The 57671-nt window shown below is 60.0% G+C and carries 52 protein-coding genes (1 of these 52 running past the window's edge); 17 read left to right on the top strand and 35 right to left on the bottom strand.

All coding sequences use genetic code 11. The features are described from left to right. Window positions 1-71: the beginning of an alpha-2-macroglobulin family protein gene (locus tag JZX87_RS21705; RefSeq protein WP_206827961.1), read on the bottom strand. The gene continues 5383 nt to the left of window position 1, outside the view; only the first 71 of its 5454 coding nucleotides appear in the window; its start codon is at window positions 69-71; the stop codon falls past the left edge of the window. 214 nt (window positions 72-285) lie between these two features. Here JZX87_RS21705 and JZX87_RS21700 point away from each other — a divergent pair, with 214 nt between their 5' ends. Next, complete coding sequence (locus JZX87_RS21700; RefSeq protein WP_206827960.1) at window positions 286-1209, top strand: methylenetetrahydrofolate reductase; 924 nt, start codon at window positions 286-288, stop codon at window positions 1207-1209. 76 nt (window positions 1210-1285) lie between these two features. On the opposite strand, the gene JZX87_RS21695 is transcribed toward JZX87_RS21700, so the two are convergent. From JZX87_RS21695 to mprF, 3 genes are all read right to left on the bottom strand, one after another. Next, window positions 1286-1939 (bottom strand): TerC family protein, encoded by a 654-nt coding sequence (locus tag JZX87_RS21695; RefSeq protein ID WP_148147725.1) that lies wholly within the window; start codon window positions 1937-1939, stop codon window positions 1286-1288. 314 nt (window positions 1940-2253) lie between these two features. Beyond that, complete coding sequence (locus JZX87_RS21690; protein WP_206828035.1) at window positions 2254-3639, bottom strand: AcvB/VirJ family lysyl-phosphatidylglycerol hydrolase; 1386 nt, start codon at window positions 3637-3639, stop codon at window positions 2254-2256. 50 nt (window positions 3640-3689) lie between these two features. Next, a complete protein-coding gene (gene mprF / locus JZX87_RS21685) occupies window positions 3690-6266 on the bottom strand; it encodes a bifunctional lysylphosphatidylglycerol flippase/synthetase MprF (RefSeq protein WP_206827958.1) in 2577 nt (858 codons plus the stop codon). Between the two features lie 199 nt (window positions 6267-6465). On the opposite strand from mprF, the gene JZX87_RS21680 reads away from it, so the two are divergent. The 7 genes from JZX87_RS21680 to JZX87_RS21650 are packed head-to-tail and all read left to right on the top strand — an operon-like array spanning window position 6466 to window position 14411. After that, a complete protein-coding gene (locus JZX87_RS21680; RefSeq protein WP_206827957.1) occupies window positions 6466-8808 on the top strand; it encodes a bifunctional salicylyl-CoA 5-hydroxylase/oxidoreductase in 2343 nt (780 codons plus the stop codon). 12 nt (window positions 8809-8820) lie between these two features. After that, on the top strand, window positions 8821-9615 hold the full coding sequence (locus tag JZX87_RS21675; protein ID WP_206827956.1) for an SDR family NAD(P)-dependent oxidoreductase: 795 nt from the start codon (window positions 8821-8823) through the stop codon (window positions 9613-9615). Then, entirely contained in the window at window positions 9612-10463 is an 852-nt protein-coding gene (locus tag JZX87_RS21670; protein ID WP_206827955.1) for an enoyl-CoA hydratase family protein, read from the top strand. Before JZX87_RS21675 ends, JZX87_RS21670 begins: the two co-directional genes overlap by 4 nt. After that, on the top strand, window positions 10463-11638 hold the full coding sequence (locus tag JZX87_RS21665; protein WP_206827954.1) for an acyl-CoA dehydrogenase family protein: 1176 nt from the start codon (window positions 10463-10465) through the stop codon (window positions 11636-11638). Before JZX87_RS21670 ends, JZX87_RS21665 begins: the two co-directional genes overlap by 1 nt. A gap of 2 nt (window positions 11639-11640) precedes the next feature. Further along, window positions 11641-12072 carry an acyl-CoA thioesterase gene (locus tag JZX87_RS21660; protein ID WP_206827953.1) on the top strand — a complete coding sequence of 144 codons (432 nt, stop codon included), beginning with the start codon at window positions 11641-11643 and terminating at the stop codon, window positions 12070-12072. Beyond that, window positions 12050-12445, top strand: a complete 396-nt coding sequence (locus tag JZX87_RS21655) for a RidA family protein (RefSeq protein ID WP_206827952.1) — start codon at window positions 12050-12052, stop codon at window positions 12443-12445. Before JZX87_RS21660 ends, JZX87_RS21655 begins: the two co-directional genes overlap by 23 nt. A gap of 4 nt (window positions 12446-12449) precedes the next feature. Further along, window positions 12450-14411, top strand: coding sequence for a 3-hydroxyacyl-CoA dehydrogenase NAD-binding domain-containing protein (locus tag JZX87_RS21650; protein ID WP_206827951.1), 1962 nt, complete (start codon window positions 12450-12452; stop codon window positions 14409-14411). 180 nt (window positions 14412-14591) lie between these two features. On the opposite strand, the gene mmsB is transcribed toward JZX87_RS21650, so the two are convergent. The 6 genes from mmsB to araD1 all read right to left on the bottom strand — a co-directional run bounded on the left by mmsB (window position 14592) and on the right by araD1 (window position 22328). Next, window positions 14592-15782: a multiple monosaccharide ABC transporter permease gene (gene mmsB, locus JZX87_RS21645; RefSeq protein WP_206827949.1), complete on the bottom strand. Its 1191-nt coding sequence runs from the start codon at window positions 15780-15782 to the stop codon at window positions 14592-14594. Between the two features lie 3 nt (window positions 15783-15785). Beyond that, window positions 15786-17345, bottom strand: coding sequence for a multiple monosaccharide ABC transporter ATP-binding protein (gene mmsA / locus JZX87_RS21640; RefSeq protein WP_206827947.1), 1560 nt, complete (start codon window positions 17343-17345; stop codon window positions 15786-15788). A gap of 55 nt (window positions 17346-17400) precedes the next feature. Next, window positions 17401-18462 carry a multiple monosaccharide ABC transporter substrate-binding protein gene (chvE, locus tag JZX87_RS21635; protein WP_353654234.1) on the bottom strand — a complete coding sequence of 354 codons (1062 nt, stop codon included), beginning with the start codon at window positions 18460-18462 and terminating at the stop codon, window positions 17401-17403. Window positions 18463-18565: 103 nt separating this feature from the next. Next, the gene (locus JZX87_RS21630) at window positions 18566-20395 is read right to left on the bottom strand and encodes an IlvD/Edd family dehydratase (RefSeq protein ID WP_206827945.1); all 1830 of its coding nucleotides are present in this window, start codon (window positions 20393-20395) and stop codon (window positions 18566-18568) included. 2 nt (window positions 20396-20397) lie between these two features. Next, window positions 20398-21324: a Gfo/Idh/MocA family protein gene (locus tag JZX87_RS21625; RefSeq protein WP_206827944.1), complete on the bottom strand. Its 927-nt coding sequence runs from the start codon at window positions 21322-21324 to the stop codon at window positions 20398-20400. An 11-nt stretch (window positions 21325-21335) separates the two neighbouring features. Next, complete coding sequence (gene araD1 / locus JZX87_RS21620) at window positions 21336-22328, bottom strand: AraD1 family protein (protein ID WP_206828032.1); 993 nt, start codon at window positions 22326-22328, stop codon at window positions 21336-21338. Window positions 22329-22644: 316 nt separating this feature from the next. Between araD1 and ytfQ the strand changes: the two genes are divergently transcribed. The 7 genes from ytfQ (at window position 22645) to JZX87_RS21585 (ending at window position 29601) form a co-directional block, all read left to right on the top strand. Next, window positions 22645-23613, top strand: coding sequence for a galactofuranose ABC transporter, galactofuranose-binding protein YtfQ (ytfQ, locus tag JZX87_RS21615; RefSeq protein ID WP_373289457.1), 969 nt, complete (start codon window positions 22645-22647; stop codon window positions 23611-23613). 92 nt (window positions 23614-23705) lie between these two features. Beyond that, a complete protein-coding gene (locus JZX87_RS21610; RefSeq protein ID WP_206827943.1) occupies window positions 23706-25232 on the top strand; it encodes a sugar ABC transporter ATP-binding protein in 1527 nt (508 codons plus the stop codon). Continuing rightward, window positions 25232-26263, top strand: coding sequence for an ABC transporter permease (locus tag JZX87_RS21605; protein ID WP_206827942.1), 1032 nt, complete (start codon window positions 25232-25234; stop codon window positions 26261-26263). The genes JZX87_RS21610 and JZX87_RS21605 overlap by 1 nt, the downstream gene beginning before the upstream one ends. Then, window positions 26260-27246: a galactofuranose ABC transporter, permease protein YjfF gene (gene yjfF / locus JZX87_RS21600; RefSeq protein WP_206827941.1), complete on the top strand. Its 987-nt coding sequence runs from the start codon at window positions 26260-26262 to the stop codon at window positions 27244-27246. The genes JZX87_RS21605 and yjfF overlap by 4 nt, the downstream gene beginning before the upstream one ends. Before the next feature lie 2 nt (window positions 27247-27248). Then, entirely contained in the window at window positions 27249-28031 is a 783-nt protein-coding gene (locus tag JZX87_RS21595) for a FadR/GntR family transcriptional regulator (RefSeq protein WP_183829313.1), read from the top strand. A gap of 59 nt (window positions 28032-28090) precedes the next feature. Next, window positions 28091-29053, top strand: coding sequence for a siderophore-interacting protein (locus JZX87_RS21590; RefSeq protein WP_206827940.1), 963 nt, complete (start codon window positions 28091-28093; stop codon window positions 29051-29053). 311 nt (window positions 29054-29364) lie between these two features. Further along, the gene (locus tag JZX87_RS21585) at window positions 29365-29601 is read left to right on the top strand and encodes a hypothetical protein (protein WP_148147705.1); all 237 of its coding nucleotides are present in this window, start codon (window positions 29365-29367) and stop codon (window positions 29599-29601) included. 78 nt (window positions 29602-29679) lie between these two features. Here the strand turns inward: JZX87_RS21585 and JZX87_RS21580 are convergent, their stop codons facing one another. The 7 genes from JZX87_RS21580 to JZX87_RS21550 all read right to left on the bottom strand — a co-directional run bounded on the left by JZX87_RS21580 (window position 29680) and on the right by JZX87_RS21550 (window position 37480). Beyond that, the gene (locus JZX87_RS21580; RefSeq protein WP_206827939.1) at window positions 29680-31077 is read right to left on the bottom strand and encodes a hypothetical protein; all 1398 of its coding nucleotides are present in this window, start codon (window positions 31075-31077) and stop codon (window positions 29680-29682) included. A gap of 375 nt (window positions 31078-31452) precedes the next feature. Continuing rightward, a complete protein-coding gene (gene mnhG, locus JZX87_RS21575; protein WP_183686373.1) occupies window positions 31453-31851 on the bottom strand; it encodes a monovalent cation/H(+) antiporter subunit G in 399 nt (132 codons plus the stop codon). After that, on the bottom strand, window positions 31848-32129 hold the full coding sequence (locus tag JZX87_RS21570; RefSeq protein WP_112505878.1) for a K+/H+ antiporter subunit F: 282 nt from the start codon (window positions 32127-32129) through the stop codon (window positions 31848-31850). Before JZX87_RS21570 ends, mnhG begins: the two co-directional genes overlap by 4 nt. Next, window positions 32126-32602 carry a Na+/H+ antiporter subunit E gene (locus JZX87_RS21565; protein ID WP_148147703.1) on the bottom strand — a complete coding sequence of 159 codons (477 nt, stop codon included), beginning with the start codon at window positions 32600-32602 and terminating at the stop codon, window positions 32126-32128. Before JZX87_RS21565 ends, JZX87_RS21570 begins: the two co-directional genes overlap by 4 nt. Beyond that, the gene (locus JZX87_RS21560; RefSeq protein WP_148147702.1) at window positions 32602-34224 is read right to left on the bottom strand and encodes a monovalent cation/H+ antiporter subunit D; all 1623 of its coding nucleotides are present in this window, start codon (window positions 34222-34224) and stop codon (window positions 32602-32604) included. Before JZX87_RS21560 ends, JZX87_RS21565 begins: the two co-directional genes overlap by 1 nt. After that, a complete protein-coding gene (locus tag JZX87_RS21555; RefSeq protein ID WP_183829326.1) occupies window positions 34221-34559 on the bottom strand; it encodes a Na+/H+ antiporter subunit C in 339 nt (112 codons plus the stop codon). Before JZX87_RS21555 ends, JZX87_RS21560 begins: the two co-directional genes overlap by 4 nt. Further along, entirely contained in the window at window positions 34559-37480 is a 2922-nt protein-coding gene (locus tag JZX87_RS21550; RefSeq protein ID WP_206828031.1) for a monovalent cation/H+ antiporter subunit A, read from the bottom strand. Before JZX87_RS21550 ends, JZX87_RS21555 begins: the two co-directional genes overlap by 1 nt. Window positions 37481-37562: 82 nt before the next feature. Here JZX87_RS21550 and JZX87_RS21545 point away from each other — a divergent pair, with 82 nt between their 5' ends. Further along, window positions 37563-37877 carry a helix-turn-helix transcriptional regulator gene (locus JZX87_RS21545; protein ID WP_206828030.1) on the top strand — a complete coding sequence of 105 codons (315 nt, stop codon included), beginning with the start codon at window positions 37563-37565 and terminating at the stop codon, window positions 37875-37877. 7 nt (window positions 37878-37884) lie between these two features. On the opposite strand, the gene JZX87_RS21540 is transcribed toward JZX87_RS21545, so the two are convergent. The 17 genes from JZX87_RS21540 to JZX87_RS21460 form a co-directional block, all read right to left on the bottom strand. Next, a complete protein-coding gene (locus JZX87_RS21540; RefSeq protein WP_206827938.1) occupies window positions 37885-38979 on the bottom strand; it encodes a response regulator in 1095 nt (364 codons plus the stop codon). Between the two features lie 34 nt (window positions 38980-39013). Beyond that, window positions 39014-40387 carry a sensor histidine kinase gene (locus tag JZX87_RS21535; protein WP_286194994.1) on the bottom strand — a complete coding sequence of 458 codons (1374 nt, stop codon included), beginning with the start codon at window positions 40385-40387 and terminating at the stop codon, window positions 39014-39016. Further along, window positions 40336-41487: a methionine adenosyltransferase gene (gene metK / locus JZX87_RS21530; RefSeq protein WP_206827936.1), complete on the bottom strand. Its 1152-nt coding sequence runs from the start codon at window positions 41485-41487 to the stop codon at window positions 40336-40338. The genes JZX87_RS21535 and metK overlap by 52 nt, the downstream gene beginning before the upstream one ends. A 56-nt stretch (window positions 41488-41543) precedes the next feature. After that, window positions 41544-42461: a glycyl-radical enzyme activating protein gene (locus JZX87_RS21525; RefSeq protein WP_206827934.1), complete on the bottom strand. Its 918-nt coding sequence runs from the start codon at window positions 42459-42461 to the stop codon at window positions 41544-41546. Between the two features lie 51 nt (window positions 42462-42512). Then, window positions 42513-42815 (bottom strand): BMC domain-containing protein, encoded by a 303-nt coding sequence (locus JZX87_RS21520; RefSeq protein WP_206827932.1) that lies wholly within the window; start codon window positions 42813-42815, stop codon window positions 42513-42515. A gap of 49 nt (window positions 42816-42864) precedes the next feature. Continuing rightward, window positions 42865-44523: an aldehyde dehydrogenase family protein gene (locus JZX87_RS21515; RefSeq protein ID WP_206827930.1), complete on the bottom strand. Its 1659-nt coding sequence runs from the start codon at window positions 44521-44523 to the stop codon at window positions 42865-42867. Continuing rightward, entirely contained in the window at window positions 44520-45083 is a 564-nt protein-coding gene (locus JZX87_RS21510; protein WP_206827928.1) for a GlcG/HbpS family heme-binding protein, read from the bottom strand. Before JZX87_RS21510 ends, JZX87_RS21515 begins: the two co-directional genes overlap by 4 nt. Continuing rightward, entirely contained in the window at window positions 45067-45360 is a 294-nt protein-coding gene (locus JZX87_RS21505) for a EutN/CcmL family microcompartment protein (RefSeq protein WP_206827926.1), read from the bottom strand. The genes JZX87_RS21510 and JZX87_RS21505 overlap by 17 nt, the downstream gene beginning before the upstream one ends. 10 nt (window positions 45361-45370) lie before the next feature. After that, window positions 45371-46132: a hypothetical protein gene (locus JZX87_RS21500; RefSeq protein WP_206827924.1), complete on the bottom strand. Its 762-nt coding sequence runs from the start codon at window positions 46130-46132 to the stop codon at window positions 45371-45373. Continuing rightward, the gene (eutJ, locus tag JZX87_RS21495) at window positions 46129-46968 is read right to left on the bottom strand and encodes an ethanolamine utilization protein EutJ (protein ID WP_206827922.1); all 840 of its coding nucleotides are present in this window, start codon (window positions 46966-46968) and stop codon (window positions 46129-46131) included. Before eutJ ends, JZX87_RS21500 begins: the two co-directional genes overlap by 4 nt. A gap of 13 nt (window positions 46969-46981) precedes the next feature. Further along, window positions 46982-47764, bottom strand: a complete 783-nt coding sequence (locus JZX87_RS21490) for a phosphate propanoyltransferase (protein ID WP_353654233.1) — start codon at window positions 47762-47764, stop codon at window positions 46982-46984. Between the two features lie 27 nt (window positions 47765-47791). Further along, entirely contained in the window at window positions 47792-48358 is a 567-nt protein-coding gene (locus JZX87_RS32050) for a BMC domain-containing protein (protein ID WP_206827919.1), read from the bottom strand. 18 nt (window positions 48359-48376) lie between these two features. After that, window positions 48377-49198 carry a propanediol utilization microcompartment protein PduB gene (pduB, locus tag JZX87_RS21480; RefSeq protein ID WP_206827918.1) on the bottom strand — a complete coding sequence of 274 codons (822 nt, stop codon included), beginning with the start codon at window positions 49196-49198 and terminating at the stop codon, window positions 48377-48379. Window positions 49199-49227: 29 nt separating this feature from the next. Then, window positions 49228-49512: a propanediol utilization microcompartment protein PduA gene (pduA, locus tag JZX87_RS21475; protein ID WP_183829366.1), complete on the bottom strand. Its 285-nt coding sequence runs from the start codon at window positions 49510-49512 to the stop codon at window positions 49228-49230. 92 nt (window positions 49513-49604) lie between these two features. After that, complete coding sequence (locus tag JZX87_RS21470) at window positions 49605-50744, bottom strand: 1-propanol dehydrogenase PduQ (protein WP_206827915.1); 1140 nt, start codon at window positions 50742-50744, stop codon at window positions 49605-49607. 136 nt (window positions 50745-50880) lie between these two features. Beyond that, window positions 50881-53421, bottom strand: coding sequence for a glycyl radical protein (locus JZX87_RS21465; protein WP_206827913.1), 2541 nt, complete (start codon window positions 53419-53421; stop codon window positions 50881-50883). Window positions 53422-53484: 63 nt separating this feature from the next. Beyond that, window positions 53485-54087 carry a DJ-1/PfpI family protein gene (locus JZX87_RS21460; RefSeq protein ID WP_206827911.1) on the bottom strand — a complete coding sequence of 201 codons (603 nt, stop codon included), beginning with the start codon at window positions 54085-54087 and terminating at the stop codon, window positions 53485-53487. 651 nt (window positions 54088-54738) lie between these two features. Here JZX87_RS21460 and JZX87_RS21455 point away from each other — a divergent pair. Next, window positions 54739-55650 (top strand): DUF7973 family transport facilitator, encoded by a 912-nt coding sequence (locus tag JZX87_RS21455; protein WP_183994471.1) that lies wholly within the window; start codon window positions 54739-54741, stop codon window positions 55648-55650. Window positions 55651-55766: 116 nt separating this feature from the next. On the opposite strand, the gene JZX87_RS21450 is transcribed toward JZX87_RS21455, so the two are convergent. Continuing rightward, a complete protein-coding gene (locus JZX87_RS21450; protein ID WP_206827909.1) occupies window positions 55767-57221 on the bottom strand; it encodes a tagaturonate reductase in 1455 nt (484 codons plus the stop codon). Between the last annotated feature and the right edge of the window lie 450 nt (window positions 57222-57671).

Genomic DNA, 57671 nt, shown 5'->3' with positions numbered 1-57671 from the left:
GCAAGCGGAGAGCCGAGAACAAGAGATGAAAGCACAAGAGCTGAAAAGCCGAAGATCGCGCGCCTAGACATTTGCAAGTCCCCCCGTGGCAGCCGTCGGATGCGCCTTTGTCCAATGTGAAGAGCAGCTTGTCAACGGAACTGATCCCCTTCGTTACGGACGAAATCAAACCGAAAGTGACGCAGCGAGAAAACTCCTCTACACAAAGCTGTGCCAGAAATGCCGTCTTGCACACGTCATTGATAGTGGCAGGCAGACAGTCTTGTGATGTAGAAGGCAGTCGATATGGCAATTCTGAACCTTTTCAAGAACCGGCGAGCAGACGAGAAGGCGGAGCGGGCAAGTTTCGGCGCTCTTCTCGACGGCTATTCGATCGAGGTCATGCCGCGCACGGCGGCCAAGATCGACAATTTCCGCGAATTCCTGCCGGCCGGAATGCGCGTCTATATCGCCCATATCGACGGCACGCCGATCGAGGACATGGTCGCGACGGCAAAACGGCTCACCGAAGACGGCTACGCGGTGATGCCGCATGTTCCCGCCCGCCTCATCCGCGACAAGGCAACGCTGGAAGACTGGATCAGCCGTTATGTGAACGATGCTGGCGTCACTCAGGCGCTGCTGCTGGCCGGTGGCCTCAACGTCCCCAGGGGTGATCTCGAAAGTTCGCTGCAGCTTCTGGAGACCGGCCTGTTTGGTCGTTACGGCTTCAAGCGACTCCACATCGCCGGCCATCCGGAAGGCAACAAGGACATCGACAAGGATGGCACGACAAGACTTGTCGACCGGGCCTTGAAGTTCAAGCAGGCCTATTCGGAAAACAGCGATGCCGAGATGGCGATAGTCACCCAGTTTGCCTTCGATGCCGGATCGATAACCCGCTGGGTGGAGCGTATCGCCGATGCGGGCGTGACGCTGCCGATCCATCTCGGCGTTGCCGGACCGACGAAACTGCAGACGTTGATCAAGTTCGCCATTTCCTGCGGCGTCGGCCCTTCACTGAGCGTCTTGCAGCGACGCGCGATGGATCTGAGCAAGCTGCTTGTTCCTTACGAACCGGATGAGTTCCTGACTGAGATCGCCAACTACAAGGCAACCCATCCGCAAAGCCTGATTGACGAGATCCATGTCTTCCCGCTCGGCGGCATCAGGGCCAGCGCCGACTGGGTGAACGAGCGCGTGCTTAAGGGCAAGGTAGCGAGCCAATAGATCGATAACGGACGTTAGAAAGAAAACGGCGCGATCCGAGGACCGCGCCGATTTTTTATCGTGGAAGAGACTGCGATCAGCCCGAAATATAGGGCAGGACCTCATTCGTACCGCGCCAGATCATTTCGAGCGCAACGTAGAGAATGACGGCGAGACCGACATAGGCGATCCAGCGATGCCTGTTGAGCAGGCGGGCGATGAAGCTTGCGGCAATACCCATCAATGCGATCGACAGAACCAAACCGAAGATCAGCACTTCCGGATGTTCGTGCGCGGCACCGGCCACAGCCAGCACGTTGTCGAGCGACATGGAGACGTCGGCAATAACGATCTGCCAAGCGGCCTGGGCAAAGGTCTTGCGGGGTGCACCACCGGCGACCGTACCATCGGCATTAAAATCGCTGTCGGCAAGAGCCTCATTGGCTTCGTCTTCATGCTGATGAGGCGTTCTGAGTTCGCGCCACATTTTCCAGCAGACCCACAAAAGCAGAACGCCGCCAGCGAGCAGCAGGCCGACGATCTGCAGCAACTGCGTGGTTGCCAGTGCAAAACCGATACGCAGCAGCGTAGCGGCAATGATGCCAACCAGAATGGCCTTGGCGCGCTGTTCCTTCGGCAAGCCTGCCGCAGCAAGGCCAATGACGATCGCATTGTCACCAGCCAGAACCAGATCGATCATGATAACTTGCGCGAGGGCGGACAAGGCCTCAGGCGTGAAAAATTCCATCATAAGACAACCTATTTAGACGGGGTGCCTCATGTCCTGACGACCTTTGGGGCGTGTTCCGGGCAATGAACCCAAGGACACACATTCCATCTGACCAAAAACCATCACGACACCGGGCACCGATATTGGACAATCCAGTCCGACATCACAGTTCATGGAAGAACTGCCAGAGGGGCCCGGTCCTGGTCGACCAAGATTTAGCGCCGGCTTGAGCGAAACTCAAGTGGCCGACTCACGAAACCGTCAGATCCTCGTGATCTCCGCTACCGCAACGGCCGAATTGTCGGCCCGCACCGCAACTCGCCTCCGATGCGTTTTCACTTCGGAAGCCGCTTCTGCAGGCTGTCCAGGATGCGTTTTCCGAGCGCCTGGTAATCCTCGTCGAAGTGATGCCCGCCATCGATCGCCACTGTTTCCACGCCGGATGCCTTCATCGAAGGGCACGGGTCATCGTCTTCCTCGGTGCCGTAGATGCACTGGACAAGGCCGCTCTTGATCTTGGCGATATCGTCGACCGTCGTTCCGCCCTCGCCTGCTCCGGCCATGCCGAGCCAGCCGGTAACGGAGATTTCGAAATCCACTTCCTTGGAAAGCGCCAGCAGCGAAAGCTGCTTCACCCGTTTTTTCTCGGCCTTGGGGAGAAGATTGTAGGCCGCGGGTATCACATCCGCACCGAACGAATATCCAATCAACACGACATTCGAGACACCCCATTGATCGGTATAGGTATCGATGATCCGCTTCAGATCGTCTGCTGTCTCCTGTGGCGTGCGTTTCGCCCAGAAATACCGCAGCGAGTCGACGCCGATGACGGGAACGCCTTGGCTCTGCAGATATTCCCCAAGCTCGCTGTCGAGATCGCGCCAGCCGCCATCGCCGGAATAGACGATCGCCATCGTGTCCATAGCCGGCTTTGCTTCCAGAACGGAAAGCGGCAGGTCGAGAGCGCCTTCGGATTTCCCGGAAGATAGCTGGTTCTGCAGCCACGTGCCGAGATAATCCTCGGCGTCATCGGAAGTTTCCTTCACCACGATATCGCTATGGGCCTGTTTCAGGGTAAGCGCATGCGCCTTGCCGGCCGGATCCGCCTCCGGCGTGAAAGCAACCGTCACCGGAGCCGGCAATGCACCGTCAGTCAGTCCGTAGACGATCCCGGTATCGGTGGGGCGCTTGTCGGCAGGTGTGCAGAGCTGCGTCTTCAAAGGCACGATTTCGCCCGGATCAACTGCGATAGCACCGCCGATCGTTGCAAACGGGCTCTGTGCGATCATCGCGAGCGCAAGCGTGCCGCCTTCTTTCACGCCGGCGAGAATAGGATGCCGGTATTCGCGGTTTGCCATCCGCCGCTGTACCTGCTGCGAGAGATCTTCGATATCGGAAACCATGTAGATGCAGTCACCGTCGTCCGTCGCCAGTGATTTCATGTAAGAAGGAAAATCGATGCCGACGACGGCAGCACCGCTCTCGACCAGATCCTTCGCCTGTGCTTCCTCGGCAGCACCCCAGCCTTTCGCATCGGAAATCAGGAACACCATGCCGATAAGATCCTGTCCCTGCGGCAGGTAGATATGCGGCGAGGGAATGAGCCCGGTATGATAGTCCTGATCGGCCACAGGATTTTCGGCCTGTGCCTGAGGCGCTGCCAGGGTAGGAGATTGGGCGGGAGCTGGTGTCTGGGCATGCGTCAGGGGCGCAAACGCCATGCTCAGCGCCGTTGTCAGGCCAAGCGTAAACAGTGTTGCAAGACGCATTCTCATTTACCCACTACTCCTCTCAACCCACCACCGATCAAAAGCGTCGCATCCATCATGGCGACAGCCGGACCGATGCCGGAAACGGCAAGATAGCGCGGTTCCCAGCGAGGGTGAAACTTTGATTTGAAGGCCTTCAGACCCTTGAAGTTATAAAACCGCTCGCCGTGTTCGAAAATGACGCTGCCGATCCGGTCCCAGGCGGGTGCCGCTTCGCGCTGCGCCATGCCGGAAAGCGGCGCCATGCCGAGATTGAATTCCTTGAAGCCGGCATCGCGCAGATGCTCCATGATCCGCACGAACAGAAAATCCATCGATCCTTTCGGCGCATCCGGTGCAAACCGCATCAGGTCGACCGTTCCTTCCTGCTTGGTATCGGTGACGGCAAGCGTTGCAAACGCGACGATCCGGCCCTCCTTGCGCAGAACGCCAACCGGTTGCGACAGCACGTAGTCATCGCGGAAAGCGCCGAGCGAAAAGGTCTTTTCGCGCGTATTGTGTTCGTCGAGCCAACTGTCAGACACGCCACGCAGGGCCTCGAGCTGGTTGGCAACCTCATCCGGCTGCAGCATCTCGAATTCCAGCCCTTCGCGCACACCCTTATTGATCGCTTGCCTGAGGCCGGATAGCCGGCTGCCCTTCAGCTCGAAACCGGCAAGATCGACGATTGCGAGCTCGCCCAGCCGGAACGCGCGCATACCAGCATCCGTGCAATAGGCGAGAAGATCAGGCGAAATCTGATAGAATACGGCACGTCCGCCACCGGTTCTGGCTTCCTCGACGAAACGCCAGACCAGTTCGGCGATCTCGTTGCTCGGCCCGACAGGATCGAACAGCGCGATCCATGAACGGCCCTGGATGCCATACATGATGAAGGCGTTGCCGCTCGCGGAAAACATCAACCGCTTGTCACCCATGCGAACAAGATTGGCGTCCGCGAAATCCTGGGCCATAGCGATATTTGTCGCCTGTGTCAGTTCTTCCGCGGTCGAAAGGTCCGATCGCTTCACGGCAGGCCGTAACAGGCTGAAGATCGACACAACCGCAGCCACGATGGCTATGCCGAGCATAGCGCGCAGACCTCGCGGTGCCTCGGCAGAGAATTCGAACCGCCACCAGAGATCGCGACTGTAATCGACCTCACGATAGACGAAAAACAGGATCGTGGTGGCAGCAGCGACGAGGATCAACATAGCCACTATCCATGGCGGCGTCAGCGCCTGGCGCAGCATCGACGCCGGGCGGTTGAATTGTCGGGCGCTGAGCAAAAGCCCGGCCAAGAGCACCGTAAGGAACACAGCTTCGAAAAGTGCGAGCGCCTTGAGCAGCGAGAACAAAAGACCGAGTGCCGTGCAGAGGACTGCTGTCCACCATGCGCCATCCAGCCTCTGCGCCAATCCGCGAGCGCTGACGAAGAGCAAGATGCCGATAATACTGGAGAGAAAATGCGCGCTTTCAACCAACGGCAGCGACATGTAGCTGCCAAGGAAATTGAGGTTGGAATCCGGTGTCGGCGTGACGCTCGAAAGAACCAGCATCGCACCAGCGATCAGCGCGAAGGCGGAAAGCAGGAGAGGCGCAAGCCGAAATTCTAGCTTTCGCAATGTGGAAGCAACCGGATGTTTCGACAACTGCCGCGCTTCGAGAAAGATGACGAAAAGCGTCGCGATCAGCAGCGGCAGGACGTGATAGATGACGCGGTAGAGAACGAGGCTGCCAAGAACCTGATCGATATCGACGGTGTTGCCGAGAGCGGCAACGATAATTGTCTCGAAAACGCCCAGCCCCGCCGGAACGTGGCTGAGAACGCCGGCACCGACGGCAGTCGCGTAAATCGCCAGAAAAGACGGCCAGCCGATATTGGTTTGAGGCAGAAGAACGTAAAGCACGGACGCGGATGCAGCGATATCGAGCGCGGTGACGAGAAATTGCTGCGACGAGGTGCGGCTGTCGGGAAGCCTCAGATGCACCTTTCCGATTGAGATTGTGCGCCCGTCACGACCGATGAAAACCAGTATGCTCAGGCCGACGATGATGACCAGGGCGATGACGCGGATTGCCGTATCGCTGACGCCGATGATCTGGCCGACCCGCGGGGCAGTAACAAGACAGGCAAGTGCCGTGACCGACAAAAGGCCAATGCCGAAGGCGAAAGTGACAAACGCGATGACACGGCCGATATCTTCCGGCGAAAGACCTAGCCGCGAATAACCGCGAAACCGGATGGCACCGCCGCTCAGCGCACCGAAACCTGCCGTATTGCCAACAGCATAGGCGCTGAAGGCCGTCATCGCCACTGGCACCGTCGGCAGCTTGCGGCCGATATAGGTCAGGGCATTGAGATCATATCCTACCAGCGCTGCGAAGCTGAGGCCGGTAAAGAACACAGCAAGTGCGATCGACGACCACGAGGTCGAGACCAGCGCCTCGATCACCTCGTCATAACTGACTTCTGTCGTCAGCTCGTAAATAGCCAGAGCGGTGAAACCGAAGACCAGAAGCACGATGAAGGAAACGAACAAGCCGCGATGGGCCTGGAAAAAATCGCGGACATAACTGCTAGAACTGTTGGACGCCATGGTCTGCTTTGCCCCGAAGACAAGCGCTAAGATCTGAAAACGCGGTGCGAAAAGCAACTGGATCACGGCTTAAGTGTGTCATCCGCTGATTTGCGCAACCGCTCCTATCATATGCTTCTTAATATCGCTTGACGGATTCTGCGCGACCCATATAGTTTAAACTTAAAATAACTACATACGGGAACTTCGGGAGATATTCATGCGCATCGTCTGCATCGGTGGCGGCCCGGCTGGGCTCTATTTCGCCCTGTTGATGAAGAAGTTTCATCCCGAGCACTCGATTGCGGTTGTAGAGCGCAATCGGCCCTATGACACATTCGGTTGGGGCGTGGTCTTTTCAGACGCCACCATGGTGTCGATGCGTGCCTGGGATCCGGAGAGTGCAGCCGAAATCGAAAATGCCTTCAACCACTGGGACGATATAGAGGTCCTGTTCAAAGGCACCCGCCAGCGCACATCCGGCCACGGTTTCGTCGGCATCGGCCGCAAGAAGCTGCTCAACATCCTGCAGCGCCGTTGCGAGGCTTTGGGTGTCGAGCTGGTGTTCGAGACCGATTCCGATGGCGATACAGACTACCCGGACGCCGACCTCATCATCGCCTCCGACGGCTTCAACTCGAAGATCCGCAACCGCTACCCTGAGGTTTTCGAGCCGGATCTCGCTGTGCGTCCGAACCGCTATATCTGGCTCGGCACCAACAAGCTCTTCGACGCCTTCACCTTCGATTTCCGCAGGACCGAGCACGGCTGGTTCCAGGCGCATATCTACAAGTTCGACGACAACACCTCGACCTTCATCGTCGAAACGACCGAAGAGGCCTACGAAAAGCATGGCCTCGGTCAGATGGACCAGCAGGGCTCGATAGACTTCTGCCAAGGGCTCTTTTCCGAAGTGCTGGAAGGTGCCGAGTTGATGACCAATGCGCGGCACCTGCGCGGTTCGGCATGGCTGAATTTCAACCGGCTGATCTGCGGCAAGTGGAGCCATTTCAACGGCAATTCCCATGTCGTGCTGATGGGCGACGCTGCCCACACCGCCCATTTCGCCATCGGCTCCGGCACCAAACTTGCAATCGACGACGCGATCGAACTGACCAACCAGTTCAACCGGCTCGGCCATTCGAAGGATGCAATCCCGCAGGTTTTGAAGACCTATGAGGATATCCGCCGCATCGATGTCGCCCGTATCCAGAACGCGGCACGCAATGCGATGGAATGGTTCGAAGTCGCGGGTGAGCGTTACGCCGATACGCTGGAGCCGCCGCAATTCATGTATTCCATGCTGACCCGCTCGCAGCGCATCAGCCACGAGAACCTGCGCCTGCGCGATCCCGTGTGGCTCGAAGGCTACGAGCGCTGGTTTGCGGAAAAAAACGGCATCGAAGTGCAGGGCAATGGCCGCACACTGCCGCCGATGTTCACCCCCTATTCGCTACGCGGCACCCACCTGCCGAACCGCATCGTCATGTCGCCGATGGCGATGTATTCGGCAAAGGACGGGTTGCTCGACGATTTCCACCTCGTCCATCTCGGCTCGCGCGCGCTTGGCGGCGCTGGCCTCGTCTTCGCGGAGATGACCTGCGTCTCTCCCGATGCACGCATCACCCCCGGCTGCCTCGGCCTGTGGAACGACGAGCAGGCCAAGGGCTGGAAGCGCTTCGTTGATTTCGTCCACGCCAATTCGGAAGCCAAGGTGGGCATCCAGCTTGGACACGCGGGGCGAAAAGGCGCAACGAAACTTGCCTGGGAAGGTATCGACCAGCCGCTGGAAACCGGCGCTTGGCCGCTGATTTCCGCTTCCGCCCTGCCCTATCTGAAAAACAGCCAGGTGCCGAAAGAAATGGATCGCGCCGACATGGACCGGGTGAAGGCCGATCATGTGCGCGCCGCAAGATATGCCGCCGAGGCCGGCGCCGACTGGCTGGAGCTGCACTGCGCCCACGGTTATCTTCTGTCGAGCTTCCTTTCGCCCCTGACAAATGTCCGCACAGACAACTATGGCGGCAGCTACGAAAACCGTGCGCGCTATCCACTGGAAGTTTTTGCCGCGATCCGCGAAGTCTGGCCGGGAGATAAGCCGATCTCGGTGCGCCTCTCCTGCCATGACTGGGCCGATGGCGGCAACACACCGGAAGACGCTGCGATCTTCGCAAAAATGTTCAAGCACGCAGGTGCAGACCTGATCGACTGCTCCTCGGGCCAGGTTTCCAAGGAAGAAAAGCCGGTCTATGGCCGCCTGTTCCAGACGCCGTTTTCCGACAAGATCCGCAACGAGATCGGCATTCCGACCATCGCCGTTGGTGCGATTTCCGAAGCAGATCAGGCAAATTCGATCATCGCTGCCGGCCGCGCCGATCTCTGCGCCGTCGCCCGCCCGCATCTCGCCGACCCCGCCTGGGTTCTGCATGAAGCGGCGAAGATCGGCCTGACCAACATTGCGTGGCCGAAACAGTATCTCTCCGGCAAGACGCAATACGAGACGGGCCTTGCCCGCGCCGCTGCTGCCCCGCCGCCGGTCGGCCCGACCATTGACGCGCGATAAGGACCGGATGCGATGACCAGCACATCCGGCAGGCTTTCAAATGGCCACGCACTCGTCACCGGCGCCGGTTCCGGCATCGGCGCCGCAATCGCAAAGGCATTGGTCAAGGCCGGAGCGCGGGTGACGCTGGCAGGCCGGCGGGCAGAACCGCTCGAAGCGCTGGCAGCGGAACTCGGCGCGGGCAAGGCCTTCGTGGTCGCCGGCTTCGACGTGACGGATGCCGCCGCAATCGCCACCGGTCTCGATGCTGCGCGGAAAAAATTCGGACCGGTGACCATCCTCGTCAACAATGCCGGCGAAGGACCGAGCGCGCCGTTCGAAAAGACATCGCTCGACCTGTGGAACCGGGTGATGGCTGTGGATCTCACCGGCGTCTTCCAGGTGACCCAGGCCGTGCTGCCGGACCTCAAGGCGTATGGCGAGGGTGCCCGCATCATCAACATTGCCTCGACCGCCGGGCTGACGGGTTACGCCTATGTCTCCGCCTATGTGGCTGCCAAGCACGGCGTTGTCGGACTCACCCGCGCACTGGCGCTGGAACTGGCGAAGACCGGCGTTACGGTCAACGCCGTCTGCCCCGGCTTTACCGACACGCCGCTGATCGCCCGTTCGATCGAGACGATCGTGGCAAAGACCGGCCGTTCGCCAGAAGATGCATTGAAGGAATTCACCAGACACAATCCGCAGGGGCGGCTGGTGCAGCCGGAGGAAGTCGCAGACACCGTTCTGTGGCTGGCTTCGCCCGCCGCCCAATCGATCAATGGACAGGCAATCGCGGTTGCCGGTGGGGAGGTTCTGTCGGGATGAGCGACACGACGGTTTCGATGGCAGGGCACCTGAAGCCTTTTCGGGATTATCAGGCAAAACACTTTGTCTGGCAGGTCAGCGAAGACAGCCGTGTCGGCACGATCCGGCTGAACCGGCCGGATCGTAAGAACCCGCTGACCTTCGAAAGCTATGCCGAGCTGCGCGACCTCTTTCGCGATCTGGCCTACGCGTCCGATATCCGTGCCGTCGTCCTGACCGGTGCCGGCGGCAATTTTTCCTCCGGTGGCGATGTGTTCGAGATCATCGAGCCGCTGACAAAAATGCCGATGCCAGAGCTTCTGGCCTTCACCCGCATGACCGGCGATCTGGTCAAGGCGATGAAGAAATGCCCGCAGCCGATCATCGCGGCTGTCGATGGCATCTGCGCCGGTGCCGGCGCGATCCTCGCCATGGCCTCCGACATGCGGCTGGCAACGCCGGAAGCGAAAACCGCCTTTCTCTTCACCCGTGTCGGCCTCGCCGGCGCAGACATGGGCGCCTGCGGGATCCTGCCACGCATCATCGGCCAGGGCCGCGCCGCCGAGCTTCTCTTCACCGGCCGCTCGATGACATCAGATGAGGGACACGCCTGGGGTTTCTATAATGCTCTTCACACTTCGGACGCGCTGGAAGCCGAAGCGCTGAAACTCGCTCATTCGCTGGCCCATGGCCCGTGGTTTGCCCATACGATGACGAAAACCATGCTGAACCAGGAATGGGCCATGGGCCTCGACGAGATGATCGAAAGCGAAGCCCAGGCCCAGGCGATCTGCATGGCGACAAAGGATTTCCGCCGCGCCTTCGAGGCTTTTGCCGAAAAGCGCAAGCCGGTTTTCGAGGGCAACTGATGGCAGTGCACTCAAAGCTTCCCGGCCCCGCGCGCGATTTTCTCGACTGGCCCTTCTTCGATGCCAGCCACAAGGCGCTGGCAGAAAAGCTCGATGCCTTCGCAACCTCCGGCGCGCTTGGCGATATCGACCATGCCGACACCGACAAGGCCTGCCGCGCGTTGGTCAGGTCATTGGGCGAGGCTGGTCTTCTGGATGCCGCAACCGGCGCCGGTGGCACGACCCCGATCGACAGCCGCGCCGCCTGCCTGACGCGTGAAACGCTGACCTGGCATGACGGCTTGGCCGATTTTGCCTTCGCCATGCAGGGCCTCGGCACCGGCGCGATCGGCCTTTCCGGTTCGGAACAACTCCGCGCCACCGTCCTGCCGAAAGCCCGGTCCGGCGAATGGATTGCCGCCTTCGCTCTTTCGGAAAAGGATGCCGGCTCCGATGTCGCGGCCATGGCCTGCGCCGCCAGCAGGGATGGTGAGCATTATGTGCTCGACGGGAACAAGACCTGGATCTCCAACGGCGGTATCGCCGATGTCTACACGGTCTTTGCCCGCACAGGCGAAGCGCCCGGCACGCGCGGCATTTCCGCTTTCGTCGTCTTTGCCGATGATCCCGGCTTTTCCATCGCCGAGCGCATCGACGTAATCGCCCCGCATCCGCTGGCGACGATCCGTTTCGACAATTGCCGCATCCCGGCCTCCCGCCTGCTCGGCACACCCGGCGAAGGTTTCAAGATCGCCATGCGCACCCTCGATATTTTTCGCGCCTCTGTGGCAGCGGCTGCTTTGGGTTTCGCCAAACGTGCGCTCGATGAGGCGCTTGCCCATGCGAAATCCCGAAAGATGTTCGGCAATACGCTGTCCGACCTGCAACTGACGGAGGCCGCCCTGGGCGACATGGCGGCCGAGATCGATGCTGCAGCGCTGCTGACCTACCGCGCCGCGTGGCGCCGTGATGTGCAGGGCCTGCCGACCACGAGGGAAGCGGCGATGGCAAAGATGGTCGCCACGGAAAATGCCCAGAAGGTGATCGACCGCGCAGTGCAGATGTTCGGCGGCCGCGGTGTTCGCGTCGGCGAGATCACCGAAAGTCTCTACCGGGAAATCCGGGCGTTGCGCATCTATGAAGGCGCAACCGAGGTGCAGAAACTCATCATCGCCCGCGAATTGCTGAAGGCGTGACCATGGCTTACACGACGACGCGCCGGCTGAATTTCGGAGATTGCGACCCTTCCGGCATCGCCTATTTCCCGTCCTATCTGCATATCCTGGTCGGCGTTTACGAGGAATTCTTCGAAAGCCTCGGGTTCCCGTGGCCGAAGATGATCAACGAACGAAAGCTCGGCTTTCCGACCGTCACGCTGGATCTCACCTTCACCAATCCAGGTTTCCACGGAGACCGGATGGATTTCACCCTCAGGGTCGCAAGACTCGGCAACAGCTCGCTTGATCTGAACCACGAAGTCCGCGCGGAAAACCGCCTGCTCTGGACGGCCCGGCAAAGGCTCGTCCTCACCTCTCACGAAACAACCAAGGCCTGCCCCTGGCCGGATGATCTGCGCGCCGCGCTGACACAGCATTTGGAGAACGAAGATGCACACCATTCTGCAGCCTGAAGGCTGGGCCAAACCGATCGGTTACGCCAACGGCGTATCTGCCACCGGCCGCCAGATCTTCGTCGGCGGGCAGATCGGCTGGAATGCGCAGTGCCAGTTCGAAACCGACGATTTCGTCGGCCAGGTAAAACAGACGCTGGAAAACATCGTCGCGGTGCTGGCCGCAGGCGGCGCCAGACCGGAACACATCACCACCATGACCTGGTATTTCACCGACAAGGCCGAATATCTCGGCAACCTGAAGGGTATCGGCCAGGCGTATCGCGAGGTGATCGGCAAGCATTTCCCGGCCATGGCGGCGATGCAGGTCGTCGCGCTTGTGGAGGACCGCGCCAAGATCGAGATCCAGGCGACGGCCGTCGTTCCGGAGTAAGGCGATGAGCGATGTGACGACCTTCTCCGCCACGGTTACCGCAACGACCCGAAACGGCATTCTGGTCGTCACCATCGACAATCCGCCGGTCAACGCCACCTCGGCCGACGTCCGGCTGGGCTTGTCCCGGGCGCTCGCCCATGCCGAGGCAGAGGGCACGATTTCCGGCATGGTCATCACCGGCGCGGGAAAAACCTTTATCGGTGGCGCGGATATAAAGGAATTCGGCAAGCCGGCTATCGAGCCGACGCTGCCCGACGTGATCGAGAAGATCGAAGCCCTGTCGAAACCGGTCGTTGCGGCCCTGAATGGCGCGGCTCTCGGCGGCGGGCTGGAGTTGGCCTTGGCCTGCCATTATCGCATCGCCTCCCCCGCGGCACAGCTCGGCCTGCCCGAGGTCAAGCTCGGCATCGTGCCCGGTGCCGGGGGAACCCAGCGCCTGCCACGGCTTATCGGCATTCCGGCCGCGATCGAGCTTATTGCGTCGGGACGGATCGCCAAGATCAATGAGGCCCTGTCTCTCGGCATCCTTGATGAACTGGCCGGGACCGATATTCTCGACGTGGCCATCAACGCCGTGCAAAAGCTGGTAGGCACGCCGCTTCGCAGGACGGGTGAACTGGCCGTTGCCCCTCCCGATCCCACCGAGATCGAAAAGTCATCAAGAAAAACCCTCTCAAAAGCTCGCGGACAGAAGGCGCCGGCAGAAGCCGTGCGGCTGATCGCATCCTCGCATCGCCCGTTTGCGGAAGGACTGGCGGATGAGCGCGCCACCTTTCTCACCCTGCGGGACAGCCGTGAAGCGGCAGCGCTGCGGCACGTCTTCTTTGCCGAGCGGGAAGCCTCGAAGGTCGCCGGACTTGAGGGCATCGATCCGCGCCCGGTCAACACGATCGGCCTATGCGGATTGGGCCTGATGGGCAGCGGCATTGCTGTTGCAGCACTCAGCGCAGGCTACACCGTAATCGGCCTCGACCAGATACCCGAGGCAGCTGAAAAAGGTCGCGAACGGATCATCGGCCTGCTGGAGCGCAACCTTGCCTCCGGCCGACTGAACCGGGCCGGTTTCGACGCGCAGACGGCCCGTCTTTCTGTCACCGCCACGGATGCCGATCTTTCTCCCTGCGATCTTGTCATCGAAGCCGTGTTCGACGATCTCGACGTCAAGGCCGACCTCTTCCGCCGCCTCGACAAGGTGATCCGCCCGGACGCCATTCTTGCCACCAATACGAGCTACCTGAACCCGGACGAGATCGCCTCAGCGACCAAGCATCCGCAACGCGTTCTCGGGCTGCATTTCTTCTCACCGGCCCATGTTATGCGCCTGCTCGAAGTCGTGCGTTGCAGGGAGACTGCACCGGATGTTCTGGCGACCGGCCTTGCCGTGGCAAAGAAACTGAAAAAACTACCGGTCGTGACCGGCGTCACCGAAGGTTTTATCGGCAATCGCATCTTTTCCGCCTATCGCCGCGAGGCCGAATTCCTTCTGGAGGACGGCGCGCTGCCGCAGGAGATCGATGCGGCGCTGGAGGATTATGGTTTTCCGATGGGCCTTTTTGCCGTCTATGACATGGCAGGTCTCGAAATCGCCTGGGCGCGCCGCAAGCGTCAGGCAGCGATGCGTGCTCTATCCAAGCGTTATGTCGAGATCGCCGACAGGCTGTGCGAGGCCGGGCGTCTGGGCCAGAAATCCGGCCGAGGGTGGTATGCTTATCCGGATGGCAGGAAAACCGTCGATCCCGAAGTCACGGCGATTATCGAAGCAGAACGGGCAAAGAAGAGCGTTGTGGCTCGCAGTTTCTCGAAGGATGAAATCCGGCAAAGGCTGCTCGGTGCCATGGCGACGGAAGGTGAGGCGCTACTGGCAGAAGGCATCGCGGCCCGGGCAAGCGACATCGATCTGGTGATGATCAACGGCTACGGCTTTCCCGCTCACAAAGGCGGACCGATGTTTGCCAAAGGCTGAACGGCCCCTACCTCTCGCGTCTTCCTCGAGCTTGTCCCGAGGACCTAACCACGTTGCACGTTATCGAAGCGTTGCAGATCCTCGGGACAAGCCCGAGGAAGACGCAATATTGTGAGGTGCGCCCTCAAACAGAAAGGGGCGCCAAAGCACCCCTTTCCTAATTCGGAAATGCGAATCGGCTCACCGCCGCTGGTTATACACATCGACGCAGACCGCGCCGAGCAGGACCAGGCCCTTGATCACCTGCTGGTAATCGATGCCGATGCCGAGGATCGACATGCCGTTGTTCATCACGCCCATCAGGAACGCGCCGATCACTGCACCCGTCACCTTGCCGACGCCGCCATAGGCCGATGCGCCGCCGATGAAGCAGGCCGCGATAACGTCGAGCTCGAAGCCGGTGCCGGCTTTCGGCGTGGCGCTGTTCAAACGCGCCGCAACGACAAGGCCGGCAAGTGCGGCCAGCACGCCCATGTTGACGAAGGTCCAGAACACCAGACGGGTCGTCTTGATGCCCGACAGTTCCGCCGCGCGGGCGTTACCGCCGACGGCATAGATCTGCCGGCCGAGGATCGTGCGGTTGGTGAAGAAGCCGTAGGCGACGATCAGCACGGCCATGATGATCATCACATTCGGCAGGCCGCGATGCGACGAGATCAGGTAGGCGACGAAGGCGATCGCTGCAAAAACGAGGACGTTTTTGGCGACGAAGAAGCCCATCGGTTCGCTTTCGACACCATGCAGGACGCGGCGCGCGCGGCTGCGAAAATTCTGCCAGATCATCAAGATGGCAACGGCCAGCCCGATGATGAAGGAGGTCACATAGATGCCGCCATCCGACGAGATCAGTTCGACCATATAGCCGGAGGACAGTTTCTGGAAGATCGGCGGGAAAGGGCCGATCGCCTGGCTGCCGAGAATGGCGATCATGAAGCCGCGGAAGACAAGCATGCCCGCAAGCGTCACGATGAAGGACGGGATTTTGAAATAGGCGACGAAATAGCCCTGGATACCGCCGATAATGCCGCCGACCACCAGGCAGGTCAGGATGGCGAGCGGCAGGTTGATGCCCCATCGGACCATCAACAAGCCCGCCAACCCGCCGATGAAGCCGGCGACGGAGCCGACCGAAAGGTCGATATGGCCGGTGACGATAATCATCAGCATGCCGAGCGCCATGATGACGATATAGGCGTTCTGCAGCACGATATTCGTGACGTTGAGCGGCTTCAGGAGAATGCCGCCGGTGGCGAACTGGAAGAAGATGACGATGACGACGAGCGAGATCAGCATGCCGTAATCGCGCAGATTGTCCTTCCAGAAACCGGTGCCCGCTTTCGGAGCCACTGCTGCTTCCTGTGGGGTGCTCATGGGTTATCTCCCTTTGCGGCGCATGATGGCGCGCATGATATTTTCCTGCGTGGCCTCTTCGCCGGCCACTTCGCCGACGAATTCTCCCTCGTGCATGACCATGATCCTGTCGCAGGTGCCGATCAGTTCCGGCATTTCCGACGAGATCACGACGACGGCCTTACCGGCATCCGCAAGTTCGTTGATGATCGAATAGATTTCGTATTTCGCGCCGACATCGATACCGCGCGTCGGTTCGTCGAGGATCAGGATGTCGGGGCCGGTGAACAACCATTTCGACAGCACCACCTTCTGCTGGTTGCCGCCCGAGAGCTTGCCGGTTTCCTGATAGACGTTGTGGCTGCGGATCCGCATGCGGGAGCGGAATTCCTGCGCCACCTTCATTTCCCTGATGTCGTCGATGACACCACTGGACGAGACGCCGCCGAGATGAGCAAGCGAGACATTCTTGCGGATGTCTTCGGCAAGGATCAGCCCGAGCTGCTTGCGGTCTTCGGTAACATAAGCCAGACCCGCCTTGATCGCCCGGTGAACATTCGACGTATCGGCCTCTTTCCCGTGGATCTTCACGGTTCCGGTAATGTCGCGGCCATAGGTGCGGCCGAACACGCTCATGGCGAACTCGGTGCGGCCGGCCCCCATCAGGCCCGATATGCCGACCACCTCGCCGGCCCGGACCTTTATCGAGACGTTCTTGACCATCTGGCGGCTGGAATGCTGCGGATGGTAGACGGACCAGTTCTCGACTTCGAAGATCACATCGCCGATTTTCGACACGCGGGCCGGATACCGGCTTTCGAGATCGCGATCGACCATGCGGCGCACGATCTCGTCCTCGTCGACCGCGCCTTCATGGCAATCGAGCGTGCCGACGGTGCGGCCGTCGCGCAGAACTGTGATGCGGTCGGCGACTTCGGTAATCTCGTTCAGCTTGTGGCTGATCATGATCGAGGTAATGCCGCGCCGGCGGAATTCCTTCAGTAGCTCCAAGAGAGCCGCACTGTCGGTTTCGTTGAGCGACGCGGTCGGCTCGTCGAGGATCAGCAGGCGCACATCCTTCGACAGTGCTTTGGCGATCTCGACGAGCTGCTGCTTGCCAACGCCGAGATTGGTGATCAGCGTTTCCGGTGCTTCGGTCAGACCTACCTTGGCGAGCAGTTCCTTTGTGCGAATGTAACGCTCATCGCGATCAATCACGCCGAACCTGGACGGTGCATTGGCCAGAAAGATGTTTTCCGCGATCGACATCAGCGGAATGAGCGCGAGCTCCTGGTGAATGATGATGATGCCGAGCTTTTCGGAATCGTTGATGTCGCGGAACTGGCGTTCTTCGCCGCCAAAGAGGATCGATCCCTCGTAGGACCCATGCGGGTAGACACCCGACAGAACCTTCATCAGCGTCGACTTGCCGGCACCGTTTTCGCCGACGAGAGCATGAATCTCGCCTTCCCGAACGGTGAAGCTGACATCGGAAAGCGCCTTCACGGCGCCAAAACTCTTCGAAATGCCCCGCATTTCGAGAATAGGCGGCTTTTCCGCCGCAGATAATACGGGATCAAGCATGACGACTCCCAATATGAAGAAGCCGCGCGGCAGGTCGCCGCGCGGCCTGAATGGATTACTTGATCTGCGCTTCGGTGTAGTACCCGCTCTTGACCAGAACATCGACATTGGTCTTGTCGATGGCAACCGGCTTCAGGAGGTAGGACGGAACGACCTTGTTACCGTTATTGTAGGTCTTGGTGTCGTTGACCTGAGGCTCCTTGCCGCTCATCACGGCATCGACCATGTCGACAGTGACCTTGGCGAGATCGCGCGTGTCCTTGAAGATGGTCGAATACTGCTCGCCGGCAATGATCGACTTGACCGACGGGACTTCCGCGTCCTGACCGGACACGAACGGCATCGGCATGTCGCCGGAGCCGTAACCGACGCCCTTGACCGACGAGAGAATACCGATCGACAGACCGTCATAAGGCGACAGAACGGCGTTCAGCTTCTTGTCGGAATAGGTCGAGGACAGGATAGCGTCCATACGCGACTGCGCAGTTGCCGGGTCCCAGCGAAGGGTGGCGACCTTGTCCATGCCGGTCTGGCCGGAACCGACGACGAGCGTGCCCTTGTCGATCAGCGGCTGCAGAACGCTCATGGCACCGTCATAGAAAAAGTAGGCGTTGTTGTCGTCCGGAGAACCGCCGAACAGTTCGATGTTGAACGGGCCCTTTTCGGTATCGGCCTTGAGAGCCTTGACCAGTGAGGTTGCCTGCAGAACGCCGACCTGGAAGTTGTCGAAGGTTGCGTAATAGTCGACATTCGGGGTGTCACGGATCAGGCGGTCATAAGCGATGACCTTGATGCCGGCATTATGGGCCTGGGCAAGCACGTCGGAAAGCGTCGTACCGTCGATCGAAGCGACCACGAGCACCTTGGCGCCCTTGGTGATCATGTTTTCGATCTGGGAAAGCTGGTTCGGAATGTCGTCTTCGGCATATTGGAGATCGGTGGTGTAGCCGCGCTCCTGAAGCACCTTGATCATGTTGTCGCCGTCGGCGATCCAGCGGGCCGAGGACTTGGTCGGCATGGCAACGCCGACGAGGCCCTTGTCCTGCGAGAATGCGGGAGCAGCGAAGGCGATCGAAGCCATCATCGCCGCAGAAGCAAGCAACTTAAGTATTTTCATTGTACACTCCTCCGTAACGGTGGCCCCCAACGGGCCACCGAGTTTGTTTGGGCTGGCTCCTCGCCGCCCTCACGACCTCAAAAAGGACGCCTGCCTTTAAAGGTCAGTGATTGTCGCGCGGCAGACCTTCGGTCTGCGCAATGCGCTGGTATTTGACAGCCGGCTCAAGAACCGCGCCGGTCTCCATCTGTCCGACGATGCCGCGCTGGATTTCCTGCCAGGGCGTCTGGTGCTTGGGATAGTGATAGCCGCCATTGGCTTCCAGCTCGCGGCGACGGGCAGAAAGCTCGTCGTCGGAAATCAGGATGTTCGCTTCGCCGCGGCCAAGGTCGATACGCACCCGGTCGCCGGTCTTCAGAAGCGCCAGGCCGCCGCCTGCTGCCGCCTCCGGGGAAGCGTTGAGGATCGACGGGCTGCCCGACGTGCCGGACTGGCGACCGTCGCCGATGCAGGCAAGCGAGCTGATGCCGCGCTTCAGAAGGTAATCCGGCGCACGCATGTTGACGACTTCGGCGGCACCCGGATAACCGATCGGACCGGCACCGCGCATGAACAGCACCGTATGCTCGTCGATGCCGAGCGACGGATCGTCGATGCGGTGATGATAATCTTCCGGACCGTCGAACACCACGGCCTTGCCTTCGAAGGCTTCCGGGTCGTTCGGGTTCGACAGGTAGCGCTCACGGAATTCCGGCGAGATGACGCTGGTCTTCATGATAGCTGACGAGAACAGGTTGCCGCGCAGCACACGGAATCCGGCACGCGCCTTCAGCGGTTCGTCGTAACGCTTGATGACCTTGTCATCCTCGATGATCGCCCCGCGACAGTTCTCACCGATCGTCTTGCCGTTGACCGTGATCGCGTCTTCGTTGATCAGGCCCTGGCCCATCAGCTGGTTGACGACGGCCGGAACACCGCCCGCGTGATAATAATCCTCACCGAGATATTCACCGGCCGGCTGCAGGTTGACGAGAAGCGGAACTTCCTCGCCATAGGTCTGCCAGTCGTCAACGGTCAGTTCCACGCCAATATGGCGGGCAAGCGCGTTCAAATGGATCGGCGCATTGGTCGAACCGCCGATCGCCGAGTTGACGCGGATGGCGTTGACGAACGCATCCTTGGTCAGGATATCGGACGGCTTCAGGTCTTCCTTGACCATTTCGACGATGCGCAGGCCGGTGAGATACGAGACTTCCTGGCGATCGCGGTAAGGCGCCGGAATGGCGGCAGACCCCGGAAGCTGCATGCCGAGCGCTTCGGCAAGCGAGTTCATCGTGGTCGCCGTGCCCATCGTGTTGCAATAGCCGGTCGACGGAGCCGACGACGCCACCAGCTTGACGAAGCCGGCATAGTCGATTTCGCCCTTGGCCAGAAGTTCGCGCGCCTTCCAGACGATCGTGCCCGAACCGGTGCGCTCGCCGCGGAACCAGCCGTTCAGCATCGGGCCGACGGAAAGAGCGATAGACGGAATGTTCACGGTGGCCGCCGCCATAAGACAGGCTGGCGTGGTCTTGTCGCAGCCGATCGTCAAGACGACGCCATCGAGCGGATAGCCGTAGAGAACTTCGACCAGCCCGAGATAGGCAAGGTTACGGTCGAGACCCGCGGTCGGGCGTTTTCCCGTTTCCTGGATCGGATGCACCGGGAACTCGATCGCGATGCCGCCGGCTTCACGAATGCCTTCGCGCAGACGATTGGCCAGTTCGAGATGGTGACGGTTGCAGGGCGACAGGTCGGAACCGGTCTGCGCGATGCCGATGATCGGGCGATCGGACTGAAGTTCGGCCTGGCTGAGGCCGAAATTCATGTAGCGCTCCAGATAGAGCGCCGTCATGTCGACATTGTCGGGATTGTCGAACCAGGCGCGCGAACGAAGTTTGCGCGCTCCCGTCGTTGCAATCTCGGTGGACGGGGTTTTGCCGTGATCTGCCATTGTCAGTCCTCGAATGCTTCAGTTTCGATGCGCCGGCCCAGCATGAAGGCATCGGCCACATGCACCAGCGGCGAAAAGTCGGTATCGCTTTCGTCCTTGGAGACGAGCGCGACGAAATCGCGATAGAGATTGCGATATTCGCGATCTTCCTCGACGATCTGCGCCTCGCCATCGACGATCAGGCGGCTGCCGCCATGGGTCAGCACGACCGAGCCTTCTTCCGTCTCGACGCGGATATCCCAGGTCTGCGGACCGGTCTGGCGCCAGTCGAACTCGGCGGCGATCGGCAGGCCGGACGCGGTTTCGAACGTCAGGTTGGCGGCGATCGGTGCGGCGCGATTGGACGGAATGGTGAGATCCGAATGGGTGAGGTGGAACGTCTCCGGCATGATGCGGGTAACGATCGACAGCGCATTGATGCCCGGGTCGAACACGCCGAGACCACCCGGCTCCCAGATCCAGGCCTGGCCCGGATGCCAGTGACGCACGTCTTCCTTCCAGGAGACCGAAGCGCTTTTGATCTTGCGCTTGGCAAGCAGTGCCCGCGCCGGCTCAACGCCTGCGGCACCGCGGGAATGCCAGGTGGCAAACAGGCTCAAGCCCTTGGACTTGGCCAGCTTTTCCAGCGCAAAGACTTCAGACAGCGTCGCGCCCGGCGGCTTTTCCAGCATCACATGCTTGCCAGCCTCGATCGCGGCCTTGGCCTGGGCGAAGCGCCCCTGCGGCGGCGTGCAGAGCGAGATCGCATCCAGTTCGATGCCGGATGCCAGCATTGCATCGATGTCGTGAAAGCAGTGAACGCCTTCCAGCTTGGCGTTACGGCTGGCGACAGCCGTCAGTTCGATACCGTCGGTCGCTTCGATTGCGCCGAGATGCTGATCCCTGGCGATCTTTCCAAGTCCGACGATGCCGAGACGAATTTTGCTCATGTCAATTTTCCTTAAAGCTTGCGCACGTCAACCGACATCGCCGCGGCGACGGTCAGACGGTTGACGAGCGGCAGCTTGAAGGGCGCAGCATCGATCTCGAACACATCACCTTCTTCGGTATTGATGCCGTGCGAGACGGACAGAGTAGCCGTGCCGAAGAAATGAACGTGCAGGTCGCCCGGCGCGCGGAAGATGTCGTATTTGAAGTTATGGTATTCGAGATTGGCGATCGAGTGCGACATGTTGGCTTCGCCCGACAGGAAGGGCTTCTCGAAGATCACCTCATCACCACGACGAATGCGCGAAGTACCCTCGACGTGATCCGGCAGATCGCCGACCAGAAGCTCCGGCCCGAGCGACGCCTGGCGCAGCTTGGAATGGGCGAGCCACAGATAGTTGCCCTTCTCGGTCACGTGATCGGAAAACTCGTTGGCGAGACAGAAACCGACGCGGAAGGGCGTGCCATCAGGACCGATCAGATAGATGCCGGCAAGTTCCGGCTCTTCGCCACCATCGAGCGCGAAGGAAGGCGAGACGAGATCGGAGCCGGTGGACCTGAGTTGCGAGCCATTGCCCTTGTAGAACCATTCCGGCTGCGCACCAATCTGGCCCGGGGCAGGCTTGCCGCCTTCGACGCCCGACAGGAACATGCGCATGGAATCGGTCGGCTTGTCTTCAGCCTGAGCGGCCTTGTGCATCTTGTCGCGACCATCGGCCGAACCGAGATGCGTCAGACCTGTGCCGGCAACGATGAAATGAGCGGGATCGGGATGCGAGATCGGCAGACCGATACGGCCTTCGCGCGCAGCAAGCTCGACATCGATATCTGCACCAAAGCCGAGCGCTTCGATCTGCGCCGCAAGACTGCGGCCCGCAGCAATTGCCTGCATCGCCAGATCATAGGTCGAAGTCACACCATTGACGACATGGCCGGAGCCCTGCCCCTCCCATGCAACAACCTTGGTTGCACCAGCGTCATCGGCAATCTGCAGAATTCTCAGCATCAAACCCGTCATCCATTTTGTCTGATTTGACATGGCGCCTCCACAGGCCATGCCGTCCTCCTATCAGGTCGCGGACCTGACATCTTTCAAAAATACGACTATTGGATTTGCGCTGCCGATGTCAAGAACGTCTTTTTCCGTAAAGGTAAATCGGCATTGGTCAATTTTCAGGCTATAGGCCCAACCAATACACGCAATTCGCCAACATTTCCGACAGTTTGATCGAATTTTCGGCAAGTCGTTAAATTGGGGGTTGAAAAAGTATTATTATATGCCAATCCTTGCCTCGCCAGTTTGCTTCATCATCTCTGGGAGGATTAAGATGAAAAAAGCTCTCGTCGCGGCAACTGCTGCCGCTATTTTTGCAACTCTTGCATCCGGCGTTTCCGCAAAATCACTGACAGTCGGCTTCTCGCAGATCGGATCTGAATCCGGCTGGCGCGCAGCCGAAACGACTGTGACCAAGCAGGAAGCCGAAAAGCGTGGCGTTACGCTGAAATTTGCTGACGCCCAGCAAAAGCAGGAAAACCAGATCAAGGCGATCCGCGGCTTCATTGCCCAGGGCGTCGACGCCATCCTGATCGCTCCGGTGGTCGCCACCGGCTGGGATGCGGTTCTGAAGGAAGCCAAGGAAGAGAAGATCCCGGTCATTCTTCTCGACCGCGAAATCGAGTCCCCCAAGGATCTTTATCTGACCGCAGTAACCTCCGACCAGGTCTTCGAAGGCAAGGTCGCCGGCGAATGGCTTGCCAAGGACGTCGGCTCCAAGGACTGCAAGGTCGTCGAGCTTCAGGGCACGACCGGCTCTTCGCCGGCAATCAACCGCAAGAAGGGCTTTGAGGAAGGCATCAAGGCTGCGTCCAACATCAAGATCGTGCGCTCGCAGACCGGCGACTTCACCCGCACCAAGGGCAAGGAAGTCATGGAAAGCTTCATCAAGGCGGAAGGCGGCGGCAAGGATATCTGTGCCGTTTACGCCCATAACGACGACATGGCCGTCGGCGCAATCCAGGCGATCAAGGAAGCCGGCCTGAAGCCGGGCACCGACATCAAGATCGTCTCGATCGACGCCGTGCCGGATATCTTCCAGGCTATGGCCAAGGGTGAAGCCAACGCGACCGTCGAACTGACGCCGAACATGGCCGGCCCCGCCTTCGATGCTTTGGAAGCCTATCTGAAGGACAAGAAGGAACCGAAGAAGTGGATCCAGACTGAGTCCAAGCTCTACACTCAGAAGGACGATCCGATGAAGGTCTACGAAGCCAAGAAAGGCCTCGGCTACTGATCTCCCGCTGTCCGGCGCTCTAAGCCGGACAGGATCAATGACCGGAGCGGGATTTCCCGCTTCGGTTTCTCATCAGCATGCGGGACGAAGACATGTCAGCACCACACGCTCTTCTCGAAGCCCGAGGCATCGGCAAATCCTTTTTCGGCATATCCGCCCTTGAAGACGTCGATTTCACCCTTCAGCAGGGCGAGATTCATGCGCTTCTCGGCGAAAACGGCGCAGGCAAATCAACACTGATCAAGATTCTGACCGGTGTCTATCGCCGCGATCGTGGCACGATCTATCTGCAAGGCAACGAGGTTTCCCCCGATGATGTCGCCGCCGCACAGGCGCTCGGCATCGGCACCGTCTATCAGGAGGTCAATCTTCTGGAAAACCTGACGGTAGCGGAAAACCTGTTTCTAGGCCGCCAGCCGCGCCGCTTCGGCATGATTGACCGCCGCACTATGCGCGACCGCTCCAGGGCATTGCTTGCGCGATATGGCCTCGATATCGACGTCGATGCTCTTCTTTCTTCCTATTCCGTCGCGATCCGCCAGATCATCGCGATTGCCCGCGCGGTCGACCTTTCCGGCAAGGTTCTGGTTCTCGACGAACCGACGGCAAGCCTTGACGCCAACGAGGTGAAGGGCCTTTTCACCGTTCTGCGCCAGCTGCGCGAGGACGGCGTCGGCATCGTCATCATCACCCATTTCCTCGATCAGGTTTACGAGATCGCCGATCGCGTCACCGTGCTGCGCAACGGACGACTGGTCGGCAGCCGGGCGATTTCCGAACTGCCGCGCCTCGATCTGATCTCGATGATGCTCGGCCGCGAGCTGCAGCACATCACCCGCGATCATCAGGCAGAGCCGGAAACCATCGACGATCGCGGCGCGCCCTCTATTCAGTTCCAGAATTACGGCAAGAAGGGCAGCGTCGCGCCCTTCGATCTTGATATCAGGCCGGGCGAGGTCGTTGGCATTGCAGGCCTGCTTGGTTCCGGCCGCAGCGAGACCGCTTTTCTGCTTTTCGGCATCGACCGCGCCGACAGCGGCACCGCCACGATCGATGGTCAACAGGTCTCAATCGCCTCGCCGGAAGCCGCTATCGCGAACCGCTTCGGTTTCTGTCCGGAAGAACGCAAGACGGATGGCATCGTCGGCGACCTGTCGGTGGCCGACAATATCGTGCTGGCGCTGCAGGCGCAGCGCGGCTGGATGCGGCCGATCTCGTCAGCCCAGAAGCGCGAACTCGCCGACAGCTTCATCAAGTCTCTCGACATTCGCCCCGCGGACCGCGAACGGCCGATCAAGTTTCTCTCCGGCGGCAACCAGCAGAAGGCGATCCTTGCCCGCTGGCTGGTGACGGAACCACGGCTGCTTATCCTCGACGAGCCGACCCGCGGCATCGATATCGGCGCTCATGCGGAAATCCTGAAAATGATCGAAAGATTGTGCTCCGAGGGCATGTCGCTCGTCGTCATATCTTCCGAGCTGGAAGAACTCACCGCAGTGGCCCACCGCGTTATCGTGCTTTCCGACCGTCGGCATGTCGCCGAGCTTTCGGGCCGCCAACTGACCACCGACGGCATCATAAGGGCGATTGCCGGCACCGGCGAAACGGAGGCCGCATAATGACCTGGTTTACCCGCCGTCTACGTCGCCTGGCACCACAGCTTGTCGCGCTCGCGATCATTCTCGGCATTATCAGTCTCATCGCCCCCGGCTTCCTGACGGTCTCCGTCCAGAACGGGCGGCTTTACGGCAGCCTGATCGACATTCTGGTTCGCGCTGCCCCCGTCGCGCTCCTGACTGTCGGCATGACATTGGTGATTGCAACACGCGGCATCGACCTTTCGATCGGTGCCGTGATCGCCATCTGCGGCGCGGTCGCCGCAACACTGATAAGCGACGGTTATTCGCTTCCGGTTGTGATTGCCGTATCTCTCGGTGTCGGCGTAGTCTGCGGATTGTGGAACGGCGTTCTTGTCGCCGTCCTCGATATCCAGCCGATCATCGCAACGCTTATCCTGATGGTGGCCGGCCGCGGCATAGCCCAGCTGATCACCGAGGGCGTCATCCTCACCTTCAACGATGACACATTTGCAGCACTCGGCTCCGGCTCACTCGCCGGCATTCCAATCCCGATCTATCTCTGGGTCGGAACCGCACTCGTCATCGGCCTGCTGATGCGACGCACCGCCCTCGGCTTCCTGATCGAGGCGACCGGCATCAACCGTCGCGCGGCAAGCCTTGCCGGTGTGCGTGCTCGCTTCCTGCTCTTCTCGGCCTATGCGATCTCCGGCCTCTGCGCCGCCATCGCCGGCATGATCGTCACAGCAGATATTCGCGGCGCCGACGCCAACAATGCCGGTCTCTGGCTGGAACTCGATGCGATCCTCGCAGTCGTGGTCGGCGGCACGTCGCTCAATGGCGGACGTTTCTCGATCACCGCCTCGCTGATCGGCGCGCTGATCATCCAGTCGATCAATACCGGCATTCTCGTTTCGGGCTTTCCGCCGGAATTCAACCTCATCATCAAGGCAGGCATCATCATCGTGGTGCTGACGCTGCAATCGCCGGCGATCATGACCATCTTCGGTTTCATCAAGGCCACCCGGCGAAGTGACAAGCTCAACCACGGCACGAAGGAGGCGACACGATGATCCATGCCCGCAACCTGCCCTTCATCACCACGCTGGCGATCTTCGTCATCGCCTACGGGCTCTGCGTCCTGCAGTTTCCCAACATGCTGTCGACGCGGGTAATCGGCAACCTTCTGACCGACAACGCCTTTTTGGGCATCGCTGCAGTAGGGATGACCTTCGTCATCCTATCGGGCGGCATCGATCTTTCGGTCGGTTCGGTCATCGCCTTCACCAGCGTCTTTGTCGCCGTTTTGGTCGGCTCCTTCGGCGTGCATCCGCTCACCGCCTTCCTTGCGGCACTGGTCATCTCCACCCTGTTCGGCTGTTTGATGGGTGCGATGATCCGTTACTTGATGATCCCGCCCTTCGTGGTGACGCTTGCCGGCATGTTCCTTGCCCGTGGCGCGGCCTATCTCGTGTCCACCCAGTCCGTGCCGATCACCCATGAATTCATCGACACCATGCTCGGCTTTTACATCCGCTTCCCCGGTGGCGGACGGCTGACGCTGCTTGCCATGGTGATGCTCTTAGTCTTTGCCGTCGGCATCATCGTCGCCTCGCGCACCCGCTTCGGCGCCAATGTCTATGCGATCGGCGGCAATCTTCAGTCAGCCGAGCTGATGGGCGTGCCAGTGGGTGCGACGACGATCCGCATCTACGCCTTGTCGGGCTTCCTGTCCGGTCTCGCCGGCATCGTCTATACGCTTTACACATCCTCCGGTTATTCGCTGGCGACGGTCGGTGTCGAACTCGATGCGATTGCCGCTGTGGTGATCGGAGGCACGTTGCTGACCGGCGGCGTCGGCCTGGTTGCCGGCACGTTCATTGGCATCCTGCTGCAGGGGCTGATCCAGACCTACATCGTCTTCGACGGAACACTGTCCTCCTGGTGGACGAAAATCGTCATCGGCATCCTGTTATTCGTATTCATTGTGTTGCAGCGCACCATCATCTGGTATTCGGACCGCCGACTTGCGGTACGACAATTGAAGGAAGTTTGATTTTGGGTCTTCTGGAAACGACCATCAGCGGCCGGAAGCGGCGCGGCAACCACGCCCATGTGGTCGCCGAGCTCGGGCGCGGTATCGTCTCCGGCAAGATACCGGAAGGCTCGCTCCTGCCCGGCGATGCGGAGCTTTCGGGCCGTTTCGGCGTCTCCCGCACCGTTCTGCGCGAGGCGATGAAGACGCTTTCCGCCAAACGGCTGATCGAAGCAAAGGCAAAGGTCGGCACGCGCGTGCTGCCGCGGGACAGCTGGAATTTCTTTGATTCGGATGTCCTCGGCTGGCGTTTCGAGAGCGGGCTGGATTACGAATTCATCGAACATCTTGCCGAGATCCGCCTTGCCCTTGAACCGGCAGCAGCCTCCGCAGCTGCGGCCCGCGCCACAAGCGACGACATCGTCGCGCTCTATGCGATCGCGGCGAAATTCGACAACCTCAACCACACGCCGGAATCGATCGCAAAGGTGGATCTCGAATTCCATCTGGCCATCGCCCGCATGTCCGGTAACCCGTTCATGCGTTCGGCGAGCGCACTGATCGAAGCGGCACTCGCGATTTCGTTCGAACTCTCGTCCCCCGCCGCTTCACCGGAAACAATCGACGAAGTGGCGACCAACCATTTGCGGATCGTCCATGCCATCGCCTCGCGTGATCCGGCCAAGGCGATGTCGGCAATGCGGCATGTGATCGAGGTCGGCAAGAGCCGTATTCGCGGATCGCTCCGCGGCTCGGATAAGAACGCGATCGACACCCGCAAGCCTGTCACGGTCAACAATAGTTGACTTCATAACTCATGAATGATCTTAGTCCGGGGAGACGATAGATATTCCGGACAACCGCCATGCTTCACCAGACCCGAGGCCGCATTACCCGTGACAACGGTGCCGCAATCGATGCGCTGAAGAAACGCGCAGCCGAGTGGGAAGTGCCGCTGACGCAGGAAGCAAAAGGTTTCTGCTTCCATGTCTGGAATTCCAAGGCAACGCTTTATCCGGACGAAACCGGCGTCACGATCGAGATCTCGTCGCCCGAACAGCGTCTGCTGCAGACCCTTCAGGGCAGCCTGACCGAGCTTTTCGAAGAATGTCTCCTCTGCCCGAAATGGGATGAAGTGGCCGAAGGCGCGCTCGCACCCGGCATGTCGCTGATGCAGGTCGCATCCATCACCAAACGGTCGCCCGGCTTCACCCGCGTGCGCCTCGAAGGGCACGATACGGAACGTTTTGGGGAAGGCTGCAGCTACCACTTCCGCCTCCTTATCCCCCGCAAGGGCCGCCCACCCTGCTGGCCGCGCATCGCTGCATCCGGCCGCACCGTATGGCCAGAGGGTGACGACGCCCTGCACCGGCCCGTCTACACCACCGTGGCTTATGGCCAGAACTGGCTCGAATTCGACATCTTCGAACACGCTGGCAGCCCGACATCCGCCTGGCTGGCGGAAGATCCGGTCGGACGGACGATCGGCATCATCGGTCCTGGCGGCGGCGGCTGCCCCGAAAGCCGCAACCTTGTCCTTTTCGGCGATGAAACCGCCGTGCCGGCCATCATCCGGATCCTTCAGGAAGCCTCAGGCGACGTCCGCGCATTTATCAAGGCAAGCCGTGAGGATCTCTGCGAACTCGCGGCCGATCACAGGGTCTCGACCGTCGACGATCTGATCCCGGCTCTGGAGGCTATCAACTTGGTCGACGGCGCTTATGTGTGGTTTGCAGGGCATGCAGATCAGGCACGCGTTGCGCGCGCATGCCTGACCGCTCGCGGCATGCAGAAACGTGATTTCACGGCCGCCGCCTACTGGAATTGAGCAGCCGGGCGGAACCTCTGAAAGCAGAAGCAGTAGAGGGATTTGCCACGCTCGGACATGCCGGGATGCACGGGAATTTTTGATGTCCCTGTTTTAAGGTATCCTAATACCCGCAAGCACAGGAATTGCTCGAATTAACCTTACCCCGTAACCTCGCTTGGTATTCTTGCTTGCTCAAAGCTGAAAAATGGGCACTTTTCATTAAATAAGAGCGCTCGCGGAGCTAATAGTGCCGCAAAGTGGAGGCGTCACAGCAATGTCGCGGTCGCCCTTTAGTGCGTGTTTCTGAATCGGATAATTGAGGTGCGGGCATGACTTACGAATCCGCCAGACTTATGTCTGAGGCTATAACGCTTTCTTCAGCGGCGGTTTTCTACTCCTTGATCGACGCCCTGGTCGAAAAGGGAATTCTGACCGGCGAGGAGGAAAAGGAAATCTACCTCTCTGCCATGGACAAGATCAGTGAGGTGGCCGGCGATGACGAAGACGGCACGCACGAACTCGCCCGCGAACTGATCGAACAGCAGATCGCTGATCGCGAGCTCTGAGCCAACTCTGGGCCAACGTGCTGCGAGCAACATCGTCTCCATCATCGAGTTCCCGCATCCGCGGAAGCTCTTCTGAACTCAGAAGAATGAAACGGCCAGCACAAGCAGAAGCGAGCTGGCCATCACGGTCGCTGCGAATGCACCGTTCCATTTGAGGACGATCGTCGTAGCCGAGGTGGATGTCAGGCGCGCCATGGTAATCGTCATCGCGCTGATCGGCGAAAGCGCGATCCCCGCCGCCCAGCCGAGCGAAAGCGCCAGTGCCAGCAGCATCGGATGAGCATTGCCGAAGGCGGCTGCCCCGAACAACTGGGCGAGAAACACCACCACGATCGAATGCGGCACGAAGAGAAGCGCGCTCGCCGCGATCGCCACGATGCACAGACCTGCCAGCAGCGAAGGCGGTAACTGGTTCAACTCTGCCAGAAAATCTCCCCTGCCATCGAGGAAGACGACAGCCGTTGCCCCGATGACGCTGGCCGAGAGATAGATAGCACTCTCCGTCCGCATCACCGACATGTTGCCGACCATGCCTTTGACCTCGCGTGCGAGCCCCGAAATCGGCACACGCTGCTCGTAAACGATCCAGCCGAGAGCAAACAGCGGCAGGAGGATCAGCGAGGCGACAAGCGGACTTACATCGATCGCAGCGTGTATCGCCAGCGTGCCGCCAAACAGCCCGACGCAGGCGCAAAGCGTTATCGCAAGCGGCCCGGCCGATGGCCTGTCACCGTCGTCGAGCACAGCATTGATTGTCTGGCCTGTCACCTCGGTGTGGAAGAACGTCGTCACGAGGATCAAAGCCGCAGCAGTCGCGAAGGCGGCAATGATAAAAGCCGTCGGCGCGAGATTGGGAATGGACTGGGTGATGATGGCAAAACCGACACCGAGCGGCGACCAGATCGTCATCAGAACCGTTCCGCGCATGGCCGCAAGCAGGATGGAACGACGCTCACCCTGCCGGTCCTGACCTTCGGTCGCCTTTGCCACCATCTGCCCGAGCAGCGAGATGATGCCGATATTGAAGAGCAGGCTAAGCAGATGGCTGCCGACCTTCACCGCCTGGTAACGCCTACGCCCGGGCATGCTCATCAGATATTCCGCCGCATTCCTGATGATGTCCGAACGTCCGACCGCATAACGCAGCATGCCGAGCACAGACAGGAACGAGGAGAAGCCGACGCCCTGGTAGAGCGCGCGCTCCACGATCGCAGCCTTGCCGGCCGGAAGCAGGAATTCCGACGTTGCGCAGAGTATGAAGCCGGCGGTGACGAACACTTTGGCAATCGTCGCAAGCCGTTTCCAATCCGACAGCACCGCCACTGTGGCCAGAGCAGCGGCAGCCCGGAGCAGCCATACGGACCCCGAGGTCACATTTGCAAGAACGAAGAGAAACGCACCTGTGAGGGTAAGTACATCTGCCCAGCTGATAACCTGCTGCTTTTGCAGCGTTGCGGCTGAGGCACCCTTGCTCATGGATGGATAACTCCGGGACAGGCTCCGACCCGACACGCATGTGCGGAACGACGAGAAATCTTGAAATGGAATTCGGTGATATCAACAATCTGCAGTACGCGGCGATGCCCTGCCTGCAGGACAAACACCGAAATGCTGCATTGCAGCACAACATTGGAAAAGTCCAGCATTCGCAGAGCGAAAGCGCCTGCTGCGACGCAAACAATACGCGTTTCACGCAGGTTGATGACCTATACACACAATTACGAAGTGCCGCTCAACGCGGCAGATCGCCTCGGTGGTGATTTTTAGGGCAACTGCATTCCTTGGCAGGCATGACTTCGCGATCGGTGAGCCAAGCGCATCCGAAGCACGATCGACTTAACTCGCCTGAGGTCAGGAAGCCTGCGACTCGTCATCCTCGCGGGGCCGTTCTTCCGGGCCGATCGGATATTTGCGCGGAACACCATGGCTGCGGGCCGTGCGATCCCGGTGCAGGGCTGCACGCGCCAGAAGCATGAAGGTGATCGGCGTTGTGAAGGTAACGAAAATGCCGATCAGGATTTCATGGATGACAAGCCGCGAAGACGCGGCGGTGAAATAGATCATCGATGCAAGCATGATGCCGCCGATACCCCAGCTGGTGCCAAGCGCCGGCGCATGCAGCCGTTCGTAGAAGGACGGCAGGCGCAGGAAACCGATCGCACCGATCAGCGCAAGAGCTGCGCCGACGAGAAGGAAAAAAGCCACCGCAAATGCGACGGGTAGGGGAAGGTCTACTGCAGGATAGATCATTCGATCACCTCCCCGCGCATCAGGAATTTTGCCAGCGCCACGGTGGAAACGAACCCGAGCAGGCCGATCACCAGCGCCGCCTCGAAATAGATGACCCGACCCGTGCCGATGCCGAATGTCACGAGCAGCAGCATTGCGTTGATATAGATCGTGTCGAGACCGATGATCCTGTCCTGTGCCCGCGGGCCGCGGAACATCCGGATTGCGGCGATCGCCATGGCGACGACAAGCATGAATTGCGCAATGGCGACTGCGGTATAGATGATGACGGCACTCATGCGAATATCTCCATCAGCAACTTTTCATAGCGGTTCTTGATCGTTGCGATCCACTGCTCTTCCTCATCGAGATTGAGCACATGCATAAGGATCGAACCGTCATAGGAATCATATTCCAGCCAGACTGATCCGGGCGTGCTCGTCAGGATGATCGCCAAAAGCGCCAGCGCGGTGCGGTCCTTGATCTCCAGTGGGATCGTCAGGAAACCGGCCTTCCCACCCTTCGTTCGGCCCCGGATGATCAGCCACGCCACCGCGATGTTGGAAAGCGCGATATCGTAAAGCACGATGAAGAACAGCTTGGGCAGAAGGTACCACTTGTTCAGCTTCGGTTTGTCCGGCCTAAGCGACGCCATCGCCCAGGAGGCAAATACCGCAACCAGCGCGCCGAGGATCAGATGTCCGAGCGTGAAGCTGTTGAGCAGCATCCACATCAGCGTCAGCGAGATCGTCAGGATCGGATAGGGAAGCATCAGTGCCCCCCCCCTGTGCCGTCATCGACACCCGGCACGACCGTCGCATTGCGCACCGCGTCGATATAGAGGCTCGGATTGCTGAGCGTACGGATGGTCGTATCCATATACTGCATCGCCGAGTTGGCCTGAACCGTCAGGAACAGAGTCAGCGCCAGAAGGAACATTACCGGCACGATCTCGATCACCAGAACCCTTGGCACTACGCCTTCGAGCGAGGTCCAGAAAGTACGGATACCGACGCGCGTCATCGAAATCAGCGCTGCGACACCGGACAGGATGACGAGGATGATCAGCGTCCAGACGGGGGCAGTTGGCGGAACACCGATCGCACCGGTGCCCATCATTGCCGACAGCATGGCGAACTTGGCGATGAAGCCCGAGAGCGGCGGCAGGCCGGAGAGAAGAATGCCGCACATGGCAAAGCAGGTACCGAGGATCGCCATCGTGCCGGGCATGGTAACACCATCGCCCTCTTCCGGCTCGTCCTCGTCGGCATCGCCATAGGCTTCCATCGTCACGGCAAGAACGTTGGCGCCTGCATCCTGGCTTCGTTCGACAAGCTCGATCAGCATGAAGAAGGCGCTGATCGTCAGTGTCGAACTGACCAGATAAAGCAGCGCACCCGAGGACACCGCACCATCATTGATGCCGAGAACCATCAGCAGCGTGCCTGAAGACACAAGCACCGAAAAGCCGGCCAACCTGCCGAGTGCCTGCGATGCCAGGATACCGATCGTACCGAAGATCAGCGTCGCCATGCCGCCATAGAGCAGCACCGTGGAACCGAAGCCGGCCGACGGCCCGTTATCGAAGAGGAGCATGGTCAGCCGCAGGATGACATAGATGCCCAGCTTGCTGAGGATGGCAAAAACGCCGGCAACCGGGGCCGAAGCTGCGCTATAGGCCGTGGGCAGCCAGAAGCAGAGCGGCCACATGCCGGCCTTGATCAGGAAGGCAATGCCGAGCACCCCGGCCCCCGCCTCCATCAGCATTCTGCGATCCGCTTCCATGTCCGGAATACGGGCCGCGAGATCCGCCATATTGAGCGTGCCGGCCGTGCCGTAGATCAGGCTGACGCCGATCAGGAAGAGCAGCGCTGCCGCAAGGTTGACCGCGATATAGTGCATCCCGGCCTTGACGCGCAGCTGACCCGAACCGTGCAGCAACAGACCATAGGATGCCGCGAGCATCACCTCGAAGAAAACGAAGAGATTGAACAGGTCGCCGGTCAGGAAAGCGCCGTTCACGCCCATCAGCAGCAACTGGAACATCGAATGAAAATGCGAGCCCATCGCATGCCAGCGCGCCAGCGAATAGACGAGTGCGGCGACAGCGACCGACGCTGTCAGAAGCAGCATCAGGGCAGACAGGCCGTCCAGCACGAGAACGATACCGAACGGCGCCGACCAGTTGCCGAGCAGATAGACACCTTCGTAGCCGTTCGGGCCGCTTTCGATGCGGAAAAGAATGAAGGCGACCGTCAGAAGCAGAAGCATCGAGACGAGGCTTACCATCGCCTTGGTCACGCGCTGTCGTTCATCGATGACAACCAGGATGGCCGCTGCCACAAGCGGGATCAGGATCGGTGCGATGATGAGGTGATGCGACCAGCCGTTCATCGCTTCTCCCCTCTGCCGTCCACATGGTCGGTGCCGGTCATGCCGCGTGAAGCGAGCAGGACAACGAGGAAGAGTGCCGTCGTTGCAAATCCGATGACGATGGCGGTCAGCACCAGCGCCTGCGGCACCGGATCGGCCAGAACGTCATGCCCGCCCCCTTCACTCAGAATTGGCGGAACATTCGTCTTCACGCCACCGACGCTGAAGATGAACAGGTTCACTGCATAAGACAGGAGCGAGAGCCCGATGATGACTTGATAGGTGCGCGGACGCAGGATGAGCCACACGCCGCAACTGGTCATGACGCCGATGGCGATGGAAAGGATGATCTCCATTAGCTCTCCTTCGCCTTTTCGGCCTCGATCGTGCGAAGGCGGGTTATGCGGATGGACTGGTGCGCAAGCGCGACGAGAATAAGCACCGTCGACCCTACCACCAGAAGGAACACCCCGAGATCGAAGAGCAACGCCGTTGCAGCCGGCACCTTGCCGATGAGCGGCAGCGTCAGATACTGCGAATGGGACGTCAGGAACGGATAGCCGAGGAACCATGCGCCTATGCCCGTGAGCGTGGCGATGATCAGCCCGAGCCCCATCCACCAGAGTGGCAGGATGCGGATGCGGTCTTCCGCCCAGCGCGTACCGCCCGCCAGATATTGCAGCAGGAAGGCGATCGACAGCGTCAACCCGGCCGAGAAGCCGCCGCCCGGCAAATCATGCCCGCGTATGAAGAGATAGACGGCAAAGGTGATGATGACCGGGAACATCCACTGCATGATCACCGATGGCACGAGCAGGTATTCGCGCACCGTATCGCCTGCGTTCCGCTCCGGCCGCTCCTCATCAAAACGGTTCTGGATCCGCTGCTGTTCAGGCATGACCATCGTGTCAGGCGCCGGACGGAAACGGCGGAGAAGCGCGAAGACGGTGAGTGCAACGATGCCGAGAACAACGATTTCGCCGAGCGTATCGAACCCGCGGAAATCGACGAGAATAACGTTGACGACATTGCGACCACCACCTTCGGAATAGGCGTTCTCCAGGAAGTAGGTCGCGATCGCATCCGGCACCGGCATTGTCATGACGGCATAGGCAATGAAGGTCATGCCGATACCGCAGATGATTGCAATCAGCAGGTCGCGGAAACGCCGGAAACGGGCGCGGAAGGTCACTGATTCATCCATCTTCTCCGTCCGCTTGGGCAGCCAGCGCAGGCCGAGAAGAATGAGAACGGTGGTAACGATCTCGACCAGCAGCTGGGTGATCGCGAGATCCGGAGCTGAAAGCCAGACAAACGTGATGCAGACGATAAGCCCGATGCCGCCCAACATGACCAGTGCGGCAAGCCGGTGGTATTTGGCGAGATAGGCCGTTCCGAGCGCAAGGCAGATACCGATCAGCCAGATGCCGGCAAACACCTTGTCGACGCCCGAAAAGACGAAGGTCCGTGGCTCGAAACCGGAATGCCAGAGCGGCAGCAGTCCCGCCAGGAAACCGGTCACGACAACCCAGCGCAATTGCGGCTGCAGATTGCGCGTACCGATCCGCTGCTCGGCCATGCGCGCCCAGCGCCATGAAACCTCGACCAGTATGCGCTCGAAGATGCGCTGGCCCTTGAGCCGCCGGATCAGCGGAGGCCCATCCTCGCAGGTCGCAAGATAATGGCGCAGGACGAAATAGAGCGCCGCACCGCCTGCGAGCGCGATAAGGCTCATGATCAGCGGCAGATTGAAGCCGTGCCACATGGAAAGGCTGTATTCCGGCGTCTGCGTACCGAGCACGCTGACCACAGCCGTATGCAGGAACGGCCCGACCGAAAATGCCGGCACGATCCCGACGATCAGGCAGATGACGACCAGCAGCTCGATCGGAAAACGCATCCAGCGCGGCGGTTCGTGCGGCGTATCCTTCGGCAGATTGGTTGGCGACGGACCGAAGAAGACCGTATGGATGAAGCGCAGCGAATAGGCGACGCTGAACGCGCCGGCAAGCGTTGCGACATAGGGGAGGATGATGTCGAGAACCGAATCCGCATGCGTCTCGATTGCCTCGGCGAAGAACATTTCCTTTGACAGGAAGCCGTTGAGCAGCGGCACGCCCGCCATAGCCGCGCTCGCCACCATGGCAAGCGTCGCTGTATATGGCAGATAGCGGAATAGCCCGCTTAATCGCCGCATGTCGCGCGTTCCGGTCTCATGATCGATGATACCGGCCGCCATGAACAGCGATGCCTTGAAGGTCGCGTGGTTGAGCATGTGGAAGATCGCCGCCACCGTGGCCAGCGGACTTCCGAGACTGAGCAGCGTAGTGATCAGCCCGAGATGGCTTATGGTCGAATAGGCAAGAAGCCCTTTCAGATCCTGCTGGAAGATCGCGAAAAATGCGCCGAGCAGAAGCGTAACAATGCCGGCGGCTCCCAGAATGAAGAACCATTCGTAGGTACCGGAAAGGGCGGGCGAAAAACGTGCCAGCAGGAAGACCCCGGCCTTCACCATGGTTGCCGAATGAAGGAAGGCGGACACTGGCGTGGGCGCCGCCATGGCATTCGGCAGCCAGAAATGAAACGGAAACTGCGCACTTTTCGTCAGCGCACCGAGCAGGATGAAGACCAGCGCCGGAACATAGAGCGAGTGGCTGCGGATCAGATCACCCGAGGCGAGGATCTTGTCGAGATCGTAGCTGCCGACAATATTGCCAAGCAGAAGAAGGCCGATCAGCAGGCAGAAACCGCCAATACCGGTGATCGTCAGGGCCATACGGGCGCCATCGCGCGCCGCAGCCGAGTTGTTCCAGTAGCTGATCAGAAGGAAGGACGAGATGCTCGTCAGTTCCCAGAAGATCGATAGCAGGATCACATTCCCGGAAAGCACGATGCCGAGCATCGCCCCCATGAATGCGAGAAAGAAGGAAAAGAACCGCGGAACCGGATCTTCCTCGGACATGTAGTAGCGGGCGTAAACCGTAACCAGGAAGCCGATGCCGTTGATCAGCACGCAGAACATCCAGGCGAAACCGTCCAGACGCAGCGAAAAATTCAGCCCGAGCTGAGGGATCCATTCTATGGTGTAACGAAGGACATTGCCGTCGGTCACCTGCGGATAGGCAAGCACGGTAATGACGAGGCAGCCGAACGCCACCAGCGAGGCCAGTCGCGACGGCAAAGCCGTCGATGCCGTGTTCAGGAGCAGTACGGAAAGGAGACTTCCGATAAACGGCAGGGCCAGCAGCAAGACAAGAAAGTGCGGCGCAAGCGTTATCCCAATGTCCCATCCCTTCATTCTCGAGGCATTTCAGTCCTTTATCATGTAATGGGGTGCCCCACTAGCCAACCGGATCAAACTGCCATATATGATTTATTCTGACCAATATGGGCAATTTGGAACAATGGGTCAACCGGATCAGGGAAAGATTTTGTCACCGGCGCTCTGTCGGGCAGGCCGTGGCTTCCTCGACTGGACGCAAGGCGATCTGGCGGATCGCTCAGGCGTGTCCCGCAGCACGATCAGGGACTATGAAGGTGATCGCCATGAGGTTCACCGCTCGACCGAAGCCCAGCTCAGGCGCGCCTTCGAAGAGGGCGGGCTGGCTTTCGTGACAGTGGAAGATGGCTGTGTCGCCATTTGCCCCAAGGACAAGAAAACGGCTTCCGACTGACATCGGTTCACCCGACGCGGGCTTTGTGGAACTGCTGCCGATATTCCGAAGGCGAGATGCCGACCTCCTTCTTGAACGCCTTGCAGAAATAATTCGCATCCGCATAGGAAAGGTCCAGCGAAACATTGCTGATCGGCAGGTCGCTGTTTTGCAGCAAAACCTTAGCGCGCTCAATCCGTTGCCCCTTCAGATAGGAAATGAAGGTCGTATTCATTTTCTTGCGAAACAGCCGGCTGAGATAACAGGGGCTGACATGCGCGAATTCCGCCGCGTCCTCAAGCGTTACCCCCTTGGAGAGATTGCGCTCGATGAAATGCAGAACTGTTTCGATCCGCTCCCCGGCTGCCCCGCCATGCTCCTGTCCGGGGTCGAAAAGAATGTCGGTGATCTGACATAGCAATTCCTGGACCTTGTACTGGCTGCGGGCATCGAGGCGCTGGTTTTCCAGCTCTGCGACCTGCCGCGCCATCGGCAAAGGTAATTTGCGGTCCATCTCCTCCAGAAGATCCGTCAGGATTTCGGCAAGATCGAGTACTTCATGGCGCGGCGCCACGTCCTTGTGAGCATAGATGCCTTCCAGCCGCGTCCGCACCAGACGAAGGCAGTCACGATAGGCGCGCCTTTCGACCAGAGACCGGATACGATCTGCGATGTCGATTTCGTCCTCCACCTCATCCTCAGCGGCATCCATCGCCGGCATCAGACGCAGGTTCGGCACTACCTTTTCAGGAACCGGCATGGCCAGGCAATCACGAACCCCATCAAGCAACGCCTCGGTCCGTACCGGCTTTAAGAGAAAACCGTCGGCCTTGTACTGGATCGCCGCCTGCATGATGTCGAAATAGTCGTAGGCCGTAACAATCAGCACTTTCGTCGCCAGATGCCGCTCACGCACCATCTGCAGCAGTTCCAGCCCGTTGGGACGTGGTATCTTGATGTCGAGCAGCATCACGTCGATGCGTTCGCTCTCAAGCAGCCTGACCGCCTCCGACCCGTTCTTGGCTTCGCCGACGATCCTGATGTCATCCGTATTGCGCTCGATGATCGAGCGCAGGGCGCGCCGCTCCAGTTCCTCGTCTTCGACGATTGCCATGTTGAACATGCAAATCCCCTCTCAAGCGTCAGCCGCCCGCCCTTCAGAAGTCGAACGGCTCGAATTCCAGAGGGAAACGCATGCGCACAAGCGTTCCGCGCCCCTGGCGAAAAGGACTGAGGATCTCCAGTCCGTGATCCGTGCCAAAGTAATAACGAAGCCGGCTATCGATATTGTAGATCCCAATACTCTTACGCCCGCCGCGATCCGCCTCGCCGCGCAGAACCGCCTGCTTGCGCTCCGACGAGATGCCGTCACCGTTGTCGACGATGTCGATGATCAGCTCGACCCCGTCGCGGTAGGCGGAGATCTCGATCACGCCGCCGCTCTCGCGCGGCTCTATCGCATAACTGATGCAGTTCTCGACGATCGGCTGGAGCACCATGACCGGACAGAGCACGTCAAGAAACTCCTCCGGCACATCGAGCGAGAACTCGAAACGATCACCGACTCGAAGCTTCAGGAGATGAAGGTAATTGCGAACGTGCTCCACTTCCATTCGCAATGGCACGAATTGCGACCCGCTCTTTTTCAGCACGTAACGCATCATCTCTGCAAAGGAATGCACCGTGTTTTCGGTTTCAGGTGCATTTTCGACCAAAGCCAGCCGACCGATTGTGTTCAGGACGTTGAACAGGAAATGCGGGTTAACCTGGTAGGAAAGAGCCTGCAGTTCAGCCTCTCGCAGAAGCCTTTCAAGCTCTGCCCGCCGCTTCGATTCCTCCGCAAGCCTCAGGTTCTTTGCATAAAGCTCCTGCGCCACACCGCGGGAATAACTCTCCTCGACGATATGCGATGCGATATAAAACAGCGAATAGGCAGCTGACCGGAGCTTCTCGTAGGTTACCTCGTTGATCCTGTGGTGCTCTTCCAGCAGCGGCTGATGCTCTCGCCACGACCCTTCGAAGGGAAAGATATTAGAAAGATCGACGAGACCGGTCGCGCCTTCATCCGAGGTAAGCTTGACCTGGCCGCAAATGACCGCCCCGAGATATTCACCGCGCACGATGATGGGTGCCGCAAAATCAACCAGACTGCAGTGGCATCGATAGATGGATGGCTCCCCGGTGGAGAGCGCGGTGCGACCACCCACGGCATCGCAGTGAAAACACCGTTCCCGCCACTCAGCCCGAGCTCGAACCGCCTGGCAGAATGCCGAAAACCCTGACGGCTTGGTGACCGGTACGCCTTCCGGATCAACGATTACCATCGCCACCCCGACCGCAGCGCTGAAATTGTCCTGGACCTTCTGGAGCATTTCGGTGCTCATCAGCTCCAGCAATCTCTTGCGTCGCGCAGCTTTGGTCGCCAGCGAATTTTCAGCCGGCCGATCTATCGCGGCCGGAAAGATCGTGATCTCCGGATTTATCTGCGGCACCACCTCCTCAGGCTGCCCGCTCGGTCGGTCTGCTCCCATGACCACCCCTCCGCGTCACGGCCGAAATGGCCGTAAGAAGCGGTTTTCTCGAATATCGGACGTCTCAGTCCAAGCACATCGATCATTCCGGATACGCTGAGCGGGAAAAGCTCGCGTATCGCCTCCTCAAGCAAAGCGGAATCGACCGACAATTTCTCCGCGGATGATACCGCCACCATTTCCGGTTCTTTCTGACCTATCGCAAAAGCCAGCGATATTTCGCAATTTGTCGCAAGTCCGGCGGAAACGATGTTTTTGGCGATGTAGCGCGCCATATAGGCGCCGGTGCGATCCACCTTGGTGGCGTCCTTGCCGGAAAACGCACCACCCCCATGACGACCGATGCCGCCATAGGTGTCGACGATGATCTTGCGCCCGGTAAGCCCCGTATCGGCCGCGGGGCCGCCTTTGACGAAACGCCCTGTGGGATTGATGAGAACCCGCGTATCGCGCTTCAGCCATGGCCCCATCACCGGCGCGATAACCTCTTCCAGCACGCCGCGCAGCAATTGCTCGCGTTCGATCTCTGCCGAATGCTGGGTCGAGACCACGACACTGATCAACCTTTCCGGTCGACCCTCCTTATCATGGGCGAATGTCACCTGTGCCTTGCCATCCGGCCGCAGCCAGGCGAGACGGCCACTCTTGCGCATCTCTGCCAACCTGCGGGTCAGCTTGTGGGCAAAATCGATCGAGGCAGGCATCAGGCTTTCGGTTTCATTGCTGGCGTAACCGTAGAAAATCCCCTGGTCGCCGGCGCCGAAATCCTTTTCGCGCAAGACGCCCTGCGCAATATCGGGCGACTGTTCGTGCAGGTCGGCGAGAATGAAACATCCATCGGCATCGAAACCCACGTCGGGATCCGTATAGCCAATGCGCCGGATCACCTCGCGCGCAATGCGGGTCACATCAACAGAAGCCCGCGACGTCACCTCGCCTGCGATATGGACTGTATTGCCCGAGACCAGGACTTCGGCCGCCACGCGTGCCATCGGATCCTGCGCAAGATGGGCGTCGAGAATGGCGTCCGAAATCTGGTCGCAAACCTTGTCGGGGTGACCTTCCGTCACCGATTCTGCCGTCGTGTAGCGCGCGACCATGATCGCCTCCTTTATCCAGGCCCGGGATGCGGGTCCCGGGTCATCGTCTTTTTGGTTCAGCCGCCGATGACGCAATTGAAGCCAAGCCCTTCGACTGCCGCCTTGAACGGTGTCATGTCCTCTGGCTTGAGATTGGGAGCATCCGCCATCGGGTAAGGCCGGCCGAGCAGCTCGTATTTGTTTTCGCCATAGGTGTGGTAGGGCAGCAGATGCACGGTATCGACGCCCGGCATCAGCTTGGCGAAATTGCCGATCGCGGTAATCGCCTCGACGCTGTCATTTACCCCCGGCACGACCGGAATGCGCACCACCGTATGGGTGAGCGAGGCGATGCAGAGCGCGTTTTCGAGAATGATGCGGTTGTCGATACCGGTATTGGCCCGATGCACCGCCGGATCGATGGCCTTCAGGTCCATCAGCACGTGATCGACAAATGGAATGACATCACGAACGATCTCGCGGGTCGTGCAGCCCGTCGTCTCCATCGCCGTGTTCCAGCCCTGCTCATGGCAGGCCATCAAAAGGTTTTTGGCAAATTCGTGCTGGAACAGCGGCTCACCACCCGAAAGCGTGATCCCGCCACCGGAACGACGGTAATGATGCGCATCCTTGCGCAATTCCTGCATCACCTCGGCAATGCTCATCGTCTTTCCGGCGCGTTTCAATGCCTGTGTCGGACAGACTTTCGTACATGCTCCGCACTTGATGCATTTGCTGCGGTCGACGAAATCGGGATTCTCATAGGCAATCGCCTTGGTCGGACAGACCGCCATGCACTGGCCGCATTTGATGCAGGCTGAACGGCGGTAGAATAGTTCCGGCTCGGGGTTCTGCGATTCCGGGTTGGAGCACCAGCGGCACCGCAGCGGGCAGCCTTTCAGAAACACGATCGTGCGCACACCCGGCCCGTCATGGATGGAATAGCGCTGGATGTCGAAGACAATCCCTTGCCTGTCGTAGTCGATCGCGGTCATTTCAATATCCTGTCTTTTTATGCCGGGTTCCGGCGCCTCCTCCGGCGCCGTTCAGAACTCGGAGTGTTGTGCTGCTGCGATGGCATCCATCGCCATGCGGACGGACGAGGTCTCTCCCATGATGGCAAGCGAAGTGACGTGCTGCGGACAGGTGCCGTAGAGTTCCACGGTGAAAACGCCTGCAGCCTTCAATGCGAGATCGGAGAAGTAGAAAAGGTCCGCCACCGGGATCTGCATCAGCCCGACGGAATCCACCCGGTTGGCCTGCACCCAGGCCCGGCCATGCGGCGGCATCCGTCGCTGCAGCATCTGCAACACGTCGGGATGCGGAGCGTTGATGATGCGGGTCGCCATGGCGGATCTCCTCTCTTCCGGTCTTAATCGAACGCTGGACGCCTGTGCGTCAGCGGACGTTCAGCGCCTCCACCATCACGCACTTGCGACGGCGGGCGAAGGATTTCGGCGATGTCAGGCCCTCACCGGTCGGCCCGGCAATGGTAAAGGTCGTGTAACCCTCGCCACCGACGCCGATGCCGGCATAGGACGGGCCATTCTTGACGAAGATCGTCGTCTGAATCAGCTTCGCCATCTTGGTGATCTTGCGCACATCGGTGGAATGGATCATCGCCGTGTGGCGGTTGCCATGCTCCAGCTCGACGGCAAGATCGATCGCCTCATCGACATCCCCTGCCCGCACCAGCGGCAGGATCGGCATCATCAACTCCTCCTGCACGAACGGATGATCCTTCGGCAGTTCGATCAGGATGGCGCGGATGTCCGGACCGACCGAGATCCCGACCTTGTCGAGCAGATAGACGGCGCTCTTGCCAACGCAATTGGTCTGCGGCCCACCCTTCGCGGTCAGCACCAACTCTTCGAGCTTCTTCACGACAGCCATATCCTTGACCAGATAGGCGCCGTTCTTCTGCATCTGCGAGATCAGGAAATCGGCGATCTGGCTGACCGCGATCACTTCCTTTTCGGCAATGCAGGGCAGGTTGTTGTCGAAGCTGCAACCGCTGACGATGTCCTTGGCGGCCTTTTCGATATCGGCCGTTTCATCGACCACGACCGGCGGGTTGCCGGCACCGGCACCGATCGCCTTCTTGCCGGTCGACATCACCGTCTTGACGATGGCCGGGCCGCCGGTTGCTACCAGCATGCGTACCTTGGGATGCGCCATCATGGCATTGGTATTGTCGATCGAGGGAGCTTGGACGGTGACGACGAGATTTGCCGGCGCACCGAGGCTCGCAAGCTTGCGGTTGATCAGCTTGATTGCCAGAAGCGACACGATCTTCGCACGCGGATGGGGGCTGAACACGACAGCATTGCCGGCTGCCAGCATGCCGATCGTATTGCAGATGATCGTTTCCGTCGGATTGGTGGTCGGCGTGATCGAACCGATGACGCCATAGGCGGAATACTCGACCAGCGTCAGGCCGCCATCGCCGCTTTCGGCTTCGGTCTTCAGATCCTCGATACCGGGGGTCTTGGAGGCGGCCAGACGGTTCTTGATCACCTTGTCGCTGGCATTGCCCATGCCGGTCTGTTCGACGGTCATTCGGGAAATCCGTTCCAGCATGGCCGGATCGAGGAAAATCTCGCGGATACCGTCGACAAAACTCTTTCGCGCAGCCATGGAGCAGAACAGATATTGCCTCTGCGCTTCGGCAGCGGCCTCAACCGCCTCGTCCATGCTGGCAAACACGCCGTCACCGAGAACGACCGCTTCCTCATCCGAAATATCGAGCGAGACCGATGCGCCTGACAAGGCGCAGTCACCGCGTTCGCAGCAGGAGCAGTTCACCTCACCGGCAGACTTCGTCACCATGCCGTCGGCAACGATGCAGCCCTGGCTGAACGGCGCAGTAGGGTCAGCAGCTGGAGCAGATTTGGAACCGCCCATTTCCGCGATGATGCGCGCAACCGTATCTTCGACCGAGGATGCTGCACTCTTTACTGGAGGAGGAGCGGGAACATGGTTCGGAGCCGGAGCGATTGTGCCGTTGAACGCGGCAAGCACGCGATTGACGGCGGCGTTGATATCTTGGTCGTTCATAATCCTCTTCCTTCCTCGGGGACCGTTCCCCTTCTTTCGGGAAATCCATCGATCGCGTAGCGGGCGATCTCCATGTCTTCAGCGACCGTTCCGCCACTGATGCCGATGGCACCGATCACGGCGCCTCCGACGCGGCAGGGAATGCCCCCGCCGAAAAGCACGACCTGGCCTTCGCCCGAGCCGTTGCCGGCCCCGCTGCCCGTGTGGCCCACGCCAAAAAGCATGCCGCCCGGCTGGGCGAGACACCCAAGTTCATCTGTCCCCATGCGATAGGCGGCAGAAGTCCAGGCCTTGGCGCTGGCAAGCTTGGTGCTTGCCGGCAGGCTGCCCTCCATCCGGTGAAACAGGATCGGCCGTCCTTCGGCATCGGCGATGGCGATGCAGACCGGCACCGACATCTGCCGCGCGCGGCTCTCCGCACGCTCGGCAATGGCGCAGGAATCGGCAAGCGAAATGCCGGTCGCAAACCCTCTGTCGGCAATACGCCCGGCAAGCTCGGCTGCGAGTGCCGCTTCGATCAATTGCAGGTCGCGGGGGGCGAAATTACGGGTGGCGAACATCGTTCACGCCTCCGTCTGTTTCGACTGTATCGACAATGCCGACAATCGTGGCATCGACCACGGACTGTTGCAGCGTGCCAGCAAAACGGCTGGCGCTGCCGGATGTGACGATAACCGTTTCGCCCTTGCCCGCACCGACCGTATCGACGGCAATCAGCGTCAGGTCCTGCGGCTGCAACATTTCGTTGAGCCGGGTAATGATCAGCAGCTTCGAGCCCGAGAGGCTCGCATCCTTGGTCGTGGCGACCACCCGTCCGATAACCCTGGCGAGATACATGGCTTGATCCTCACTCCCTCACAAGCGCGATGTCGCGCGCGCGCAGTTCTTCCGCGGCGGCCGGCGTCACGATCACGGCATGACCCAGACGCAGTTCCGTGGCGTTGAGGCTGCGAGCCTCGCGCAGGCCGAACACGCCCTCGGTTCGTGCAGCAATAAGCTTCGGTGCAGCTATCGGCGGTGCAGCCGCAAGCGTGTCACCCTCGACGGCGACGGCAAGCCGTGCAGCCCAGCTCAATTCGATGCCGTAATCCATCAGCCTCTGCAGATGGCCGCTCATCGTCGCCTGATAGGCCGCATTTGGCAGCAAGCCGCGCGCGCGCCGATCCCGTCCATTGGGGCAGCCGCCATCTCGGGCGGCGATGATGCGGACACCTCTTTCCAGTCCACCCTGCAGAATTTTCGACAGCGGATCGTCGGCAATGCCGAGCGCCACCTTGGCTGCAAGCGAAATGCTGAGTGTTGGAACCAATATGGTCGTATGCTGATCCAGAATATCCCCGGCCTTGCCTTCGACTTCGGCTGCTCCGAAACCGGCAAGCCGGTCCTTCAGCGATTGCCGTGCCTCCGGCGCAATGACCGTCTCGAATGCCCATCCCGCATCGCGAAGCTGCTGCAATTGTTCGAGCGCAGCCTCAAGCCCGAAATCCGTTTCCGCAAAAAGCAACAGCGCCGAGCGCGGCTTTGCTGGCACTCTGCCACCCATACGCGCGATGATGCGATCGGAGAGCAGATCGAGGAGGATACGATCGAGAACGGCATCGATGCTCATGCCTGGCCTCCATCGTCATACATCGCGATCCCGAGCGGCGTAACCAGCAGCGGTTCGACGGGCTTGATGACCCGGCGTCCGGTATGACTGACGAGAACCGCAGCAAAATCCTTGAACGAGCAGGCACCGCCGACGACATGGATCGTGTCGACATAAGGGTAATCGGAAAGGAATCCGGAAACGATGCGCCCCATCTTGTCGGCCACCGGCCGGATGATCGAAAACACATCCCGCTCCAATGCGTGATTGAGCTTTTCAGCCTCGGCATCCTCGAAGGAGATTTTTCTGGCGCCGGCCAGAACCAGCGTCATATGCGTGCCGCCAGTCGGCTCGTCGAATGTGGCAACCACCTCGCCGTCCTTGAGAACGGAAATGCCCGTCGTGCCGCCACCGACATCGACCACCGCGCCATTCTCGACGCCAAGCAGGCGCGCCGCAGCGGTGGGCTCGTCGACAATCTCCGCCAGCTCGAAATCGGCCGACTCGACCACATGGCCGATCGCCTTCGCATTGGACGGATGCACGCCGGGTGGAATGGCGGTCGCAGCGCGAAGAAGCGGCTGACCGAGCCGTTCTTCGAGCTCTTCCTTCATGCGGCGGACAGCGTGAACCGCGCCGATATAATCGACGACGATCCCATCGCGCACGACGGTCGAGCGCCAGGACGTTCCGGCCACCGGATTATTGTCCGCATCGACCACCGAAAGCACCAGATTGGCCGTGCCGAGATCGACGCCAACTTTCAGCCGGCCGGGCGCCCATTCCGGCTGCGGCACGATCGTGCCCTGCCGGACGAGTTCCCCGAAAGCCTTGAGTTTGCTGTCGATGCTCGACATGACTTCTCTCCGATCAGACCTTGCGGATCCGCACCATCGCGTCGTTCTTCAGGCCGAATGCATTGGCCTCCTCGACGTCGATATGCATTTCCATGAATGAGGCTTCGGCCGCGCGGATCGTGACATTGTGCATGATGCCGCCGCGCACGCCGCCAACCTCGACATCGACCTCTTCGCCGTTCTTCAGGCCAAGTCTTGCGGCTTCAGCCGGCAGCATGTGAATGTGGCGCAGCGCCACGATCACGCCGCGCTCCTTTCGGATCGTCCCATAGGGGCCGATCACTTCGATACCCGGCGACTGTTCCAGTTTTCCCGACATCCGCAGCGGCGGCTTGATGCCCAGGGTGAACCCGTCGGCGACCGAAACCTCGATCTGCGTTTCCTTGCGCAGCGGCCCGAGCACCCGCACCTTGCCGATCTGCCCCTTGGGGCCGCGGATCGTCACGGTTTCTTCCGCCGCATACTGGCCGGGCTGTTTCATCGCCTTCATCCGCGTCAGTTCCGAACCGGGGCCGAAAAGCGCGTCCATGTCCGGCCGGGAAAGATGGATGTGGCGGTTCGACACGCCGATCGGCACAAGCCACGGATCGCGGTCCTCGGCGCCCTTTGCGGCAGGTTTCGCCTGCTCCGCCGAGACGGTGAGGCTCTGTGCCAGAAGCTCGGCGATCACGCGGTCGATCATGGGGCTGTTGATTTGCATTATGGTGTCCTGTTCGTCCTGGCCCGACATGACGACCGGGCCTTTCATGGGCGCAACGATCCACCCGGCGGTGTTGCCGCCGGCCTTCGCTGTCACCTGAAATTCTCGTCTGTTTGGCGCTGACTACCGCCGGCGATGGCGACGATCGGCGCGGGATTGCGCATGGCTTGCAGCTTGGGGTGCCGGCTCAGCCGCCACCTCGACCTCAGGCTCCACGGCAGCCTCGCCAACGGCCGGGACTTCCGGCTCTACCGATGCGACTTCTTCTACCGGAGCTTCAGCGGCTTCGGTCACCGGAGTTTCCGGCTCAGGCGATAGATCGTCTGCAACAACATCCTCGACCGCCAGAGAAACCTCCGGGGAAACCTCCGCCGCAGCAACCGCTGCGGCAGGTGGTTTCAGACCGACAGTGGACCCGCTTTCCACGATCTTGCCCAACCCGTTTGCGGGGCGGGCAATCACGCTGGTTGACACAACCGTTCCCACACGTGAAGCTTCTGCAGCGGCTGCGGAAACCGCAGCCTTGACGGCCCCGACATCCCCCCGAACCTTGACGACTGTCATGCCGTCACCATTGGCAAGCTCGTAGCCCACGAGCGTGACATTGGCGGATTTCACCGCCGCATCGGCGGCAGCCACGGCAGCCGTCAATCCGATGGTCTCGATCAATCCAAGGCTTTCCTGCAACATGACAGTCTCCTTTCAGGTTCAGATGTAAGGCTTGGTCGAGGAGACCACCGCCGCCGGATCAAGCGTCCCGAGCACCTGCTTGCCGACATCGCGTGCGGCGCGGATGGCCTGACGGACGGCCCCGGAATCGCCACTGAACAGGAAGATGGCTTCGTTCGAGTAGCTCGTTCCGCCATTGCCTGGAGAAGCAAAACCGGTCGGTACCACGGTTGCGGCCTTTGCGGCGGTATCGGCCAGAAGCACGCCGATTGCGGCAGGAGAGCCGACCGTGATGCCGAATGCCTGTCCGAGCGGTGCCCCGAAGGCCTTGTTCAGCGCATAACTGGCGCGGGCGGTATACTGGAATTCCAGGTGGCCGGCCGGCGTGCCGTAGACGTCGCCGAAGGTACGATCGAGTTCCGACAGTGTCACTTCGACGGCACGGCGGGCGTCTGAAACGTCCTCTGCGCCGAAGATGATCAAGCTGCCGTGGCCGCCGCCGCCTTCCGTGTCGCGCGGCAGTTCGATCAGCAGCACTTCACTGTTGGTGGCCTTCACCGCTTCGTCTGCAGCAAAGATATGCGGACCGGCGCCGGTACGTGCACCGACGATGCCGATCGACCGGTATTTCTTGTCGATCTTCATCTGCTCGTGCAGCAGCGGGTCTACATTGGCAATCACCAGACCGACCGTATGCCCGATTGCCGTGCCGACGAATTCGGTAAGATTACAGGCCTTCGGCGCCGTCTTCTGGGCAGCCGGCTTCTCAGCGCGAGAGGCGGCCGGGGCCGGGGAGCTTTCGCTCCCACCCATCTTCCGGATCACCTCGTCCATGAGTTTTTCGACAAGAGCATCCTGCATTGTCGATCCTCCTTTGTGTGTTCAGGGGTTCAGGCGACCTTGCCTTCCGGCAGGATCTTCTCGACCTCCATGTGAGGACGCGGGATCACGTGGACGGAAACGACCGTGCCGACCTTTTCGGCGGCGACGGCACCGGCATCGGTGGCGGCCTTGACTGCGCCGACATCGCCGCGGACCATAACCGTGACGAGGCCGGAACCGATCTTTTCATAACCGACCATGGCGACGTTAGCCGACTTGACCATGGCATCGGCGGCTTCGATGGCAGCAACCAGACCTTTGGTTTCGACCATTCCGAGAGCTTCCTGTTGCATGACTTAACTCCTTAGCGTTTCGGTGTTCAGACGTTGATGTAATGACCGTTTCTCGCGGGTTGGACTTAATCGTCGGCCCCCTCCCTCCCGGCCTAGCCCCCGGCCCGGCCGAGAAGCATGGAAAGCTCCCCGAGCGTGGGCCTGCGTGGGTTTCCTGCGGTGCAGGCGTCCGCCATGGCGGCCGCTGCCATATCGGGCATTGCCCGACGATATTCCTCGGCATCCATGCCGAAGCCACGAAGCGTGGACGGGATGGAGAACCGTTGATTGAGTGCCTGGATCGCACGGATCAGCGCGATGACCCCGGCCCTGATACTCGGCACGTCCAGCCCGATGCGCGAAGCGATGCGTGCGTAGCGGCCGGCGGTTTCGCGGCAGCCCGGCGCATCGTCCTCAAGACCCGCATTCCATGCGATCACATGCGGCAAAAGCACCGCATTGATGCGCCCGTGAACGAGATGCATGCGCCCGCCGATCGCATGTGCAAGACCATGGTTCACCCCGAGCCCGGCTTCGCTGAAGGCAAGCCCGGCAAGGCAGGAGGACTGATGCATCGCGTCGCGTGCCTCCATGTCGTTGCCGTCGTCATAGGCGCGCGCCAGGTTCGCAAAGGCAAGCTCCAACGACTTTTCGGCAAAGGCGTCGGTAAAATGCGATGCGCCATTGGCAACCACGGCCTCAAGCGCATGGGTGATGACATCCATGCCCGTATCCGCCGTCACTTTCGGCGGCGCCGTGCGGACGAATTCGGGATCGAGGATCGCCACATCCGGCACCATTTCTTTCGCGATCAGCGGGAACTTCTTGCCGTTTGCCGGATCGGAGATGATGGCGAATGAGGTCACTTCCGACCCCGTGCCGCTGGTCGTCGGAATGGCGACGAATTCAATTTTTTGCGCCGTATCCGTGGCGCGAACAACCGAAAGAATGGCCTTGGCCGCATCGATCGGCGACCCGCCGCCGAGCGCCAGAAGGACCTGCGGACGGAATTCGGCAAAGATACCGGCCCCCTTGGTCACGGTTGTAATCGGAGGCTCGGGAATGGCTTCGTCGAAAACCTTGACCTCGCAGCCATCGAGATGGCGCAGCACCCGGTCAAGCGGACCGGACTTGGCCATGAAGGCATCGGTGACGATCCCGACCCGCTGCCCGCGATAGGCATGCAGCCGGTCAAGCAACCCTTCGCCGAACACGATCTCGGTCCGGGGGGAGAAGCTTTTGTAGGAAGGCATATGTCACCTGTTGCAGTTTAGGTTTCACGGTATCGTTCGGTTTCGTGTGGCACGGGCGGGCGTCATGTCCGTCCGTGCCCTGTCTTCATCCTGACCCCATTTCGGGCAGGGTCCGGCCAAGGTCAGGATTGCCGTCTTAGAAATGCTGTTCCGTACGGCTGATGATGTCGTCCTGCACTTCCTTGGCGAGCACGACGAACTGGGCGGAGTAACCGGCCACGCGAACGACGAGATCGCGATAGGCTTCCGGGTCCTTCTGGGCTGCGAGCAGCGTATCGCGGTCGACGACGTTGAACTGTACGTGCATGCCCTTCTGGTCGAAGTAGGAGCGGACCAGCGAGGCGAAGTTGCGCAACCCGTTGTCGCCGGCGAGAGCGGAGGGCAGGAACTTCTGGTTATACAGCGTGCCGTTGGAGGCGATGAAGTGGTCGAGTTTGGCCACCGAGTTTGCCGCAGCCGTCGGTCCCAGATGGTCCTTGCCCTGGCGGGGCGAAACACCGTCTGCAAGCGGGGCCTTGGCCGGGCGGCCGTCAGGCAATGCACCGACATCCTTGCCGAACAACACGTTGGCCGAGACCGGATAGATACCGGCCTGGAACTGGCCACCGCGCGGGTTCTTGTACTTTTCGACTTCGAGGCAATAGATCTGGGCGCATTTGCGGGCGATCAGATCGACGTCGTCGATGTCGTTGCCGAAGCTTTCAGCCGAGTCGAGCAGGCGACGGATGCCGTCATATTTCGACGAACCGGCAGGCGCCGTGATCGTATCGGTCGATAGCGTGCGATAGACCTCTTCCTTCAGCGCCGTCACATCCATCGATTTGTTGGACGACAACACCTTGCGGACGGCCTCGTAGATCTGGCCTTCCGTCAGTTCGTCACCGCCGGCCGTATTGGCCTTCTGGCCGATGGCAAGCCCGAAATTGGCGTCGAGCGCTTCCTTCAGTTCGGCCATGGAGATCTTCTTTTCGTCGAAGACGAATTTCTTCATGGCGTAGACGGAGTCACCCGTATCGGCGACACCGAAGGCCTGCGGACCGGTGAAGTTGTAGAGCGCTCCACCTTCCTGCAGCGACTTGCCCCGTCCCATGCAGTCTTCGACCATCGGAGACAGGAACGGCAGCGGTGCACGCTCGCCATGGGCAATGTCGACGCAGTTGTCGGCTTCGGCCAGATATTTGACGAAGAAGGCCATCTGCTTGTTGAAGGCACCGTAGAAGTCTTCGATCGAGGTCCAGCGCTTCGGATCGCCGGTGACCGGGCCGAGCTGGGTCGAGCCCACCTTGCCGTCGTTCAGCGTGATTTCGAGAACCTTGGCAACGTTGAAGAAGGCAGCATCGTGCCAGCCTTCGGTCTTGTGGATTGCCTGCGGTTCGACGCAGCCGACAATGCCGTAATCGCGGGCATCGGCCAGCGAGACACCGCGGTTCTGCAGCGCTGGAATGATGACTTCGTCGTTATAGACAGCCGGAACGCCAAGACCGAGACGGATGACTTCCGCGGCACGGTAGAGGAATTCGTCCGGCGTGCCCTGCCAGACACGGATGGAGAAGGACGGTGCCGGCAGGCGGCAATGAACGGTTGCTTCCATGCACATGTAGGAAACGTCGTTGGTCGCATCGCGGCCTTCGGACGTCTGGCCGCCGACGCAGAGGTTCTGGAACACCGCATAACCGGCAAAGGCCTGGGCCGAAACTTCGTCGCGGGTCTTGTTGACGTCGTTGAGCTTGATCCAGATGCAGTCGACCAGTTCCTGGGCGAATTCGCGGCTGATCGACGTGTCGGCCTTGAGGAAGGGATACATGTACTGGTCGAAACGGCCGGGCGAGATGGAATGGCCCGAGGATTCGATCTGCAGCATGCATTGGATGAACCACATCGTCTGGCAGGCTTCCCAGAAGTTGGAAGCCGGATATTCCGGCACCAGGCGGCAGTTCTTGGCAATCTGCTCCAGTTCGGCCCGGCGTGTCGGGTTGCTTTCGCGGCCGGCCAGTTCCTGCGCCTTTGCGGCATAACGATGCGCAAAATCGATGGCGGCCTTATAGGAGATGATGACCGCGTTATAGAACTGCTGCTTCTTGATATAGGACGGATCCATCTGGTCGAGCGCTTCGAGGTGCCGGACCGCTTCGGCGATCACACCGCTGAAGCCGATATTGAGGATCTTGCCGTAATCGACGCAGACATGGCCGACGCCGCCATAGAAATAGTTGCCGACGGTGAACACACCATTGGCGATGCAGTCCTTGGCCTTCTGCGACATGTAGGATGAGGCGAGATCGCTCGTCGTGCGGCCCGGCCAGTATTTGAAGGCCTCACGCAGCTCGTCTGCCGTCTGCTTCGGGATCTCGAAAGGATCGGCAACACGCGTTGCCATGGTCTCGAATTCCTTTTCGACCCAGTCGAAAGAGAATTCCGGGCAGATTTCGGTCGAGCGCGGGTTCTTGGTGATGGCGCCGACGACCAGTTCGTCGTCACGGATCGTCACCGGCAACTCGTTAAAAATCTTCTCGACCACCTTGGCGCGACGAAGGATCGGCGGCAGGCCTTCTGTTTCCTTATAGGCCTGGGTCGCAAGCACCGCACGCTCGGACTCGACATGCGGCCGCGCGTCGATGATCTGTTTCTTCAACCGCAATATGCGGTCGGTCGGTTTGGAAAAGCCCTTCTCAATCATTACGTCCTCCAGGAGTGAATGTCGTTCCCGCGACCTTGAGCCGACGGGAGCGCGTCTTGCAGTTCAGGGTGTTGGGCAGTTCAGAATGTTTGGCGAAACCAGACGCACGAAGCTGCGCATCAGTTTCGGATGCGCCGGCCAGGCCGGCGCGGTTGCGAGGTTTCCATCGGTCACGGCGTCATCGGCAGCGATCGAAACGAAGTTACCGCCGGCCAACCGAACCTCGGGTTCGACCGCGGGATAGGCTGTCAGCTTGCGCCCACGCACCACATCGGCGGCGGTCAGCAATTGCGGGCCATGACAGATAGCGGCCACCGGCCGGTTCCCGGTCATGAACGCCCTGATGATGTTCAGCACCTGTTTATCGAGGCGCAGATATTCGCAGGCACGGCCGCCGGCGACATAAAGACCGGCGTAATTCTCCGGCTCCACCAGCGCGAAATCGGCATTGATCCGAAACAGGTGTCCGGGCTTTTCGGAATAGGTCTGGTCGCCCTCGAAATCGTGGATCGCGGTCTTGACCATCTCGCCCCGACGCTTGCCGGGACAGACTGCGTCAACCTGAAGGCCGAGCATCTGCAAGGCCTGAAACGGCACCATCGCTTCATAATCCTCGGTATAGTCACCGACGATCATCAGGATCTTGTTGTCGCTGGGCTTTGCCATGAATTTCACTATCTGCCGGGATCGCCCAACGGCCATTCACTGGTCGTTTGGTCCGGCACCTCCTGTCGAAAAAGGTAGGCCCGCCGCACCTCAAGGGTCAACGAGACCGTCTTGACCAGCGCGGGTAAATAATTGACCTGACAGGGAAAATCGGAAAACACCTTAGAAATGAGGTGGTTCGGACCATCATCGGCGCAATTCGGCGAAAAGCGCATGACAAGGGATCACCACATGCGGTGTTTTCTTGTCATCGCAGCAAGCACTGGGGACGCTTCCGAGGCCGTCCTGCACCGCTCAAAAGCCTGCGACCAAAAGCGCAAGTCACTGATTTTGATAAAAATTTTTCCGAACTACTGACATCGGAGTGTCGGCTGTCAAGAAACTACCCTTCGAGGCCAAACCTGTTGCGTTGACCCGTTCGAGCGCGTCTCGATAATCTTCGCCTTGATCGACATTCCTTAAAAACATGGGACTCGCAAGACGCGTCAGCGATTGCGGCGGCTGGGCAGTTGCGCTCAGCCGGTGGGAACATGCGCGCGGAGAGGCTGGGATGTCCGATCGGGACAGAAGAGAGAGGTGTCCACGAGATTTGGACAGGTGACGGCCGGGGCGGCACGTATCGTGCCACCGGCATCCCAAGGAGGAAATGGAATGACAATGCTCGGTCTGCTCGTCGCCTTTGGCGGCGGGATTTTCGGCGCCGCAATCGGCGCCTTGCCTGCTTTCGCCTTCGTCGGCATCCTGACGATGCTTGGCGTCGGCATCCAGCTTGCGGTTGCCCCCGCGGCGACGGATTTCTTCGGCATCCCTTTCGGTGTGTTCGGCCCCCATGTCGGTGGCTTCGCCTCGGGTGTTGCCGCAGCAGCCTATGCCGCCAGCAAGGGTAAGCTTGATACCGGCCGCAATATCGTGACTGCCGGCATGGGCCTCAACAGCCCGGATGTACTTCTTGTCGGCGGCGCCTTCGGCATTGTCGGCTATGTAGTTTTCTGGCTGCTCACCATGGTGCCGAATTTTTCGCCCACGCTCGCCTGGACTGACCTGCCCGGCATGACCGTCGTCATCTCGGCCTTCATCGCCCGTTTCATCTGGGGCACCTGCGGCCTGTGCGGCAAGGCAGAACCCGGTCGCAAGTTCTTCGAACCGACCGATGCGACCAAGTGGCTGGTCTTCCAGAGCGGTGTCGGCCAGCTGGTGATGATCGGTATCGGTGGCGGCCTGCTTGGAGGATGGCTTGGGCTAACCTATGGCACGCCGGGCGCGCTTCTCGCCTTCGGCATCGCCGCATCCAGCCTGCTGTTCCTGACTGTCGGGGTGCTGACGCCGGTGACCCACCATATTATGCTGCCGGCTGCCATCGTCGGCGCATCGTCCGGCAGTATCATCTGGGCCGCAATCGCCGGTCTCGTCTGTGCCTTCGTCGGTGAATTTTTCGCCCGGCTGTTTCTCTGCCATGGCGACACGCATATCGACCCGCCAGCCTGCACCATCGCGCTGATGACGCTGGTCTTCAACGGGCTGACTTTCCTCGGTTTCTGGGCACTTATCCCAATTCCGGTCTGAGAAGGGCCTGCCGACCCAGGCGGTGCGATAATCCCTCCCGATCGCGCCGCCGCCATTTTATCTTTAATCGTGAAGGACGTGCCCCGAAACAGGTCGGGGCACGTTTTTTGTTCGGCTCAGGCCTTGTCGAGGAACGCCTGCAGGCGGTCGAAGGAGAAGGCTTCTTCGGTCAGGTAACGGAAATCCTCGACAACCTTGGCCCGCAGCTCGGGCGTATCGATCGAGCGGCCCCAGAAGGACGTTTCCTGCAGATAGGCAGCAACCACGGCCTCGACGTCACCGAGCGCGCCGATCGCCTTGATCTTTTCGACCACTTCGAGTGCATCACGTGGCGGCAAGGAATCTGCGCCCTTGAACTTGCCGAGATAGAAAGCCAGCCACGAGGCGAGCGACAGCGTCATCAGCGGTGCCGGCTTGCCGAACTTTTCTTGATAGGCAAGCAAGCGCTCCAGATTGCGCGTCTGGTATTTGACGATGCCGTTGAGGCTGATGTCATACCAGAGGTGCCGGATATAAGGGTTCTGGAACCGGCGCAGCACGGCTGCGGCAAACTCCTCCAGCTCCGCCTTGGGCAGCGTCAGAAACGGGATGACTTCTTCGTTCAACAGCCGGTCGAGGAATTTCGCACCCGCAGGCTGCGTGACGGCCTCGCCGACAGATTCGACGCCTGCCAGCAGCGAGAGCGCGCAAAGACCGGTATGCGCGCCATTGAGGATCGCCACCTTGCGCGCCTTGTACGGCGTTGCATCGTCAACGACGAGCGTTCCCTCATCGTATTCGGCAAGCGGGATCCTCAGATCCGGCATGCCCGGCTTCTTTTCGATGACGAAGAAATGGAAGAGTTCGGCCGCCGACATGAACTTGTCTTCGTATCCGAGTTCCTGCATCAGCGCATCTGCCTCGGCGCGGGGATAACCGGGCACGATGCGGTCAACCAGCGTGTTGTAGAAGGCATTGTCCTTCTCCAGCCAGGTGATGAAGGCCGGATCAAGCTGCCATTCGTCGGCATGCTGCAGAACGATGCGTCGCAATTCATCACCATTATGGTCGATCAATTCGCAGGCAATCATCTGCAACCCGGCTTCCGCCTTGCCGCCAAACGCCGTCCAGCGCTCATAGAGGAAACGGGTCAACTTGCCGGGGAAGGACACCTGCGGCGCATCATCGAATTTGACCGTCGGCACATAGGCAATGCCGGCATCGGTCGTATTCGAGACGACGACGGTGATGTTGGCATCATGTGCCAGAGCCAGCACGTCCTTCCAGCTTTCGTGCGAGGGGATCTCCTGGCGCACGCAGGCGATCAGCCGCGGCTCGGAAACCTTCTCGCCGGCATCGTTCATGCCGCGGGAGAGAACCGTGTAGACGCCATCCTGCTCGTTCAGCGTGAATGGCAGACCGCCGGCGATCGGCCGAAGAACGATGACACCCCAGTCGGAACCGGCCTTCTCGTTCAGAAGGTCGATCTTCCAATCGACGAAAGAGCGCAGGAAATTGCCTTCTCCCCATTGCAGAACGCGCGGAGTCGGGCGGGCGCGGTCCTTGAGAAAGCTCTCATCGAGACGTTTCATATATCTTTTTCCTTGATGCAAAGGCATTGATGAAAGAGTGACCCGCGATTTGAAGATGACGAGATCGTAGATGTCTTTGATCTCGCGACGTGTCACCGCACATTTCGCAACTTTCGGGACATATTCGATGTCTTGCATGGAGCTACATTCACGCAAGTTTGCGAAACGCCGCAATATGGCGTGCCGCTCGGGCACTTTGGCGAGCTGCGATCACTGCGCCACCAGGAACGGCCGCTCCGCTAGCCGCGATAAACAAGCCGGAAATGTCCTCAAAAACAAAAAAAGCCCCAGATGGGGCTTGTTCAATATTTGGGGGAGAAGCGGATCTCTGGATCCTTGGTCGTCGGCAGGCATAACGGATCCGCTTGGCATATCCTGCATGTTTCCCTCGCTTTCATGGCTTGGGTACTATGGCACGGACTGCGATACAACGGCGAGCTTTGGGTCAGC

Origin of the sequence: Agrobacterium sp. Ap1 (assembly GCF_017313375.1) — a bacterium.
Classification (GTDB): Bacteria; Pseudomonadota; Alphaproteobacteria; order Rhizobiales; family Rhizobiaceae; genus Neorhizobium; species Neorhizobium cellulosilyticum.
Note: the sequence above shows the minus strand (reverse complement) of the source record. Positions and strands in the feature narration are given on the sequence as shown.

Bases quoted from the DNA above. Each gene is read 5' to 3' on its own strand.
- JZX87_RS21655 (WP_206827952.1), top strand. From the start codon at position 12,050: ATGCACACCATTCTGCAGCCTGAAGGCTGGGCCAAACCGATCGGTTAC.
- JZX87_RS21505 (WP_206827926.1), bottom strand. From the start codon at position 45,360: ATGTATCTCGCCAGGGTTATCGGACGGGTGGTCGCCACGACCAAGGAT.
- JZX87_RS21680 (WP_206827957.1), top strand. From the start codon at position 6,466: ATGCGCATCGTCTGCATCGGTGGCGGCCCGGCTGGGCTCTATTTCGCC.
- JZX87_RS21610 (WP_206827943.1), top strand. From the start codon at position 23,706: ATGTCAGCACCACACGCTCTTCTCGAAGCCCGAGGCATCGGCAAATCC.
- JZX87_RS21690 (WP_206828035.1), bottom strand. From the start codon at position 3,639: ATGGCGTTTGCGCCCCTGACGCATGCCCAGACACCAGCTCCCGCCCAA.
- metK (WP_206827936.1), bottom strand. From the start codon at position 41,487: ATGGTCGCGCGCTACACGACGGCAGAATCGGTGACGGAAGGTCACCCC.
- araD1 (WP_206828032.1), bottom strand. From the start codon at position 22,328: ATGCTGAGAATTCTGCAGATTGCCGATGACGCTGGTGCAACCAAGGTT.
- JZX87_RS21605 (WP_206827942.1), top strand. From the start codon at position 25,232: ATGACCTGGTTTACCCGCCGTCTACGTCGCCTGGCACCACAGCTTGTC.
- eutJ (WP_206827922.1), bottom strand. From the start codon at position 46,968: ATGTCGAGCATCGACAGCAAACTCAAGGCTTTCGGGGAACTCGTCCGG.
- mprF (WP_206827958.1), bottom strand. From the start codon at position 6,266: ATGGCGTCCAACAGTTCTAGCAGTTATGTCCGCGATTTTTTCCAGGCC.
- JZX87_RS21535 (WP_286194994.1), bottom strand. From the start codon at position 40,387: ATGGGAGCAGACCGACCGAGCGGGCAGCCTGAGGAGGTGGTGCCGCAG.
- JZX87_RS21560 (WP_148147702.1), bottom strand. From the start codon at position 34,224: ATGAACGGCTGGTCGCATCACCTCATCATCGCACCGATCCTGATCCCG.
- JZX87_RS21470 (WP_206827915.1), bottom strand. From the start codon at position 50,744: ATGCCTTCCTACAAAAGCTTCTCCCCCCGGACCGAGATCGTGTTCGGC.
- JZX87_RS21700 (WP_206827960.1), top strand. From the start codon at position 286: ATGGCAATTCTGAACCTTTTCAAGAACCGGCGAGCAGACGAGAAGGCG.
- JZX87_RS21465 (WP_206827913.1), bottom strand. From the start codon at position 53,421: ATGATTGAGAAGGGCTTTTCCAAACCGACCGACCGCATATTGCGGTTG.
- JZX87_RS21525 (WP_206827934.1), bottom strand. From the start codon at position 42,461: ATGACCGCGATCGACTACGACAGGCAAGGGATTGTCTTCGACATCCAG.
- JZX87_RS21625 (WP_206827944.1), bottom strand. From the start codon at position 21,324: ATGAGCAAAATTCGTCTCGGCATCGTCGGACTTGGAAAGATCGCCAGG.
- JZX87_RS21650 (WP_206827951.1), top strand. From the start codon at position 12,450: ATGAGCGATGTGACGACCTTCTCCGCCACGGTTACCGCAACGACCCGA.
- JZX87_RS21540 (WP_206827938.1), bottom strand. From the start codon at position 38,979: ATGTTCAACATGGCAATCGTCGAAGACGAGGAACTGGAGCGGCGCGCC.
- mmsB (WP_206827949.1), bottom strand. From the start codon at position 15,782: ATGAGCACCCCACAGGAAGCAGCAGTGGCTCCGAAAGCGGGCACCGGT.
- JZX87_RS21520 (WP_206827932.1), bottom strand. From the start codon at position 42,815: ATGGCGACCCGCATCATCAACGCTCCGCATCCCGACGTGTTGCAGATG.
- JZX87_RS21580 (WP_206827939.1), bottom strand. From the start codon at position 31,077: ATGAGCAAGGGTGCCTCAGCCGCAACGCTGCAAAAGCAGCAGGTTATC.
- JZX87_RS21455 (WP_183994471.1), top strand. From the start codon at position 54,739: ATGACAATGCTCGGTCTGCTCGTCGCCTTTGGCGGCGGGATTTTCGGC.
- JZX87_RS21585 (WP_148147705.1), top strand. From the start codon at position 29,365: ATGACTTACGAATCCGCCAGACTTATGTCTGAGGCTATAACGCTTTCT.
- pduA (WP_183829366.1), bottom strand. From the start codon at position 49,512: ATGCAACAGGAAGCTCTCGGAATGGTCGAAACCAAAGGTCTGGTTGCT.
- JZX87_RS21500 (WP_206827924.1), bottom strand. From the start codon at position 46,132: ATGAGCATCGATGCCGTTCTCGATCGTATCCTCCTCGATCTGCTCTCC.
- JZX87_RS21675 (WP_206827956.1), top strand. From the start codon at position 8,821: ATGACCAGCACATCCGGCAGGCTTTCAAATGGCCACGCACTCGTCACC.
- JZX87_RS21450 (WP_206827909.1), bottom strand. From the start codon at position 57,221: ATGAAACGTCTCGATGAGAGCTTTCTCAAGGACCGCGCCCGCCCGACT.
- JZX87_RS21630 (WP_206827945.1), bottom strand. From the start codon at position 20,395: ATGGCAGATCACGGCAAAACCCCGTCCACCGAGATTGCAACGACGGGA.
- JZX87_RS21510 (WP_206827928.1), bottom strand. From the start codon at position 45,083: ATGTTCGCCACCCGTAATTTCGCCCCCCGCGACCTGCAATTGATCGAA.
- pduB (WP_206827918.1), bottom strand. From the start codon at position 49,198: ATGCAGGATGCTCTTGTCGAAAAACTCATGGACGAGGTGATCCGGAAG.
- JZX87_RS21565 (WP_148147703.1), bottom strand. From the start codon at position 32,602: ATGCTTCCCTATCCGATCCTGACGATCTCGCTGACGCTGATGTGGATG.
- JZX87_RS21570 (WP_112505878.1), bottom strand. From the start codon at position 32,129: ATGAGTGCCGTCATCATCTATACCGCAGTCGCCATTGCGCAATTCATG.
- JZX87_RS32050 (WP_206827919.1), bottom strand. From the start codon at position 48,358: ATGTTGCAGGAAAGCCTTGGATTGATCGAGACCATCGGATTGACGGCT.
- JZX87_RS21555 (WP_183829326.1), bottom strand. From the start codon at position 34,559: ATGGAGATCATCCTTTCCATCGCCATCGGCGTCATGACCAGTTGCGGC.
- chvE (WP_353654234.1), bottom strand. From the start codon at position 18,462: ATGAAAATACTTAAGTTGCTTGCTTCTGCGGCGATGATGGCTTCGATC.
- yjfF (WP_206827941.1), top strand. From the start codon at position 26,260: ATGATCCATGCCCGCAACCTGCCCTTCATCACCACGCTGGCGATCTTC.
- JZX87_RS21665 (WP_206827954.1), top strand. From the start codon at position 10,463: ATGGCAGTGCACTCAAAGCTTCCCGGCCCCGCGCGCGATTTTCTCGAC.
- JZX87_RS21660 (WP_206827953.1), top strand. From the start codon at position 11,641: ATGGCTTACACGACGACGCGCCGGCTGAATTTCGGAGATTGCGACCCT.
- JZX87_RS21670 (WP_206827955.1), top strand. From the start codon at position 9,612: ATGAGCGACACGACGGTTTCGATGGCAGGGCACCTGAAGCCTTTTCGG.
- JZX87_RS21590 (WP_206827940.1), top strand. From the start codon at position 28,091: ATGCTTCACCAGACCCGAGGCCGCATTACCCGTGACAACGGTGCCGCA.
- JZX87_RS21515 (WP_206827930.1), bottom strand. From the start codon at position 44,523: ATGAACGACCAAGATATCAACGCCGCCGTCAATCGCGTGCTTGCCGCG.
- mnhG (WP_183686373.1), bottom strand. From the start codon at position 31,851: ATGATCTATCCTGCAGTAGACCTTCCCCTACCCGTCGCATTTGCGGTG.
- mmsA (WP_206827947.1), bottom strand. From the start codon at position 17,345: ATGCTTGATCCCGTATTATCTGCGGCGGAAAAGCCGCCTATTCTCGAA.
- JZX87_RS21695 (WP_148147725.1), bottom strand. From the start codon at position 1,939: ATGATGGAATTTTTCACGCCTGAGGCCTTGTCCGCCCTCGCGCAAGTT.
- JZX87_RS21460 (WP_206827911.1), bottom strand. From the start codon at position 54,087: ATGGCAAAGCCCAGCGACAACAAGATCCTGATGATCGTCGGTGACTAT.